Annotated in this window: 51 protein-coding genes and 1 tRNA gene (1 of these 52 running past the window's edge); 29 read left to right on the top strand and 23 right to left on the bottom strand. The window is 51.9% G+C overall.

What is annotated here, in order from left to right:
- Window positions 1–177: 177 nt before the first annotated feature.
- Window positions 178–1,758, bottom strand: a complete 1,581-nt coding sequence (locus TPRIMZ1_RS0115265; protein WP_010262168.1) for a YifB family Mg chelatase-like AAA ATPase — start codon at window positions 1,756–1,758, stop codon at window positions 178–180.
- A gap of 80 nt (window positions 1,759–1,838) precedes the next feature.
- Between TPRIMZ1_RS0115265 and TPRIMZ1_RS0115270 the strand changes: the two genes are divergently transcribed.
- Window positions 1,839–3,497, top strand: coding sequence for a Mur ligase family protein (locus tag TPRIMZ1_RS0115270; RefSeq protein WP_010262170.1), 1,659 nt, complete (start codon window positions 1,839–1,841; stop codon window positions 3,495–3,497).
- A 9-nt stretch (window positions 3,498–3,506) separates the two neighbouring features.
- On the opposite strand, the gene TPRIMZ1_RS0115275 is transcribed toward TPRIMZ1_RS0115270, so the two are convergent.
- From TPRIMZ1_RS0115275 to TPRIMZ1_RS0115295, 5 genes are all read right to left on the bottom strand, one after another.
- Window positions 3,507–4,148: a cobalamin-binding protein gene (locus TPRIMZ1_RS0115275; RefSeq protein WP_010262173.1), complete on the bottom strand. Its 642-nt coding sequence runs from the start codon at window positions 4,146–4,148 to the stop codon at window positions 3,507–3,509.
- A gap of 19 nt (window positions 4,149–4,167) precedes the next feature.
- Window positions 4,168–5,529, bottom strand: a complete 1,362-nt coding sequence (locus TPRIMZ1_RS0115280; protein ID WP_010262175.1) for a helix-turn-helix domain-containing protein — start codon at window positions 5,527–5,529, stop codon at window positions 4,168–4,170.
- 4 nt (window positions 5,530–5,533) lie between these two features.
- On the bottom strand, window positions 5,534–6,937 hold the full coding sequence (locus tag TPRIMZ1_RS0115285) for a helix-turn-helix domain-containing protein (RefSeq protein ID WP_010262178.1): 1,404 nt from the start codon (window positions 6,935–6,937) through the stop codon (window positions 5,534–5,536).
- Window positions 6,938–7,079: 142 nt separating this feature from the next.
- A complete protein-coding gene (locus TPRIMZ1_RS0115290) occupies window positions 7,080–9,605 on the bottom strand; it encodes a LuxR C-terminal-related transcriptional regulator (RefSeq protein WP_010262181.1) in 2,526 nt (841 codons plus the stop codon).
- Window positions 9,580–12,195 (bottom strand): LuxR C-terminal-related transcriptional regulator, encoded by a 2,616-nt coding sequence (locus TPRIMZ1_RS0115295; RefSeq protein ID WP_010262184.1) that lies wholly within the window; start codon window positions 12,193–12,195, stop codon window positions 9,580–9,582. Before TPRIMZ1_RS0115295 ends, TPRIMZ1_RS0115290 begins: the two co-directional genes overlap by 26 nt.
- A gap of 243 nt (window positions 12,196–12,438) precedes the next feature.
- Here TPRIMZ1_RS0115295 and TPRIMZ1_RS0115300 point away from each other — a divergent pair, with 243 nt between their 5' ends.
- Genes TPRIMZ1_RS0115300 through TPRIMZ1_RS0115310 form a run of 3 tightly spaced genes read left to right on the top strand, consistent with a single transcriptional unit; the run spans window position 12,439 to window position 17,035 of the window.
- A complete protein-coding gene (locus tag TPRIMZ1_RS0115300) occupies window positions 12,439–13,737 on the top strand; it encodes a flagellar motor switch protein FliG (RefSeq protein ID WP_051004333.1) in 1,299 nt (432 codons plus the stop codon).
- Window positions 13,734–16,760, top strand: coding sequence for an insulinase family protein (locus TPRIMZ1_RS0115305; protein WP_010262190.1), 3,027 nt, complete (start codon window positions 13,734–13,736; stop codon window positions 16,758–16,760). Before TPRIMZ1_RS0115300 ends, TPRIMZ1_RS0115305 begins: the two co-directional genes overlap by 4 nt.
- 23 nt (window positions 16,761–16,783) lie before the next feature.
- On the top strand, window positions 16,784–17,035 hold the full coding sequence (locus tag TPRIMZ1_RS0115310) for a DUF3783 domain-containing protein (RefSeq protein WP_010262192.1): 252 nt from the start codon (window positions 16,784–16,786) through the stop codon (window positions 17,033–17,035).
- A 13-nt stretch (window positions 17,036–17,048) separates the two neighbouring features.
- Here TPRIMZ1_RS0115310 and TPRIMZ1_RS0115315 read toward each other — a convergent pair whose 3' ends face one another.
- A complete protein-coding gene (locus tag TPRIMZ1_RS0115315) occupies window positions 17,049–17,312 on the bottom strand; it encodes a BrnA antitoxin family protein (RefSeq protein WP_026043751.1) in 264 nt (87 codons plus the stop codon).
- Window positions 17,287–17,565 (bottom strand): BrnT family toxin, encoded by a 279-nt coding sequence (locus TPRIMZ1_RS0115320; RefSeq protein WP_010262196.1) that lies wholly within the window; start codon window positions 17,563–17,565, stop codon window positions 17,287–17,289. The genes TPRIMZ1_RS0115315 and TPRIMZ1_RS0115320 overlap by 26 nt, the downstream gene beginning before the upstream one ends.
- Window positions 17,566–17,594: 29 nt before the next feature.
- Here TPRIMZ1_RS0115320 and TPRIMZ1_RS20920 point away from each other — a divergent pair, with 29 nt between their 5' ends.
- Window positions 17,595–17,741, top strand: coding sequence for a DUF3783 domain-containing protein (locus TPRIMZ1_RS20920; protein ID WP_010262198.1), 147 nt, complete (start codon window positions 17,595–17,597; stop codon window positions 17,739–17,741).
- Window positions 17,742–17,877: 136 nt separating this feature from the next.
- Here the strand turns inward: TPRIMZ1_RS20920 and TPRIMZ1_RS0115330 are convergent, their stop codons facing one another.
- Both TPRIMZ1_RS0115330 and TPRIMZ1_RS0115335 read right to left on the bottom strand, forming a co-directional pair.
- Window positions 17,878–18,318, bottom strand: coding sequence for a hypothetical protein (locus TPRIMZ1_RS0115330; protein ID WP_010262200.1), 441 nt, complete (start codon window positions 18,316–18,318; stop codon window positions 17,878–17,880).
- 60 nt (window positions 18,319–18,378) lie between these two features.
- Window positions 18,379–19,224: a hypothetical protein gene (locus tag TPRIMZ1_RS0115335; protein ID WP_010262203.1), complete on the bottom strand. Its 846-nt coding sequence runs from the start codon at window positions 19,222–19,224 to the stop codon at window positions 18,379–18,381.
- Between the two features lie 252 nt (window positions 19,225–19,476).
- Between TPRIMZ1_RS0115335 and TPRIMZ1_RS0115340 the strand changes: the two genes are divergently transcribed.
- Entirely contained in the window at window positions 19,477–19,824 is a 348-nt protein-coding gene (locus tag TPRIMZ1_RS0115340; RefSeq protein WP_010262206.1) for a helix-turn-helix domain-containing protein, read from the top strand.
- On the opposite strand, the gene TPRIMZ1_RS21165 is transcribed toward TPRIMZ1_RS0115340, so the two are convergent.
- Together TPRIMZ1_RS21165 and TPRIMZ1_RS0115345 are read right to left on the bottom strand one after the other, a co-directional pair.
- Entirely contained in the window at window positions 19,726–20,181 is a 456-nt protein-coding gene (locus TPRIMZ1_RS21165) for a RhuM family protein (RefSeq protein WP_010262209.1), read from the bottom strand. The two genes, TPRIMZ1_RS0115340 and TPRIMZ1_RS21165, sit on opposite strands and share 99 nt — an antisense overlap.
- 58 nt (window positions 20,182–20,239) lie before the next feature.
- Window positions 20,240–20,752, bottom strand: coding sequence for a DUF4349 domain-containing protein (locus TPRIMZ1_RS0115345; protein WP_332829120.1), 513 nt, complete (start codon window positions 20,750–20,752; stop codon window positions 20,240–20,242).
- A gap of 489 nt (window positions 20,753–21,241) precedes the next feature.
- Here TPRIMZ1_RS0115345 and TPRIMZ1_RS0115350 point away from each other — a divergent pair, with 489 nt between their 5' ends.
- Genes TPRIMZ1_RS0115350 through TPRIMZ1_RS0115365 form a run of 4 tightly spaced genes read left to right on the top strand, consistent with a single transcriptional unit; the run spans window position 21,242 to window position 23,688 of the window.
- Window positions 21,242–21,745 carry a CarD family transcriptional regulator gene (locus TPRIMZ1_RS0115350; protein WP_010262212.1) on the top strand — a complete coding sequence of 168 codons (504 nt, stop codon included), beginning with the start codon at window positions 21,242–21,244 and terminating at the stop codon, window positions 21,743–21,745.
- Between the two features lie 8 nt (window positions 21,746–21,753).
- A complete protein-coding gene (locus TPRIMZ1_RS0115355; RefSeq protein WP_010262214.1) occupies window positions 21,754–22,488 on the top strand; it encodes an IspD/TarI family cytidylyltransferase in 735 nt (244 codons plus the stop codon).
- Between the two features lie 21 nt (window positions 22,489–22,509).
- Window positions 22,510–22,983, top strand: coding sequence for a 2-C-methyl-D-erythritol 2,4-cyclodiphosphate synthase (gene ispF / locus TPRIMZ1_RS0115360; protein ID WP_010262216.1), 474 nt, complete (start codon window positions 22,510–22,512; stop codon window positions 22,981–22,983).
- Between the two features lie 9 nt (window positions 22,984–22,992).
- Window positions 22,993–23,688 carry an endonuclease III domain-containing protein gene (locus TPRIMZ1_RS0115365; protein WP_010262219.1) on the top strand — a complete coding sequence of 232 codons (696 nt, stop codon included), beginning with the start codon at window positions 22,993–22,995 and terminating at the stop codon, window positions 23,686–23,688.
- Window positions 23,689–24,216: 528 nt separating this feature from the next.
- Here the strand turns inward: TPRIMZ1_RS0115365 and TPRIMZ1_RS0115370 are convergent.
- The 3 genes from TPRIMZ1_RS0115370 to TPRIMZ1_RS0115380 are packed head-to-tail and all read right to left on the bottom strand — an operon-like array spanning window position 24,217 to window position 29,256.
- A complete protein-coding gene (locus TPRIMZ1_RS0115370) occupies window positions 24,217–27,225 on the bottom strand; it encodes a SpiroCoCo family coiled-coil protein (RefSeq protein ID WP_010262223.1) in 3,009 nt (1,002 codons plus the stop codon).
- A gap of 6 nt (window positions 27,226–27,231) precedes the next feature.
- Window positions 27,232–27,900 carry an HAD family hydrolase gene (locus tag TPRIMZ1_RS0115375; RefSeq protein WP_010262225.1) on the bottom strand — a complete coding sequence of 223 codons (669 nt, stop codon included), beginning with the start codon at window positions 27,898–27,900 and terminating at the stop codon, window positions 27,232–27,234.
- Between the two features lie 12 nt (window positions 27,901–27,912).
- Entirely contained in the window at window positions 27,913–29,256 is a 1,344-nt protein-coding gene (locus TPRIMZ1_RS0115380; RefSeq protein ID WP_010262227.1) for a hypothetical protein, read from the bottom strand.
- Window positions 29,257–29,387: 131 nt separating this feature from the next.
- On the opposite strand from TPRIMZ1_RS0115380, the gene TPRIMZ1_RS0115385 reads away from it, so the two are divergent.
- The 3 genes from TPRIMZ1_RS0115385 to TPRIMZ1_RS19305 are packed head-to-tail and all read left to right on the top strand — an operon-like array spanning window position 29,388 to window position 31,025.
- Window positions 29,388–29,579, top strand: a complete 192-nt coding sequence (locus tag TPRIMZ1_RS0115385) for a type II toxin-antitoxin system VapB family antitoxin (RefSeq protein WP_026043753.1) — start codon at window positions 29,388–29,390, stop codon at window positions 29,577–29,579.
- Window positions 29,576–29,971: a PIN domain-containing protein gene (locus TPRIMZ1_RS0115390; RefSeq protein WP_010262230.1), complete on the top strand. Its 396-nt coding sequence runs from the start codon at window positions 29,576–29,578 to the stop codon at window positions 29,969–29,971. Before TPRIMZ1_RS0115385 ends, TPRIMZ1_RS0115390 begins: the two co-directional genes overlap by 4 nt.
- A 19-nt stretch (window positions 29,972–29,990) precedes the next feature.
- Entirely contained in the window at window positions 29,991–31,025 is a 1,035-nt protein-coding gene (locus TPRIMZ1_RS19305; RefSeq protein WP_010262232.1) for an aldo/keto reductase, read from the top strand.
- A gap of 128 nt (window positions 31,026–31,153) precedes the next feature.
- Here TPRIMZ1_RS19305 and arfB read toward each other — a convergent pair whose 3' ends face one another.
- Window positions 31,154–31,636, bottom strand: a complete 483-nt coding sequence (gene arfB, locus TPRIMZ1_RS0115400) for an alternative ribosome rescue aminoacyl-tRNA hydrolase ArfB (RefSeq protein ID WP_232616849.1) — start codon at window positions 31,634–31,636, stop codon at window positions 31,154–31,156.
- 41 nt (window positions 31,637–31,677) lie between these two features.
- Between arfB and relB the strand changes: the two genes are divergently transcribed.
- The gene (gene relB / locus TPRIMZ1_RS0115405; protein WP_010262238.1) at window positions 31,678–31,926 is read left to right on the top strand and encodes a DUF6290 family protein; all 249 of its coding nucleotides are present in this window, start codon (window positions 31,678–31,680) and stop codon (window positions 31,924–31,926) included.
- Entirely contained in the window at window positions 31,919–32,239 is a 321-nt protein-coding gene (locus tag TPRIMZ1_RS0115410) for a type II toxin-antitoxin system RelE family toxin (protein WP_010262241.1), read from the top strand. The genes relB and TPRIMZ1_RS0115410 overlap by 8 nt, the downstream gene beginning before the upstream one ends.
- Window positions 32,240–32,655: 416 nt before the next feature.
- Here the strand turns inward: TPRIMZ1_RS0115410 and TPRIMZ1_RS0115415 are convergent, their stop codons facing one another.
- From TPRIMZ1_RS0115415 to aspS, 6 genes are all read right to left on the bottom strand, one after another.
- The gene (locus tag TPRIMZ1_RS0115415) at window positions 32,656–33,012 is read right to left on the bottom strand and encodes a hypothetical protein (RefSeq protein WP_010262245.1); all 357 of its coding nucleotides are present in this window, start codon (window positions 33,010–33,012) and stop codon (window positions 32,656–32,658) included.
- A 79-nt stretch (window positions 33,013–33,091) separates the two neighbouring features.
- A complete protein-coding gene (locus TPRIMZ1_RS0115420; protein WP_010262249.1) occupies window positions 33,092–33,793 on the bottom strand; it encodes a hypothetical protein in 702 nt (233 codons plus the stop codon).
- Window positions 33,794–33,796: 3 nt separating this feature from the next.
- The gene (floA, locus tag TPRIMZ1_RS0115425; RefSeq protein ID WP_010262252.1) at window positions 33,797–34,783 is read right to left on the bottom strand and encodes a flotillin-like protein FloA; all 987 of its coding nucleotides are present in this window, start codon (window positions 34,781–34,783) and stop codon (window positions 33,797–33,799) included.
- Between the two features lie 30 nt (window positions 34,784–34,813).
- On the bottom strand, window positions 34,814–35,365 hold the full coding sequence (locus TPRIMZ1_RS0115430) for a chromate transporter (protein WP_010262254.1): 552 nt from the start codon (window positions 35,363–35,365) through the stop codon (window positions 34,814–34,816).
- A complete protein-coding gene (locus TPRIMZ1_RS0115435; protein WP_010262257.1) occupies window positions 35,362–35,907 on the bottom strand; it encodes a chromate transporter in 546 nt (181 codons plus the stop codon). The genes TPRIMZ1_RS0115430 and TPRIMZ1_RS0115435 overlap by 4 nt, the downstream gene beginning before the upstream one ends.
- Before the next feature lie 8 nt (window positions 35,908–35,915).
- On the bottom strand, window positions 35,916–37,760 hold the full coding sequence (aspS, locus tag TPRIMZ1_RS0115440; RefSeq protein WP_010262260.1) for an aspartate--tRNA ligase: 1,845 nt from the start codon (window positions 37,758–37,760) through the stop codon (window positions 35,916–35,918).
- Between the two features lie 63 nt (window positions 37,761–37,823).
- On the opposite strand from aspS, the gene TPRIMZ1_RS0115445 reads away from it, so the two are divergent.
- From TPRIMZ1_RS0115445 to TPRIMZ1_RS0115500, 12 genes are all read left to right on the top strand, one after another.
- A complete protein-coding gene (locus TPRIMZ1_RS0115445; protein ID WP_010262263.1) occupies window positions 37,824–38,087 on the top strand; it encodes a hypothetical protein in 264 nt (87 codons plus the stop codon).
- Window positions 38,088–38,308: 221 nt separating this feature from the next.
- A complete protein-coding gene (gene ispE / locus TPRIMZ1_RS0115450; RefSeq protein ID WP_010262266.1) occupies window positions 38,309–39,271 on the top strand; it encodes a 4-(cytidine 5'-diphospho)-2-C-methyl-D-erythritol kinase in 963 nt (320 codons plus the stop codon).
- Between the two features lie 41 nt (window positions 39,272–39,312).
- Window positions 39,313–39,594 (top strand): septation regulator SpoVG, encoded by a 282-nt coding sequence (spoVG, locus tag TPRIMZ1_RS0115455; RefSeq protein ID WP_010262273.1) that lies wholly within the window; start codon window positions 39,313–39,315, stop codon window positions 39,592–39,594.
- Between the two features lie 7 nt (window positions 39,595–39,601).
- Window positions 39,602–39,673, top strand: a tRNA-Gln gene (locus TPRIMZ1_RS0115460).
- Between the two features lie 91 nt (window positions 39,674–39,764).
- The gene (locus tag TPRIMZ1_RS0115465; protein WP_010262276.1) at window positions 39,765–40,409 is read left to right on the top strand and encodes a 50S ribosomal protein L25; all 645 of its coding nucleotides are present in this window, start codon (window positions 39,765–39,767) and stop codon (window positions 40,407–40,409) included.
- A 6-nt stretch (window positions 40,410–40,415) separates the two neighbouring features.
- Window positions 40,416–41,792 carry a tRNA lysidine(34) synthetase TilS gene (gene tilS, locus TPRIMZ1_RS19310; protein WP_051004334.1) on the top strand — a complete coding sequence of 459 codons (1,377 nt, stop codon included), beginning with the start codon at window positions 40,416–40,418 and terminating at the stop codon, window positions 41,790–41,792.
- Between the two features lie 11 nt (window positions 41,793–41,803).
- Window positions 41,804–43,696 (top strand): ATP-dependent zinc metalloprotease FtsH, encoded by a 1,893-nt coding sequence (gene ftsH, locus TPRIMZ1_RS0115475; RefSeq protein WP_010262281.1) that lies wholly within the window; start codon window positions 41,804–41,806, stop codon window positions 43,694–43,696.
- Entirely contained in the window at window positions 43,696–45,327 is a 1,632-nt protein-coding gene (locus TPRIMZ1_RS0115480) for a hypothetical protein (protein WP_010262284.1), read from the top strand. The genes ftsH and TPRIMZ1_RS0115480 overlap by 1 nt, the downstream gene beginning before the upstream one ends.
- 20 nt (window positions 45,328–45,347) lie before the next feature.
- Window positions 45,348–47,147 carry a S1C family serine protease gene (locus TPRIMZ1_RS0115485; RefSeq protein ID WP_100217109.1) on the top strand — a complete coding sequence of 600 codons (1,800 nt, stop codon included), beginning with the start codon at window positions 45,348–45,350 and terminating at the stop codon, window positions 47,145–47,147.
- Window positions 47,148–47,186: 39 nt separating this feature from the next.
- On the top strand, window positions 47,187–51,737 hold the full coding sequence (locus tag TPRIMZ1_RS0115490; protein ID WP_010262292.1) for an ATP-binding protein: 4,551 nt from the start codon (window positions 47,187–47,189) through the stop codon (window positions 51,735–51,737).
- Entirely contained in the window at window positions 51,727–54,228 is a 2,502-nt protein-coding gene (locus TPRIMZ1_RS0115495; protein WP_010262296.1) for an ATP-binding protein, read from the top strand. Before TPRIMZ1_RS0115490 ends, TPRIMZ1_RS0115495 begins: the two co-directional genes overlap by 11 nt.
- Window positions 54,229–54,231: 3 nt before the next feature.
- On the top strand, window positions 54,232–55,521 hold the full coding sequence (locus TPRIMZ1_RS0115500) for a response regulator (protein ID WP_010262300.1): 1,290 nt from the start codon (window positions 54,232–54,234) through the stop codon (window positions 55,519–55,521).
- Window positions 55,522–55,528: 7 nt separating this feature from the next.
- Here TPRIMZ1_RS0115500 and TPRIMZ1_RS0115505 read toward each other — a convergent pair whose 3' ends face one another.
- A complete protein-coding gene (locus TPRIMZ1_RS0115505) occupies window positions 55,529–56,008 on the bottom strand; it encodes a pyridoxamine 5'-phosphate oxidase family protein (RefSeq protein WP_010262303.1) in 480 nt (159 codons plus the stop codon).
- Window positions 56,009–56,095: 87 nt separating this feature from the next.
- Between TPRIMZ1_RS0115505 and TPRIMZ1_RS0115510 the strand changes: the two genes are divergently transcribed.
- The gene (locus tag TPRIMZ1_RS0115510; RefSeq protein ID WP_026043754.1) at window positions 56,096–56,785 is read left to right on the top strand and encodes a LolA family protein; all 690 of its coding nucleotides are present in this window, start codon (window positions 56,096–56,098) and stop codon (window positions 56,783–56,785) included.
- A gap of 30 nt (window positions 56,786–56,815) precedes the next feature.
- A protein-coding gene (locus TPRIMZ1_RS0115515) for a helix-turn-helix domain-containing protein (RefSeq protein ID WP_010262309.1) crosses the window boundary here: on the top strand, window positions 56,816–57,671 show its 5' portion. 263 nt of this gene lie beyond the right edge of the window; the window shows 856 of its 1,119 coding nt (coding positions 1–856); the start codon lies at window positions 56,816–56,818; its stop codon lies beyond the right edge, outside the window.

The raw sequence follows: 57,671 nt of genomic DNA on the forward strand, positions 1-57,671 counted from the left end.
TAAGGAATTCCCTGCTGTAGTAGACCCGCGCAGCGGGGCTGCGGAAGCAGACTCTACTTGCGTGCTCGGCCGGGGATGCCCCTCCCTCCGCCCGTTTTTGCCATACCGCCTATCACATCCTCCGAGTTCTTCCCTCTTCGTCCGTGTCGTCCGTGGTTATTCCTAATTCGAAATTACTCACCCCCCGGCTGAAAACACATCGTAGGGATCGTCCCCCTGACGCCGGTGTTGGATAGCTTCCAGGATATGGACGGTTTTAATGCTGTCTGCCCCTTCCAGATCCGCTATGGTGCGGGCAACCCGGAGCGCCCCATGGTAGGCCCGGCCGGAAAGACCTAATTTTTCTGCGGCAGTATGGAAGGCTGTCTCCGCATTAGCGCTTAGGGGGCAGAACCGGTCTATCATGCCCGTAGACATCCGGACGTTTCGCCGTATTCCGGTTTTCTTGAAGCGTTCCCGCTGTATCTCCACGGCACGTAGAACACGCCGGGCAATATCGGCGCTTTTTTCCCCATCCGGCTTGGTCATCTGCCCTAGCTCCGGAGGGGAGACCGCCAGCCGGAGTTCCACCCGGTCCAGGAGGGCGGCCCCGAATTTGCGCCAGTAACGGCGTATCTCTTCGGCGCTGCAAAAACAACCCTGAACGCCCTGGCCGGAACGTATGCCCAGACGGCCGCAGGGGCAGGGATTTGCCGCCAGAATAAGCTGGAAATCCGCGGGGAGCCGTACCGGTCCATCGGCCCGGGATATGGTCATCACCCGGTCCTCCAGGGGTTCCCGCAGGGATTGGATGACATTTTTGCGGAATTCCGGGGCTTCGTCCAGGAACAACGCCCCAAAATGGGCCAGGCTTATTTCGCCCGGCCGGACGGTTTTACCACCCCCCAGGATACCTTCGGCGGAAGCGGAATGATGGGGAGAACGGAATGGCGGATGGCTAATAAGGCGGCCCTCGGATTCAAAAATGGTGCGCCCCGCCAAACTATGGAGCCGGGTCACTTCTACGGCTTCCTCAGGGGTCAAGGGAGCCATGATGGAGGGCAGACGCCGGGCCAACATGGTCTTCCCCGCTCCCGGGGGGCCGAATACCAGGAGATTGTGTCCTCCGGCTGCGGCGATTTCCAAAGCCCGCTTGTATCGCTCCTGCCCACGGACTTCGGCAAAGTCCCCCCAGCCTGTTCCGGCGCTGCCGGCTGCCGGCGGCCCTGCCGTCAGCCCTGCTAGGGGGAACGAACCGGTTTCCCGGCGCAATGCCAGAATATGGGCTGCCTCAGTCAGGGTAGCGGCGGCGGCAAAATGACTGTGCGCCAGAATAGCCGCTTCACGGGCGTTTTCCGCGGGAACAATGAATTCCCGGATTCCCAGTTTTAGGGCCGCCGCACTTGCCGCCAGAACACCCCTGACCGGGCGGATGCGGCCGGATAGTTCCAGTTCCCCCATGACCAGCAGTTCCCCGCTGTCTCTATCATCAGAATGGGGGATGATCCCGGCGGCGATCATCACCGCCAGGGCTATGGGTAGATCCAGGGCAGCCCCGTCCTTCCGCAGCCCCGCGGGCGCCAGATTGATCAGGACCCGGTCTTGGGGAAAGACAAAGCCCGAATTGCGAAAAGCGGCGCGGACCCGTTCACGGGCTTCCCGAACCGCCTCCTGGGCAAGCCCGGTAATATCGATCCCCGGAATACCCCGGCGAATATCCGCCTCAACCCGGATAATAATTCCATCAGCCCCGTAGGGCGCATAGGTGTTAATAAACATTTTGCCTCCGCGGGTAATAGGGTACCGGCATTTAAAATGCTTTAGTTGACCGAAAATATTTTCCAGGATAGTATCAGACCATGAAACGACTTTTGTCGGAATTCTTCACCGCGGAGACAGCTTGGAATGTGGGATTTATAGAAGATCATGGCCGTGAAAGCGGGGATCCTTCTATTACCGGACTCGAATACGATTCCCGGAAAATTAAACCCGGGAACATTTATTTCGCCCTGCCGGGGCTGCATACCGACGGACACCGCTTTATCCCAAATGCCATAGAGAATGGGGCGGCGGTAATCATACATCAGGACGAAGTTCCGGAGTACCGGGAGGGGATACGGTATATTCGGGTAAAGGATTCCCGGTCCGCCATGTCACCCCTGTCGGCAGCTTTCTACAAAAACCCCTCAAGAAAACTAACGCTGATCGGCGTAACCGGTACGGAAGGGAAAAGCACCACGGTCTACCTGATCTATCAGCTTCTGCAATTAGCCGGGAAAAAGGCGGGCTTCCTTTCTACGGTACAGTACAGCGACGGCAAGACTGAAAACTGGAACCCCGAGCATCAGACCACCCCCGAGGCGACCGCCATACACCGCCTCCTGGCGGAGATGGTCAGCAACGGCGCTGAGTATGGGGTGATTGAAGCCAGTTCCCACGGCCTTTCCCCCAGGACGAACCGCCTTGGGGATGTGGCCTTCGATGTGGCGGTAATGACCAACGTAACCCACGAGCATCTGGAATTTCACGGTACCTGGGAGCAGTACCGGGAAGACAAGGCAAATCTTTTCCGCGCCCTGGACCGGTTTGATCATCTAAAAAAGCCGGCCGAATCGCCTTCCCCATCCTTCGGGGTAGCCAACGCCGATGACCCCAGCGCCGGCTTTTTTGCCGCAGCCACCAAACACAAAACCTACACCTATAGTACCCGCAGTAATACGGCGGATCTATCCGTGGATCTTATATCGGGTGGCATACGGGGCAACTGGTACGATGTACTAATCCGGGAAACCGGAGAGACGGCCGATATTCGGGATCAGCTTCCCGGCGCCTTCAATGCGGGCAATGTCCTGGCCAGTCTCCTTGTCGTTTCGGGGCTATTATCGATCCCCGTAAAGGATCTCATTCCCCTGGTACCACAGCTCAAGCCGGTCCGGGGCAGGATGACGGTTATCCAAAGGGGACAGCCCTTTGACGTGTTTGTAGATTATGCCCATACCCCTTCGTCTTTTGAAACAATCTTTCCCCCCCTGCGGGAACGGCTGGGTAAAACCGGAGGCGCCCAAAGGGGCCGTATCATCAGCCTCTTTGGTTCCGCCGGGGAGCGGGACACCAAAAAACGGAGCGAACAGGGCCGTATCGCCGCCCGGTGGTCAGACCTGATCTTCCTCACCGACGAGGATCCCCGGGGAGAGAACCCCATGGATATCCTGGAAGAAATCGCCCAGGGCTGTGAAGCAGACCAGGGCTGTGAAGCAGACCAGGGCTGTGAAGCAGACCAGGGCTGTGAAGCAGACCAGGGCTGTGAAAAACGTAAACGAGGGGAGAATCTCTACCTTATTCCGAACCGAAGCGAGGCCATACGCAAAGCCTTCTCCCTGGCACGGCCCGGTGATATGGTCCTCCTTCTGGGGAAGGGCCACGAAAATTCAATTATCTACGCGAAGGAAACCCTGGTCTACGACGAGATCGCCGAGGCGGAAAAGGCATTGGCGGAAATGGGTTGGAACGGGGCATGAACACCGTTTCTACGCATCACCGCCGCAGATTGATCCGGCCATCTCCGCGGCGTTAACCATATCCCGGGCGTAAATGTCCGCCTCTATGACATGGCAGTACTTTTCCGTCACCGGGGCGCCTGAAACCATAATCTTAATACGGCCCCGAATACCCGAGGCAGTAGCGGCATGCACCACCAATTTAAGCTGGCCCATGGTTGCGGGCAGGTTGGCGGTACAGAAGATGATCCGCGCCCTTTCCATAATCGCCGCTTCAATAAACCGATCCGCAGAAACACCGATTCCCAGATCAATTACCCGCAGCCCTGCGCCTTCCATGGTAAGCGCCATAAGATTTTTTTCGATGTCCTGAATATCCCCCTTAACCGTACCGATAATCACGGTACCCTTGGGGTTTCCCATGGATAGGGCAATCAGAGGCCGCAGGGTCCTGATTCCCATATTCATGGCCCTGGCGGCGATGAGCAGTTCCGGCTGGTATATCTCCTTCCGCATGTACCGGGCTTTCACCGCACGCATACCGGGGATCACTCCCTGTTTAAGAATAGTATCGGCGCTGTAATTTTCCTCAATAGCCCTTGCTATTAAATCGGAAGTTTCCACTGCCTTCCCTGATTGAAGACTCTGTGAAATATCACTTAAATTAACCATGCTACACCTTCCTAAAATGTTAGTTAAGAATAGATTCATTACCGGCGCCGCCCTGTCCACGGTATTTTCCAGGACTAATGCCGATAAAGCTTTTAAATATTTTTGAGAACCAGCTTTGATCCTCAAAGCCGCAAGCCGATGCAATTTCACTAAGCGTCAAATTGGTCTCCGTCAGCATATGCCCTGCTTTTTCTACCCGCAGACGGTTCAGGTAATTTGAAAGATTTTCCCCCATTTCTTCCTTAAAGATGGTACTAAAATAGGGCGCCGATAAGCCGGCCGCGGAAGCTATTTCCAGGAGGCTTATTTTCCGGGTATAGTTTTCCCAGATAAATCGTTCGGCCTTCCGCAGCGCCGATGCATGACGCACGCCATGGAAGGAGAATATCTGGGCAGACATGCGTTCCACAATAATATGCAGCACATCCGTGAGTTCTTCTATGCTTTTCGCCTCCTGGATGCGCCGGAGATACCGGTTATTTGTTTCCAACATAGTATCATCCGTAGACCTTTGGTTCATGGTCCCCGGCCCCATAGCCTCCCTGGAGAGGAGGACCACCAGTTCTATTGCCCGGAATTGGATAAACTTAAAAGGATCGGAGCTTGAAAAAAAGAGAATTGCCAGAAGTTCATTGAGTATCCTCCGTCCCGTCTCAATGTCTCCCCGCCGCAGCGCCGCCAGAAGCATCCGCTCCTTATCCATGGGATAGTTGGAAATCAAGGCACCCTTTCCCATACCGGCATATGGCTGTTGTGGCCTGATATTTTCTCTGTATTCATCGGTTCCGGAGGAAAGGTATTCAGCGCAGATCAGCAGCAATTCTGCCAAGGATTTTACCCGTGCCGGATCTCCTTGGGAGAATAATCCCAGTCTATCCTCCATCTCTTCCTGTGACGCAGTCCCCTTACTCACGGTATGCATGGCATCCATGATTTCCTTACGTTCAATACCGATAAACCCCGAACCAACCATGGATCCGATAAACCTCCCATTTGAGTAGAGGGGACTGGTCCAGAACATAAAACCCAATTCGCACATATAGATATAGGAACCCCCAAAACGATGGGCTTCCTTAATAGCGTTGAGATGCATCACATTGCAGGGTGAGGATCTCAAATCGGAAATCCCGGTTGTTCCGTCGGCTTCCCCGGGATTCTCCGCAGCATATTTAAGGCAGTAATTTATACAGGTATTAGTCTTACCAAGAACATCCGGAAGAGCTTCCCGGATGGGGAGAAAATCCTGATCCAAAAGACAAACAACGGTTCCGGTTGCTTTTGCGTAAACAGTAAGTACCTGCCATGCTCTAATTAAAAGGGGATTTGTCTCCTTTACAGAATTACTAATAGTCTTGATGTTGTTTAATCTTCTTTCACCCATGTTTTTATGCATCCATTGAACGATAATTCACCGATAGATTATCAGTCGATAATACTCTGCCGGAACCACGGTTCTGATCCCGGTATTTACCGGGACTCATTCCGGTATAACTTTTAAATATCTTGGAGAACCAGCTTTGATCATCAAAGCCGCAGGAACCGGCTATCTCACTCAGGGAAAGCTCGGTTTCCATAAGCAAGTCCGCCGCCCGGTCTATCCGGAGACGATTCAGGTAGCTGGAAAGATTCTCCCCCATTTCTTCTTTAAAGACCGTGCTAAAATAGGGAGCGGACAATCCCGATGCATCGGCAACCTCCTGGAGACTTACCTTTCGGGTATAATTCTCCCAAATATACCGTTCCGCCTTGCGCAGCGATGATGCATGGCGTACACCTTTGAAGGGGGAAATCTGTTCAGTCATACTGTCCACCACCAGGTACAGTAAATCAAGGATCTCCTCGGTGGTCTGAGCTTCCTGGATGCGCATGAGGTACCGGTTGTTGATCTCCAGGAGTGCATCCTCGGTATTGCCCGAAGTGACTGCTGCCCGGGAAATAAGAACCACCAGCTCAATAGCCCGATACTGCATAAATTTAAAATTATCGGGGTTTGAAAAAAAGAGAAGCGCCAAAAGTTCATCCAGGGCTCTGCACGCCTCTCCATTGTTTCCCATGCGCAGGGAAGAAAGAAGCTGTTGTTCCTTCTCCAAGGGATAGCCCGGGGAGGCTTCCTCCGTATCATACTGGTTTTTCAAGGCTTCGATCTGATCAGACAGCTTGGACTGCTGTTCTGCCCGCCGTTTAAGAATTTCGTGGTATGTTTCGGTCCCCCTGGATATCTGTTCGGCGCAGATCAGCAGCAAACGGGCCATGGCCTTTATTTCCTCCCCTGTTTTTTCAGGGATCCCTTCAAGGAGCATGGCCGCCGCTTCCCGATTGATTTGTCCCCGGCTCAGGAGGGATATTTTATCAATGGCCTCCTGCTTACTGATGCCAAGAACTAGTCCGGCTATCAGGGCTCCCGCCAGCCACCCGCTAGAGGACAGGGGACAGACCCAGTAGGCAAATCCTAAATCACAGGCATAAATATATACTCCCCCTGAATAGTGAGCCTGGGAAATACTATCAATATGAATTTGAGTACAGGGGTATTCACCTTCTTCCCAGTTCCGGCCGGTTTCCCGGGAATACTGCCTGCAAAGGGAGCAAAAGAATTCTGAATGATAAGCTTTATCGGTATCTCCAGCGAGGCTTCCCGCAGAGAATTCCGGTATACGGTGCCCTGCCCGATCTAACACGGATACGGTTACGTTGGTAGATTGTTCATAGGAGCGCATCGCTTCCCGGGCTTTCAGCAGCAAAGGTTCAATCTCCCGGCGGACTATAATATTTGAATTATTAGTGGGCATATTTTTCTCCTACTGTTTTTAGTTTAATAAGCTTTGGAGAACGCAATACACCCAAATGGTGAAAAAGTTCTATATTTTCAGATTTTTTGCGGAATATTTAGACAACCAATGAGCCTAAACAATGGATTTTCAAACAAATTTTTTAACTATTCTCATTATTTTGCAGAATACCAAGGCCGGTGGCAATCCGTACCGCATCGGCCTGATTAACCGCAGACAATTTATAATAAACCCTTTTAACCGCGCTTTTGACCGTATTAATGGAAATGGACTGATCCCGGGCTATTTCCTCCCGGGTTAAGCCCCGGGAAAGACAGGTAAGTACCGCGAGCTCCCGGGGAGAGAGGGCCGAGGAATCTTTTACATATCCCCTTTTTCGATATTCTTCTGCAAAGACAAATAGTTTTTTTGCATAAGCCGTAGATTTTCTGCGTATCTGTTCAAGCCATCCCGCAGGTATTCCACAATTTTCATATTTTACCGCCCAACTTACTAGGGTACGCATGTCCTTGCCTAATTCAATGAAAGGCATATCCAGGGCATTAGACTCCGCCATACGATAGGCTGCATCAAAAGCCCTAAAGGCCGCTTCCCGTTTTTTTTCACGGTATAGGCACAGCGCTTCCAGTACTTTCATTTCTATCCTTCCGAATAAGAAAGCCCCAAGGGCATTGGGCTCCAATTGATTCTCCAGGATCGCCAAAGCCAGGGGACAGCGTTTCTCTCCATAGAAATACTTTGCCCGTACCATCATGTCCAAGCCATGGATTATAGGCGGCATATAATTTTTATCAATATCGGTTTTTAACCAGGGGGCAATACGCCGCCCCTGTCCAAGGTGGATATAAAACCAGCCCCTAAAAATGTCATAGACTGCGCGCCGGTCCGGAGCATCCCCTTGAATATACTCCTCGTCCAGCTGCTTCAAAAGATCCTCAGTTTGCTCCTGCCTGCCTGCGGCCAAACTGATGCGTATCAGATAAAAAAGTGCGTGATTTTCAGTTTCACATCGTTTCTTCTCCCGGGCCTTCCGTATAGCCCGCTGGGCGAATACCTCCGAGCGGATCAGGTCCCCCTGATAAAAGGCAAATTCCGCCCAGGCAAGATCATCAAGCCCATAAAAAGCGTCTCCCATGGAATTTCCCAAAACAGGGATTGTCCGGGCAAGGGCTTCAATAAAGTTTTGAATCTCATCTTCTTCCGCCGGATACCCAACCCGGCATATATAGGGGCCGATATCGGTATACGATGGTATTTTCGTAACAACATATTCAAAAGATTCTTTCGGGAGATCAGAGATTTGAATATAGTAATCCTGTGCCCGTTCAAAGAACATGTCGAAATCACAGCGTTTTGTATAGATAGAGGAAAACAGGGAGAGGAGTCCAAGAAGACGATACGCGTAATATAAAATTATTTTCCCCATGGGAGAAGAGGGCATGGCCTCATACCGGGCTATGGTTTCCCGGATTTCAGTGGTAGCATCATCGAAACGCTCCAGGATGATAAGCAGCCGGGGACGAATCACGGTACGTATAAATTCATAGGCCGTCTTCTGGGACAACCAGGCTGTACCGGTCTCCGGGCCCTCGCTGAGCTCCAGTAAACGAGAAACCAGATCCCGGGGCATATTCCGTGGAAAGGCATAGACAAAGTCGATGATCTTCGAATAATCCCCCGCCTTCTCCAAATAGATGAGGGCATCTTCCTGCATGCCATTCTTCAAATACCATTGGGCAGTTTTACCGTAAAACTCCCGTTTCTCTTCCCCCGTAAGGGATCCCTGTTTTTCCCGTAAAAATTTGAGAAACATATTGTGCATCCCGTATGCTTTCACAGCGGCGTCATACCGAATAAAAAAACTGGTTCGCTTCATTTTTTCAATTAATCCGGGGGCGGTACATAATTCTCCCAGGAGTTCTGCAGGCCAAGTGTCGATCAGGGAAAGTTTAACCAGGAATTTTTGTAAATCATCAGGAAGGCCCTGGAATATTTCTGTTTCAATAAACCGAAATATATTTGCCCAGGCAGCGGAACGGCTATAGGTTTTATTGGCATGGCTTATCATCAAGGTCTGGGACACCAGATGAACCGCAATGGCCCAGCCTTCGGTATCCCGGTAAATCTCCGAGACCATTTCCTGTGAAACTCCAATATTCCTAATCAGCATATAATTCCGGATCTCCGCCTCATTGAACCGGAGATCCTCCCCGGTGATCTTCGCCACGCCGCCTTTTGAAAACAATCGCAGGATCCGATCCGCAGGATCACTACGGGAGATAAGCACGATCCTGAGATTTGGAAACCCCATACTCAGAATATGCTCAAAAAAATCAACCGCCGTTTCTTCCCGGTATAGATGAAGATCATCCAGAACCAGAACTGCCTCCGGATTCGCCTGCAGAAAATGATCCGGTACAGGTTCGTCAGCATCCTCAGCCGAGGCCGTGTACCAGCCTGAAAACCGCAGCCAAATCGCAGCGGCGTGATAATTCTGCAGGAAAGAACAGACCGCCCGGGTTTTCCCACAGCCGCCCTCGGCAACCACGGTCACCACCCGGCTCTGTATCGCCTTCTCCAATAATTGATTTATCCTGGGCCGTTCAAGGTACGTCTGGTTAACCGGTATAGTAGCAGTAGTATCATGAATTATTAAATTTTTTTCCATGTTTAAGAGTATCGTTTACCGGATCACTATTTTGCAAGATGCCCATACCCGTGGCGATCCGCACCGCATCCGCCCGGTTTACTGCGCCCAGCTTATTGTACACGCTTCTGATAACACTCTTAACAGTATTTATGGAAATATTCTCATCTTCCGCCAATTCTTCCCTGGTTAGTCCACGGGATAAACCCTGGAACACCAACATCTCCCGCCGGGAGAGAATTACAGACAACGCTTTATCGTCATACTGTTCGTCCCGGAATTTTTCCGCCACCGTATAGAGTTTTTTTGCGTAGGCCGAAGATAGACGGAGTATCTTTTCAAGCCAATCCCGGGGGATGGAACATTTGCGCTTTAAAACGGCGGAGACCAGGGCCCGGGTGCGCTTCCCCTGCTCAATGAAGATCATATCCAGACCATTGGGGGCGGCTAACCGGTAGGCTTCTTCCAGGGAGCTTATTGCCCAGGAGATATCCTTCATGTCGTAGAAACACATGGCTTCTATAAGTTTGTGCCCTATTTTCCCAAACAGAAAAGCCCCCAGTCCGTATTCATCTTTATCGTTTTCTATCAGCCTAAGGGCCTTGATGTGCTGCTTTTGGGTAATATAGTATTTTACCCGAACCAGGGTCTCCTGCCCGAAGAGGATGGGATTCAGATCGCTTTCCTCAAAATCATTTTTAAGCCAGGAGGCTACCCGGGAAGGCTGGCCGATATGAGTATAGAACCAGCCGGTTTGTATATCGTAATCGGTGTAACGGTTCAGATACCGCTCTTCCTCAAGCTGGGCTTCCATAAGTTTAAGCAGTTCTTCTATTTTTTCCGGAATCCCGTAGAAAAGGTTGATACGTATCAGGTAAAAAAGCGCCCTGCTTGCTATCTCGTATTGGTTCTTTTTCTGGGCCTTGAACAGCGCCTGGTAAGCCATCTGCTCCGCGCTGGCCATATCGGCGCGGAAAAAAGCCAATTCCGCCCAGGCCATATCGTCCAAACCGTAGCAAATCCCCCCGTTGGCGTCCGAAATATAGGGTACCATGGCCGCAATCGCCTCATTATACCGTTCCGCTTCCCCCTTTTCCGGGCTGCTTACCCGGCACAGGTAGGAACTGAGGGGCAACACCGTGTGGGGGCCCGTAAGAATATGTCCGCTCAGCCGGGAGTAATGGTACGCCCGTTCAAAGCAGGAAACATAATTGTAGTCACAGGTATGCATACTGGTTATCATGCCGATCACGCCCAGGTTGGTATAACAGCCCGTCAGGGCACGGTTATTGAAGGGGGAGGACGCTTCGGCTTCCAGTTGGGTGATGATTTCCTTAAGCCCTGCGGAAGCCCGGTCAAACTGCTTCAGGGTAAAGAGAAAACGCGTTTGAAGGATGTAGGCCAGGGGGTTTTCCTGAAACACCGAATCCGGCGCCCGTTCCAGAATCTCCAGGAGGAACGCAGCCATACGGTTTGGCAGTATGGGGGGAAGGGTATAGCTCAATTCGAGAAATTCATCATAGGCCCCGGCTTTTTCATAATAACTGAAGGCATCTATTTTAAGGTTGTTTTCTACGCACCACCGGGCGGCCTTGCCATAGACCTCCCGTTTCTCTTCCTCCGAAAGCTCCCCCTGCCTGCCGCTTAAATATTCCAGGAAAAGATGGTGGACCCGCCAGGCGTTCAGATAGGGATCGTAACGGACAAAGGAGCCGAGCCGTTCCAGTTCCTCCAGAACTCCCGTATCTCCGGCTATGTCCGAAAGAATATCCCTGGACAGATGTTCTATCAGGGAAATCTTGATCAGGAATTTTCGCAAATCTTCGGAGATAAGCGAAAAAACCTCGCTTTCAATGAGCTTGAAGATGTTAGCCTTAACCGAGGAGGGAGCATAGCGCTTGCCCGCCGGTTCCTTCTTGATGGCCAGGGCAGCCAGGTGTATGGCAAAGGCCCACCCTTCAGTATCCCGGCATACTGTGGCGGCCGCATCGGGCGAGGCGTCTACCTGCTGCAAACGGAAATACTCCTGGGTTTCATCCGCCGTAAAGCGCAGATCATCCTCGGTTATCTGGGCCAGGTAGCCCTTGGAGAGCAGGGGAATGGAATTGATCCGGGGTTCCGTCCGGGAAATAAGAATGGAAGTAATATTGGAGAAGGGCGTGGTGATGGACCGCTCAAGAAAACGCAGCACCCCCGGGTCCCGGATCAGATGGAAATCGTCATAGACAAAAAGATACTTCCGATCCGGATATATATCCCTATTGGGAACCCGCATATACCGTTCAAACTTCTGATCCGTATCGGGAAACTCAAGGTCCCGGAGTTTTACCGCCGTTCCTTTATCGATAAACTCTACGGCGCGGGTAAAATTTTCCCAAAAACGTTCGCCCAGGTTATCCCTTTCGGAGAACTGTATCCAGGCCGTAATTGCATTGAATTTACGTACAAATGAATAAACCGCCTGAGTTTTACCATAGCCAGCCCCGGCAGTTACGGTAACAATGGGACTCTGCACTGCCATTTCCAGCAATCCATGTACCTGAGGCCGGTCCAAATAAATCTGATGTCCGGGAGCCATGGGGACATTACTGTAAAATAATCGTTCCTGCATAATCTCGCCTAAATTTTGGTAAAAACGGGACAGGAATGCTAAGTAGTTCTACAAAAAAAGACCCTTTCTTTTTAGCATTTTTTACTTTGCGAATGAAAGTGTAAATAAGTTCATGCTAATTGTCAAGAAAATTTGTGAAATTTTTTATTATTATTATTCCTCTATTAATTGTATGTTTATTTGAAGAAATATCGCCTAAGTACCATCCTTGAAGCCCCGCCCCCTTTCGCGTACTATAGGGATATGGCGAAGATTAGAACCCCGGTATGGCCGGAATTGTCATCAGAAGATACAGGAGCCAAGACGCCGGGCGCTAAAGCGCCTTTGAGCCACGGTATTGCGGCGTATCAGAATACCATGAAGCCGAAGGAATCTGTACCGGAACCTCCTCCGCGCCGTCCCCCGATAATTCCCGAAGATGGGTTTGTAAAGACCGGGGAGACCACTGAGCCCCGGCCCGACCCTAACGTTGATGAAAATCCCTTTCTAAAACTGCCCAAGGTCCTCCCCCGCCAAAAGGATGCTGGTGAAGCGGACTCAAAACTCCGGCGGGTGGCCAAGTTTCTCATCCTTATCGGTGGGGACGAGGCGGCGGGCATCCTTTCCAAGCTTGATGTGGAGCAGGTGGAAGCCATTTCCCGGGAAATCGCTACTATCCGGGGAATTTCCAAGGAGGAGGCTGCGGAGGTCCTTGAGGAATTCCGTTCCCTCCTATCTTCCACCTACGGTGTTTTAGGCGCTTCCTCCGGCGGCGTAGAAGCTGCCCGGCGCCTCCTCTACGCCGCCTTTGGAGCTGAAAAGGGGAGTGACTTCCTCAACAGGGCTCTACCGGAAACCAAGGAAAATGCTCTCAGCTTTTTAGAGGACTTTACCGGTGAGCAGATAGCTCTGCTCCTAAAGGAAGAGTTCCCCGCGGCGGCGGCGCTGATTCTCTCCCGGCTGCCTTCTAAATTATCCGCATCGGTCCTGGTCAATATTGAACCGGGACGCAAGATGGAGATTGTCAAACGCATAGCCCATCAAGGCCAGACCGCTCCTGAGGTACTGGAACAGGTAGCAGCGGCGCTGCGGGAAAAGGCCCGTCGCCTGGGCAGCAGTACCGCTGCGAATAATCAGATCAACCTTGACGGCCGGAACGCCCTGGCGGCGATCCTGAAACAATCGGATTATTCCTTTGGGGATCGTATACTCCAGGAGCTTGATGAGGAGGATCCCGAATTAAGCCAGGAACTCAAGGAACGGCTCCATACCCTGGAGGATGTGATCAAGGCCGAGGACCGTCCGCTTCAGGAAAAATTCAGGTCCATGACGGATCAGGATATCGCCCTGCTTCTTAAAGGTAAGGACGCTGAATTTACCGACAAGATCCTCTCAAACGTTTCCGCCCAGCGGCGTAACGAGATACGGGAGGAGATCCGCATCATGGGGCCGGTACCCCGGCGGGATGTGGACGAGGCGGTGAAGGCCTTCCTCACCTGGTTCAGACAGTGCCGAGAAGAGGGACGAATTTTACTCATCGATGATAAGGATGTGATCCTATGATATTACAAAGCGGTTTTGAAATACTGGAAACGGTTGATCTTGCGGAGTTGGAAGCCAAGGGTATCTGGGCCCGGCATGTAAAAAGCGGCGCCGAAGTTTTTCATATCCTCAACAAGGATACGGAAAATCTCTTCGGCTTTGCCTTTGCCACCGCTCCGGAGGATTCCACCGGGGTCGCCCATATCCTGGAACATTCGGTGCTCTGCGGTTCGGCCAACTATCCCCTGAAGGATGCCTTTCTGGTTTTAGCCCAGGGAAGCCTCCAGACCTACCTCAACGCCTGGACCTTTCCGGATAAAACGGTATACCCCGCAAGTTCCGTAAACGAGCAGGACTACTTCAACCTCATGGCGGTCTACGGGGATGCGGTGTTCCGGCCCCTGCTTTCGGAATGGACCTTCATGCAGGAAGGGCATCGTTTGAGCTTTGAAGAAAATCCCGGCGAAGGCGCCGGAGCAAAGCCGGGAGCGAAACTTTCTATTACCGGGGTTGTTTACAACGAGATGAAGGGCGCGTACTCATCCCTGGACGAGTACGCAGGACGCTGGTCTGTCCGGGCGGTACTGCCGGATACACCCTACGCCTTTGATTCCGGCGGGGACCCGGAGAAAATACCGGATCTAACCTGGGAGGGATTGAAGGAATTCCACCGGCGGAAGTACTCACCCGCAAACTGCCGTATCTTTCTGGCGGGGAATATTCCCACGGAAAAGCAGCTTAGTTTTCTTAACGAAAAATTTCTTTCCGTCCTCCCGGCGGGCAATGCGGCGCCGCCCATTCCCAGGGCTAAGAGATGGACTGCCCCGCAAAACATCACCATCCCCTCCCCTGCCGGTGGTGAACAGAAATCCACCGTGGTCCTCAGCTGGCTCTGCGGGGACACCACGGATATGAATGAAACTATCGCCCTGGGGGCGCTGACAGAAATACTGCTTGGCCATGACGGGTCCCCCCTGACCCGGCTGCTCATTGAATCCGGGCTTGGGGAGGATCTTGCCCCCGCAACGGGGCTGGAAAATGAATCCCGGGAAACCCTCTTTAGCGCCGGGCTGCGGGGGGTGGATCGGCAAAATGGGAACGGAGACATCAGCGGTAAAATAGAAAAACTAATCATGGATGAATTACGGCGCCTGGCATCGGATGGAATTCCAAAGGAAGAAATTGAAGCGGCATTACTGTCCATGGAATTCTCCAACCGGGAGATACGCCGGTCCGGCGGACCCTATTCACTGGTGTGGATGCGACGCTCCCTCCGGTCCTGGCTCCACGGAGCGCGGCCCTGGGACAGCCTGCTCTTTGTCCCGGCATTCACGGAATTAAAACATCGCCTTGCCAAAGACAGCCGGTACTTTGAAAAGCTTATCGAAACGTATTTGCTGGATAACCCCCACCGGGCCCTGGTTTCGGTGGACCCCGAGGAGGGGTTCCAGGAAAAGAAGGATGCTGTTCTGGCAGAGGCGCTGGCAAAAAAAGAAGCGGCCCTTTCAGAAACCGGGCGGCGGGACATACTGGAAAAAGCCGCCGCCCTGGAAACACTACAGAGTGAAGGGGAGAGCCCCGAGGCCTTAGCGACCATTCCCCACCTTTCCCGGAAGGACCTGGTTCCGGAAATCGAAGCGGTCCCCCGGGAGATCCTGGATGCCCGGGGCATACCTGCGCTGACCCATGAACTTTTCACCAACGGGATTACCTACCTGGATATGGCCTTTCCCCTGGACATCCTGGAACCCGCCGACTACCCCTGGTTCCCCCTCTTTTCCCGCTGCGTAGTATCACTGGGGCTGCCGGGGATGGACTACGGCGCAGTCTCCAGCCTTCTGGCCCGCACCACCGGGGCCTTCTACGCCACCCTCCAGACCGGCTCCTGCCTGCCGGGCTTTTCCCGTACCGCCGCCCTTCCCACGGGAATACTGGATCTACGCGGCCGGGACTGGCTTTGCTTCCGGCTCAAGGCCCTGGACGAAAGGATACCCGATTCCCTGAACCTGGTCCGGCGCATCATTACTGAGGCGGATTTTTCCGACCAGCGGCGTATCCGGGACCTGGTCCTGGAAATGAAGAACGATACCGATTCAAGCCTGGCCCCAGCGGGGCACAGTTACGCCATGGGCCGCTCGGGCCGTCTCTTCTCCCGCTCCCATGCGGTGGAGGAAATCTGGAACGGCATTTCCCAGCTTGAGACGGTTCATAAAATTGCCGATACGGATACTGCGGAAATCTGCAGGGTCCTCATCCGCATACGGGATACCCTGATAAGCCGCGGGGGACTGCTGGTAAATATTACCGGAAACGCCGGCGCCATACGGGGCGCAGTGAAGGGCGCGGCGGAAGCGTTCAGCAGCTTTGGCGCCCCCCGACCCCGGAACACCCTTACTGCGGCGGAGACGCCCTTCTTCGATCAGCTCAAAAATGGCGCCGATACTCCCAGGGCAGAAGTCCTGTCCTCCCCTTCCCTTCAGGTAGGTTTTGCCGCAGTAACCCTGCCGGGCTCTTTCCTGAACACCCCCAGGCCGGGTATAGAACCGGTGTTGGCCCACCAGCTTTCCACCGGCGCACTCTGGGAGGAGATACGCATGAAGGGGGGCGCATACGGAGCCTTTGCCCACCCTGATTTGGCGGAGGGGATTTTTTCCCTTTCCACTTACCGCGATCCGGGCCCCCTCCGTTCCCTGGAAGCCTTTCCGGGTATCCTTGAAGCGGCTGCAAGAGACACCCCGGACGAGGAAGCCCTGACCAAGGCGGTGATCGGCAGTTTTGCCCAGGAGACCCGGCCCCGAACCGGCGCCGAAAAGGGGCTTTCGGATTTCGTCCGTTTCCTCTACGGCATTGAGGATGGACACCGGGCAAACAAGCTGCAATCCATGGTTTCAATCACCCCAGAGGAACTTTGTGCCGCAGCAAAACGGCTTGCCGCTGCCGCCGGTGAACAAGGCCGGGGCATACCTACGGTAATCGCCGGGACTGCGGAGGCGGAAAAGGCGGCGGCTAAACTGGGGGTGGAGATACGGAAGCTGCCGGTGTAATAATGAGGAACGAGGAGTGAGGAATGGGTAACAAGGAAAAACCCGCGGTAAGCGGGGAGCCGGTAGTATTACTGCACGGGTTTGACGGGGATACCCTCATGGCTGTGGTCCGGGCGGTAAAAAGCGCCGCCGGCGAAGCGGGGATAGATTCCGGAAGCATCGCCTTTACCACCACCACCCCGACAAATCTGGAGTGGAAGATAAAGGCCCTGATCCGGGAGGTGCGGAAGGAGCATGAGTATTTTCAGAAAAACGATGGCAAACAACCAGATTGAAGTTTCTTTTTTATTACACTTCAATTCTATTTTTGTATTTTTGTGCATATAAATCCAAAATTTCGTTTATCATATTTTGATATTTTATATCATGCTCTTCGGCATACTTTTTATAAAATTCTACACTCCTACTATTTAAAGTTATAGTGATTTTTGTTTTTGGCTCTTTTCTTACCAATTTCTCCGGAGGAGGCAAAAAATCTTTTACCATTTCTCCTTCCATAATACTTTTTCCAATGTCTTTTGGTGATTTAGTATAAATTATTTTTCTGTTCATATTTATCTCTCCCTTCACGCCAGTATCCGGCTCCAAATATACGAATATTTTCATCCCGCATGGTAAACCTTACCGTTGCAATACCTTTTCCCGTATTTCCAATACAGAAAAACCTTTCTTCTTTTGCCGAATGCATTTTATCTTTAATAATTATCCTCTTTGGGTCAAAAAATGCCTCCTGGGCTTCCGGAAATGACATATGGTGTTTTTCGATATTTTCTTGGTTCTTTCCTTCATTCCATTCAAAACCCATACATACTATTATACATATTATTTACCATATTGTCAAGCGCCATTACTGCCTACAAAAAAGAAGAGGAATTTACTACCACCCCGACAAATCCGGAGTGGAAGATAAAGGCCCTGATCCGGGAGGTACGGAAGGAGCATGAATATTTTCAGAAAAACGCGGGTGGGCAATCCGATTAAAAACTTTTCCCCCAGGTCTTCCCCGTCTTCCGCCACTGAGGACGGGGAATGATGTTTTTATTATGGTTTTTAATTTACTGTAGTAAAAGGATTGTAAACATATCTGTTACAATCTTTTTACTATAACAATATTATTTTACCAATATCCAAATGCCTTTTTTACCAGGCCCCGAATAAATAGTGGAATAATAAAACAAACTAAAACAAGACCCAACCACCATCCAACCAAGAAGAAATATAACCAATGCATTCTTCGTGAACGATAATAACCACCAACCCCGCCACTTGCAGCTGCCGCCGCAGATGCTGCTGCGCTTGAACTGGCGGAATTGTTATTATTATTACTAATAATAATGGGCGATTGTTTTTGATTTGCGGCATCCTTCAATGCCTGCATCTGAGCTTCCATTCTTGTTTCCTTTGAAACATCGGTCGTTGCTTCATTTAAAACCTTGTCGACATCATTTTTACAGACCATCTTGCCTTTTACGGGAACAAGACAATCCTTACAGAAAAATTGCCCGCAGTGCGTACACAGTCCAACGGCCTCCCGATCAGGATGATTAACACAGTTCATAGTATTTCTCCTTTTGATTCTCTTTATTATTCGATGGGCAACGCCCACTAAAATAATTTTTTACTTTTTCTCTTTTATAACATCTCCTATTCCGTTAAGAATGCTTCCAAGTCCACCCAAAATACTTGCAGCGCCCTCTCCTGCATTTTTCAATATTGATCCAGTTTCATTGATTGCTGACCCAAATAACACTTGATTGGAAATATCATTTAAATCATTTTGCAATAAGCTTACTTGATATTGTTCAATATTATTTAAATCCAATTTTAGGGCATTTTTAAGTGCAATGTTCGCATGGTCTATATTAGCTTTCCCTGCATTCCAATCTTTAGCTGAAATATCCAATTTTGCAGAAGCTATATCAAGTTTAACTTCAGTTAATATTTTTATTGTACCATTATTAAATGGCTTATTCGGTTTCTCAAATAATTGTAAATGAATATTATTGTATCCATTTATTGAATCTGTATGCTTTTGATCAATTGCGTTTAAGGTTGTTTCTACGTGAAGATTTATATAAGCTGCAGTATCCCAACCGCGAATTTTTTTATTTGTATCTTTGTAATATCCATCTGATGTTATACTCTTGCCTATATCTTTTGCAATTTCTGTTTGCAGTTCCATTTTATTTTTTGTATCGGCTATTTCTGTTACTATTTCTTTAATGTTTTCATAATCTGAATTTGACAATGTTCCTATTACATTTTCATAACCAGTCAGTTCCTTAACAAGTTTATTAAAAGTTATAATAGTTTTTTCGGCTTTATCGATTTCTTTTAAAAACGTTGATGAAAATTGTTCAAATTGACTCGTTCCATTAGGTGTACTTGCACATGACATACTGAGCACCGAAAATATTAAAAAATATATAAAAAATAATGAGTAATGTTTCATTTGCTTTTTCATAAAATCTCGTACCTCCGCTGCGAATGGCTTTTATATCAAAGGGTAATACCCGTTTTATTATTAAATCCTCACCAGGTACAAATGACCTTCTTATATGTGTATGATTTTTCATACACATATTTCTTAATTCATAAATTACCCTTGCTAATAGTAAATATTTTATAATTTTATTGGCTATTTGCGATAACGTCAAGCTAATAACATAATAATTTGTTTGCTATAAGAATAAGTGATTTAAATTCAAGGTAGAATATGACCGAATATGAATTGCGGAAGATACTTAGTATAAACTTGAAACGGTATCGTGCTTACCGCAAGTTTTCCCAAGCTGATTTGGCTGAAAAACTTGGTATATCTATCCCTTTTTTAAGTGATGTTGAAAACGGTAGAAAATGGGTATCTCCGGTAACATTGGTGAAATTCGCTGCGGCTTTGAACATTGAACCCTATGAGCTGTTTAAGCCGGAAGATGTCTTATCCCCAAGTATAGCAAGCGCCCTTTCAAAGTGGAGCGATGAAGTTTCCGAAGCTGTTACTCAAACCCTTAGCAATATCCGGGATCATTATCTTACTGAATCTAATATTCCGCATAAAGACTGACATCCAGAATTGGGTGGCTCGTTTTGAATTTACCCGGTAACCAACTGCAATAATTGCATCAAGGTTATAATAATCTATTTGCCGTGTTACTTCCCGATTCCTTTCCCGACGAACTTGTGCAAATTTTGCACTGGTTGATCTTTTATCAAACTCACCTTCGTCAAATATATTCAAGAGATGTTTGGTTATAACACTCCTGTCAATATCAAATAATTCGGACATTCGATCCTGGGTGAGCCACAGGCTTTCATTGTGGACCAACACTTCAACCTTGATGTCATTGGTTTCTGGATGGTAAATGATGATTTCCCTAACTGAAGATAGCGGTAGAAGATTATCACTACTAGATGCTCTCATGATAAAACTCCCATGATGTAAATCTGCATTGCACTATCATTTCTTGTTATTATTCCTGTTATTTATTATACATAACCAGTGTTATAGTATTATATTCAAATCTTGATTTCATTTCGTTTTTGCTTCTTTCCATCGTTTCAATTTCTGTTTCTGCACTATTTATTTCTTTCTCCAGCATTATTTTATCACTTATGGTAATTGAATCCTGTAACAAGCCCTTGTATTTTTCCAACATGGTTTTTATATTTTCAAGTCGCATTTCTATATTATCAAAATATCCTGCGGCATCATTACTATGTTTATTTTCATCCACCACTATTCCAAATGTTTTAATTTTTGTAATAAAATTGACGGTATTGTTTTTAGGGATAGTTATTATCATTCTATACCTGTTTATATTTTCAATTACTTCTTGTGTTACCTTACCATCATTCTGAATGACTTCATTAAATACATTTTGTTTTAGCAGTGATAAATTCCTGTTAAAAATAGTGACCCCAGGTATATCGGAAAAACGCCGGTGGGGTGAGGAATCCCCATCGCGGGATGCTTGTAGAGTCTGCTTCCGCAGCCCCGCTACGCAGGTCTACTACAGCAGGGAATTCTCGGACCATAGGTCCGCAATATCCTGCGCTGTGGCTTCCCCACCCCACCGGCGCCTGTACGATGAGCCTGTGTTTGAACGTATCTCCTAGGAGCCGGCATATCGCCTAACTAAGTTTAGTGCATCACCCGGTGCCGGAGCCGCCAAACTAAGTTTTGCATAACTGAGTTTGGAGCATTGTTTAGGGGTGGAAGCTACCTAACTAAGTGTGGGCGCGGCGGCTAATTGACAACGGCAGGCGGAGGGAGGGGCATCCCTGACCGAGCACATATGGAATTCACCGCCGTAGGAGACCCGAAGGGGCTCCGGAGGTGGGTTCTACATGCGTGCTCGGTCGGGGATGCCCCTCCCTCCGCCCGTTTTTGGAGCATTACCCTGGTGCTTACTAAGTTTGGGCGCCCCCAGGGGTATACGACCCATTCACACGTATCGATTTTTATGCTATACTAATTGGTAATGAACAAAACAGCCGCAAGGACATTCCAGGTTGATCAGAAGGTGGTCTATCCCAGCCAGGGGGTTGGGGTCATTCTTTCAATCGGAGAGAAGGAATTTAAGCATGAACAAATTCCTTATTATGTCATATACCTTGAAGTATCGGATATGACCATCATGGTCCCGGTAGATAAGGCCGAAAAGCTGGGAATTCGGGCTATTGTTCCTAAGGAAGAGGCCCAAAAGGCCCTGGAACTGATTAGCGAGGACTATGAACCCATACCTTCGGATTGGAAACTCCGGTATCAGATGAATCTGGACCTCCTGAAGAAGGGCAGTGTCATGGATATTGCCTCCATAGTCCGTTCCCTCTACCACCGGAGCAAGGTCAAGGAACTGCCCATCCTGGAACGGAAACTCTACGATTCCGCCCTGAAACTGCTGGAGGACGAGGTTTCCTTCTCCCTCCGCAAGCCCAAGGACGAGGTGGAAACCATGATCTTTGCCCGTCTGGAATCCAAGTAGCCTGAATCATGGCTGATGCGGATACCGTCATCGCCGCGGTGATCGCCGCAGCCGGTTCTTCAAGCCGCATGGGGGGGGGCCTTAAAAAGGAATACCGTCCCTTAGGTCCCGGGATCGACGATGCCCAGGGGCGGCCCTTGACCGTTCTGGGGGCGGCGGTGGGCGCCTTTGCCGCCAATCCCCGTATTGAGATAATCGTCATCATGGTTCCCGCAGACCCGGATTCCGGAGAAGCGGTAGCCCGTTCCGCCCTGCCCTCCTCTGCCCTCCTAAACACCGGCCGCAGGCCCCGTATTCTCTTTGCGTCCGGCGGTCCCACCCGCCGTTCCTCGGTTCACCGCGCCCTGGCCATGCTTTCCGCCTACAATCCGGACTATGTCCTCATCCATGACGGCGGGCGGCCCTGGGTGGACGGCCTGCTTATTGAGCGGACCATCGATGCGGTACTGCGGCATTCAGCGGTGGTACCCCTGCTGCCCCTGACCGAGACCCCAAAGGAATTTGACGAGGCCGGGTTTGTAACCCGTCACCTGCGGCGTTCCTCCGTGGGCGGCGCCCAGACTCCCCAGGGTTTCGCCTTCCGGGAGATACTCCGGGCCCACGAGCTGGCGGCGGAACGGGAAGCACGGGAAAACTACGAATATACCGATGATGCCGAAGTCTGGGGTGAATTCATCGGCCCTGTGGCGGTGGTAGAAGGATCGCCTAAGAATAGAAAGATTACCTTTCCGGAGGATCTTTAAAGAAGGACGGGGTGAAGCAAGGTGATTAGAATTGGATTAGGGCGGGATGTACACAGGCTTGTTGAAGGGCGGCGTTTTCTGTTGGGCGGTGTAGAGATTCCCGCTGACAAGGGGGAGCTGGGACATTCCGATGGGGATGTTCTGGTCCACGCGGTGATAGACGCCCTGCTTGGGGCCGCCGGCTTAGGGGACATCGGAGAACTGTTTCCCCCGTCGGATCCAAAATGGAAGGACGCGGATTCCATGAAACTCCTGGGTATGTCTTGGAACATGGTGCAGGGTGCAGGGTGGCGGCTCTTGAACCTGGACTGTGTGGTGAGCGTAGAAAAGCCGAAGCTCCTTCCCCACCGCGAAAGGATCCGATCGTCCCTGGCAGCGGCGCTTGGCGTTTTCCCGGAAACAGTTTTTGTAAAGGGTAAAACCAATGAAGGCTTAGATAGTATCGGCGACGGGCTGGCAATAGAAGCCCTGGCGGTTTGTTTGTTGGAACAATAGGCGGAGAATATGGGAAAAAGCAAAACTACGGACTGGGACGGTATAGTTAAGGCCCTGGAAAAATGGCGGAAAGCAGCCCAGGCCGATGAAGCCGCATCGGACAGCGGGGACCCCTCGGTAAGCACCGTAGCGGAACGGTACCACCAGGACCCCTGGGCGGTATTAGCCTCCACCATCCTGAGCCTGCGTACCAAGGACGAAGTAACCCTGGTCCGTTCCCAAGCCCTTTTGAAAAAAGCTCCCACCCCCAAGGCGCTCCTAAAACTGACAACGGAAGAAATAGAAAAGCTCATCTACCCCGTGGGATTCTACCACACCAAGGCGCAGAATCTGCAAAATATAGCCTCCATCATCATAGAAACCTACCGTGGACAAGTTCCCGCAGACATGGACCTCCTTCTCGCCCTTCCCGGTGTAGGAAGAAAAACCGCCAACCTGGTCCTTACCGAAGCCTTCGACATGGACGGAATCTGCGTAGACGTACACGTACACAGAATTACTAACCGCCTGGGCGCCCTGCAGTCAAAAACCCCGGAAGAAACAGAAATGATACTCCGAAAAATCCTGCCCCGAAAATACTGGAAACGCATAAATAAGCTGTTGGTATTATATGGACAGCGAGTCTGTAGACCCATAAGCCCCTTCTGCTCCCGCTGTGTGATAACCGATCGTTGCAGCAAGGTTACAGTAGACCGCGCACGGTGAAGCCATGCGCATACTGGGTTTCCGAAAGCACACAATTGGTAGGGGGGGCCTGTCAGGAAGGGAAAGTATGGGACCTCCCAGAGGGTCCCTCCATACTTTCCCTTCCCGACACCCCACTCCGTACTATTTGTAGGTGTGCTTCCGTGCCTCCTAGGCGCATGGCTTCACCGGCCGGTTCGCCAAATGAAGCTACCAACTAAGCCCCAAGCGGTATTTAGCGTTATGCCCCCCTAAGCGGCTCGGAAACGCACTTACACTACATTATCGGGGATGGTTCACGCAACACCGCCCTCCCAAACAGCTCAAGCAAGCGCTAACACTATTGGTGATGGTTCAGTATGTAACACCGGCCCCTATGGACCCCTTAAGCGGCTCGGGAACGCACTCACACTACATTATCGGGGGTGACAGTGGAGAAAATATCAGGGGGACCCTTTGGGGGTTCCTGATATTTTCTCCAGCTGGCAGGCCCCCATACTTAGTTTTAGTGCGTTCCCGGTAACCCAATTGGGTCCATAGGGGGCGAAGCTAGATTTTAGAACCCATCTCCAATATCAGCTCCACCTCGCCCACCGACAGCTTTACGGTCCGCGCAATCTCTTCAACCGCCCAGCCCTGCTGTTTTAGTTTTATTACCGTTTCCCGGGTTCCGATGGGGGCCGCTCCTTTAAGCTTCCCCGGTTCATCCTTGAGCAGGCTGGTAAAGGCTTTGAACTGGGCGTGCACACTCTTGTTGATTTCCTCAAACCGGGTCTCCGCCTTGGCAAGGGATTCCCGGACGGTTTGTAGTTTATCCATGCGCTGTTCAACGGAGCTGAGGAGCGTATCCAGGGAAGAAACCTTCTCCGAAGCTTCCCGAACCTTGGCGTTTTCCGCCGAAAGTTTTTCTACCGATCCACGGAGTTCTTCCTGTTCATCCAGGAGACGCTGCATTTCTCCATGAACCTTCTGCACCGCCTTCTCCGCTTCCTGGAGGGCCTTGAAATTATCATCTATACCGGCATTGGTCTCTTCCAGGGTCTGGTTCTTCTTCTCTATACGCTGGTACCGCTCTTCCGCATCCGTTAGGGAATCTTCCAGGCGGCGGATCTGGACCTGCACTGCCTGGAGGGTATCATCGGAAGAACTGACTTCGGTTAGTTTTTCCTTTACGGACTGGGATGTCTGGAGCAGCCGGTTAAAGTCGGTTTCCATAAGTTCAATGCGGCGCTTCTCCGACTGGAAGGCGACCATCTTGGCATCCACCTCTTCCTCAAGCCGCTTGATCCTGACAAATTTGGCTTCCAGCTCCGCAGCTTCGGCACGGCGCTGATCCAGGCCGTTCAGATCGCCCCGGAAATCTTCTATCTTTCGCTCCAGGCTTGACTTCAGTTCCTCCGCCTGATCAAAGAGCTTGGTCTGGGCGAGGAATTCCTTGATACGCCGATCCGCATCTTTGATAGCCGAATCCAGTATCTTGGCCTGCTCGTCCGTGTGGGCAAAGGCTTCGGTACGCTGGGCTGCGGTTTCTTCCCGGAGATTCTCGATGACGGAACCCAGGTCCCGGATCTTCCGGCGGTATTCATCCACCGACGTATCCAGTTCCCGCATCTGGCTGCCAAACTTATTCTGCCATTCTTCAATGTGCCGCCGGGATTCATCCAGCAGTTCGCCAAACTCTCCGCTCCGGGATTCTACCTGGGAAGAGATTTGCTTAAGCTCCCCATCAATCTCCCGCTGCTGTTGTTTAAGGGTATCCGCCATGGAAATTGAGAAACGGCCAAGCTCCGCTTTAACGGCGGATTCCGCAGTATCCCTGGCGTCCGACAGATTATGGTCAAGCTGATCCTTCAGGGCATCCAGGGATTCATCCGCCTGGACCATCTGGTTCCGTATCCCCTCTTCAAAGGCGCCGGCTTCGGCCTTAAGGTGTTCCAATTCAGAAACAAGCCGGGCGTCTTCGTCGGCAAAACGGCGCTTCAGGTCATCACTAAAGGCGCTCTCCAGCTTCCGCCTTTCCTCCCGGGATTCATCCGCCAGGGCCGTCAGTTCCGTATCAAGGGTATCCTTCCATCTGCCAAGCCGGGCATCAAATTCCTCCCGCCGGCGGAACAGGTCCGCAGAAAAATCTTCCTCAAAAACCTTGAGTTTATCCGATACCGTTTCGTAGGCCTGTTCCTTAAGCCGGGCCAATTCCCGCTCCACCGCCGAAACATCGCCCCTAAGGGCATCCAAATCAGCGGCAAATTCCGCAGAGGCTGCGTTCCGGGTATTGGCGAAATTCTGTTCGAAAAGGGAGAAATCCTGGCGTACCCGGTTTTCCGTTTCCTGCATATACCGACGCAGTTCCCCGTCCAGCTTGGCCGTATCATCCGACAGGGATCCTAATCGCTCAAACTCCCGGGCTTGGGCTGTCCGGTATTCATCAAGTTTAGCATCCGCAGCTTCCAGGGCCTTCTGGCCTTCCTCTTCAATGGTCTTGGAGAGCCTTTGCTGCATCTGACCCACAGCATCGGTGGTCCGTCCATCCAGATCCTTTAAGCGGCCCTCTAATTCAGCGGCCTTCCCGGCGGAATCGACTTCCATATCATTAAGTGTCCGAAGCTGGGTTTCTATATCCTGGATATCATTCTTCCAGTCTTCTTTAAATGCCCGCTGCTCCCTTGCTATTTCCGCATGATCGGTCTTCCATTCTTCCTTGATATTTTTCGCCACACCCTGTATGTCCGTGAGGTACGCTTTGCTGCTCTCCTGGTAGACCCGGAGCTTTTCTTCCACCACGGTCTGAAAACGCTGGACCCTTTCCATGGCCTGTTCCCGAAGCTTAACCAGGGCGGCTTCTTCCATCTTATCCGCCCGGAGCCCCGCCTGTTCCACCGCTTCCTTCAGAGTTTTTTCGACGGCCGCCATATCCCGGGCAATATTTGCCGCCCGGTCCTGCTCTACCTTGTTTATCGCTTCCCGGTGATCCTCTACCTGGCGTTCTATGGTTTCCGCTGTGGCCTGAAGATCCAGTACGGTAGATTTAACCGCCCCAATCATGGAAGCCGAAGCCTGCTCCAGGGAATCGGCGTTTTCCCGTTCAAAACGCAGTTCCAGGTCCGTAAGGCCCTTTTCCATAGCGGTGAGCTTTTCCTTAGCCTCGATCACCCGCTTACCCACACCCTCCACAAAGGATGATTCATCCTGGATACGGTTCAGATTTTCCTGTACCCTCACGGTCATACGGACCAGTTCCCCAAGGGTTGCGTCGTAGGTTTTTATTTTTTCATTAAGATTGGCCACCGCCTCGGTCTTGGCGGCTAAATCGTCATCGCTTATCTGGAGCCGGTTCATCAATTCCTTGGCGGCTTTCTGATGGACATCCAGGGCTACCCCGTAATCCCGGACAGCAGCTTCTTTCTGTATCACAAAATCCGTCAGGTCTTCCTTAAGCCGCTCCCCGTATTTGCGCAGCTTATCCAGGGAACGGTTATTTTTGTCGAGCTGGCGGAAGAGAATAAGGGCCAGGGCAACGATGCCAAGGGTTAAAAGATTTCCAACCGAAAAAAAGCTCATTTGCTTTTAACCTAACACAAATTCGCGTAATTGGCGATAGTCAGAAAAGACAAAATCCGCCTTGCCCGTATTTCGGCGGTGCGTTCTTAAGGGGGAACTGATCAGCGCGGCCTTCATTCCCACTTGTTTAGACCCGACAATATCGTAGGAAACACTGTTCCCCACGTAGAGTATCTGCTCCGGGGGCAGGGCCATACGCCGGGAGAGCTCCAGAAAAGGCGCCGGGTCCGGTTTTAGGCGGTTGGTATGTTCGGAACAGATCACCGTATCCCAGTGCTCATGCAGACCAAGGTATTCCAGCTTTAGTTCCGCAGGGAAATCCGAAAGGAGCCCCAGGCTAAGCCCCGCGGCCTTGAGGGCGCCAAGGGTTTCCCGGACATGGGGATAGGGCTTTACCTTCTTAAACAGGGGTTCCCAGCCACGGTAGATGATTTTTTCCGTCTTATCCTTGATTACCGTACCATCTTTTTTCAGAATTTCCGCCATATAATGGGCCTGGAGATCGTAAAAGTTTCCATCCCGAAGGGTCTTACGCAGTATCGTCCTGGCATTACCAAAGGCCAGAAGGTACCGCCATTCCTTCAGAATAAAGGGGATAAGGCGTATATAAAAGCGATAGTTTGGATAGAAGGTCCCGTCCAAATCAAAGGCAACCCCGCGAATATCCTCTCTCATAATACATTTATACTATGGATCAAAGGAGGTTTCTACGGGGATACGCACTAAATTGACACTATGGTTACTTGGATACCGGGTTTTAAAGGCATTAAACTGGGTTTCCTCGGCGCTTTCAAATATGGCCACCCGGAAATTGCCGTACTCGTTAAAATAGGGGATAAGGATCACCACATGGAAGTACTGACGCATCCGGGGAAGCCCCCGGGGGTTATCCGCCGTAACAGGGGCGCCCATTTCGGCATTCACCGAGGCGAGGTAGATCCGGCCCGGCTCATCAATGGCCAGGGTATAGAGCAGGGGATGAATACCTTCAATATCGAAGCCCGCATCATTCAGGTAACCCGGGAAGGGACGGACCACGGGGCCCTGCCGTTCCCGGCGTATCACCGCAGAAAAAGGGGCGTCCCGGACTTCAATCTCCGCCAAATCCCCAAAGGCGGGCGCCCGAAGTACCTTCCCCGCAATAGACGCCAGGTTCCGGGTCCAGTCCAGGCCGAAGAAGGGATCCCGCAGTTCCTCGTAGGGCGCGGTAAATCCGGAACCCCGCTCCCCAAAGGGCGCCTTGAGCGGGCCTATGGGCAGCCGCTCCCCCGTAAGGGGCCTGAGTATGCCATCCACCACCCATTTGGCAAAGCCGGAGCAGTTAAGCCCCGCTTCCCCGTCCTGGGCAGCCAGATCGTCGATAAACACATAGCGGCCATTTTCGTCCAGGGCGCCATCGTCCCGGAAACTCAGTTCCGGAAGCCGTTCCCGGATACGGCTGATAAATTCCCGGACATCCCGGTAGGAACCTACCTGGGGTTCAAAGTATCGCCGGGGGAATTTGTCCTTCGCCAGATCCAGCACTTCCTCCAGGGGAAGCACAAAAAGCCGTTCCAGGGGGATAGGCAGCGGCAGGGAATTGACCACATAGGCATTGTAGATCACCACGTCCATCACGCACTTATCTTCCGAGAAGGGCCTGAACTGGACATAGGTATTGAAATCGCTCTGGGGGAAAACCCGTATCCGTACTGCGGCGCCATCGTCCCGCCGCCGGGTCAGAATCCAGGAGCCCTGGGCCCAGCCGGGAAAGGACCCGTTCATCTCCCTGGCCAGGATGATCATAAACTCATCCCCCGCCGCTTCGGCCCGTACTTCGACCCGCCCGCCCCCGGACAGGGTTTGGAGCAGCCGCCGCTTGTTCAGCACCACCGACGGAACCTCGGTAAACCAGGAATCCTTCAGGGAAATACGCAGGGACGAATCGTCGGGTATACGCGCTATGGGTTGATCCAACGCCGATAGGGGGGCAAAAGTACCCAGGAAGGCGAGAAGAACGATTATCAGGCGCGAAAACCGGGGGATATTCATTTCCACTTCTAGTATCGGCAAAAAAAGATAAATATGGAAGTACAGCCATTTAATGAAAAAGAATTAAATATGCCTAAAAACACTTGATGGTACATATCATTCTGTGATATTGTATGTATTAGAGGGTACTTATGAGAACCACATTGGAGTTACCTGACACATTGGTCAGAGAGGCCATGGAACGAACCAATATTTCCACTAAAACGGAAGTCATTAAAACGGCTTTGGAAAATTTAATCCAAAGGGAGAAAGTTAAAGAATTGGCAGACTATTTTGGAAAAATTGATCTTGGAATAGATATTGAGGAAATGAGAAAACGGTGAAAAGTATATTAATAGATTCATCGGCATGGATAGAATATTTTAGGGGGAATGAAAAATACCGGTACATTAAAAACTTAATATACAGCAACATTACCTGTACCAATGATTTAATATTAACAGAATTACTACCATCAATAATTCATAGAAAAGAAAAAATTTTGGAAGAATTATTGAACAGTTTAACAAAATATAAAATGGAGATAAATTGGAAGGAATTGCAGGAAATTCAAACAATGAATTATAAACATGGATGTAATAATATAGGAATAACCGATTTAATGATCGCTCAAAATTGCATACAAAATGACCTGAAAATAATTGCACAGGATAAACATTTTTCAGAAATGGCGGAATACATACCTCTAAGAATATATGAACAAGATAAGGTATAAAAAGAAAGGGGGGATGAAAATGCAATATCGGGAAGACAAAGTTTCTGGGAATAAATTGTCAATATTGGGACTTGGATGTATGCGGTTTTCACGGAATATGGCTGAAACAGAACGCATGATTTTATCGGCGATTGATGGCGGCGTGAATTATTTTGACACCGCCTATATATACCCAAACAGTGAAGAAACATTGGGAACTATCCTGGGGAAGCACAAAAAACGCAGCTCCGTTTTTATCGCTACAAAATTACCGTTAATTATATGCAAAGGCCCCGATGATTTTGACAAATACTTTAATAAAGAACTTGAGCGTCTTCAAACTGATTATATAGACTATTATTTAATGCACATGATAACCGACGCTGCCCAATGGGAAACATTTCGCGAATGGGGAATAGAACAATGGATAGCTGAAAAGAAACAGGCAGGAAAAATACGGCAAACGGGGTTCTCTTTTCATGGTATCGCCGGGGAATTTTTAAAAATACTCGATGCCTATACATGGGATTTTTGTCAAATACAATATAATTATTCTAATGAAAATTATCAGGCCGGTAAAACAGGATTAAAAGCAGCTGCCGCAAAGGGAATACCGGTTATAATTATGGAACCCCTTCTTGGGGGGAAACTTGCCACGGGATTGCCAAAAGAAGCAGCCAGCTTGTTTTCTAAAACCGATCCCTCTTCTTCTGCGGCAGCATGGGGTTTCCGCTGGCTGTGGAACCAGCCGGAAGTAACCTGTGTATTAAGCGGTATGAATACTACTGCCCAAATGGAAGAAAACATCCATTCTGCTGAGAGCGCCCGTTCTTTAACCGATGCGGAATTAACGGTTTATACAGAAGTGATTGCCCTATTCAACAGGGCATATAAAATAAATTGCACGGGATGCAATTATTGTGTGCCCTGTCCAAAGGGGATAAATATTCCCGGTTGTTTTGCCGCCTATAATACAAGTTTTGCGCAAAATTTTACAATTGGGATGCAGCAATATCTTACCAGCACGGCGACGCTGAGTAAAAAGCCCTACAGCCCAAGGCTTTGTATTGAATGACGGTAAATGCGAAAGTCATTGTCCGCAGCATCTGCCAATCCGCAAAACACTTAAAAAAGTAGCAAGCCGTATGGAACCATTACCCCTTCGTTTAGTTTTTTCTATTGCCCGGCGCTTTTTTCAATAGACTACTCCGGTCCCGGCCGCTGTCGGTCCTGCTTTTTCTGCCCGTGGTGATGCTTGGTCTGAAGCCGTTGTTCCCGACTGGCCCGGGTAGGCTTTGTGGGCCGCCGGTGTTTGGGGAGCCGGGCCGCAGCGCAAACCAGGGCTTCCAGCCGGGCAAGGCCCCGCTCCAGGTTGGTCCGCTGGGACCGCTCCTCGCTGGACAGGATAACTATTTCGTCTTCCCCGGTAATCCGGGAGGCCAGGATAAGCCGGACCCTGGACAGCTCCGCCTCACTCAGCCCCGCCAGATCCCCCAGCCGCAGATGCAGGGTTACCTTGGTGTTGACCTTGTTGACGTTCTGCCCGCCGGGACCGCCGGAGCGGGAAAAGCTGGGCTGAGCAGCGAGGCGGATAGATTGGCGGAGGAGAAACTGGTCCATGGGGGGATGGTAGCATAAAGGAGGGGGTGACGCCAGACTCAGCGCACGTACGACAATAATTGACATCGAAACTACAATGTATTACATTGTATAACAAGGAGAAAATCATGGCGGATGTGATGGTATCGGTCCGGTTTTCCGAGGAAGAAGGACGGAAGCTCAATGAAATTGCCACCCTGACCAAACGGTCCCGATCGTTCTTTATCAAACAGGCGGTAAAGGAGAAATTAGAAGATTTGGAGACCTATTATCTTGGGGAAGCGGCATTACAGGAATGGGTTGCGGAAGGCAAAGAGGAATATTCCATCGAGGATCTGGATAAAATGATCGAAAACGGATTCCTAAAGGATGTTTAGAATCACCTTGGCCCCGAGGGCCATAAAGAACCTGTCAAAACTTGAAAAACCGATTCAGTGTGCCATTCGGGATTACCTTAAAAAGATTGAGTCCTTGGGCACCCATGCGGAACTTTATGCTGCGGGAGGGGAAGAACTAAGGGGTAACTTAAAAGGACTATGGAAATTTAAGGATAAATCTTTTAAAAATTTCAGACTTATTGGGTATTGGAAAGAAGAAAAGTGGATTTTGTTACTGTGCATAGAAAATAGAAATGAGGTATATCAAAACAAAGACGATCTGGCTAAGAAAATCCGAAAACAGGGACAATAACGGTTATTTGGTGTAGGTTGCAGACGTTCTACTTAAAGTCAGAAACAGAAACCTGTTCTATAATGCTTCTCCTCAACAATTCTGTAACCGCTGTATGAGCGCCATAAAGCCCGAACAGGCCGGTATGGGAACCAGCCGCATCACGCTCAAAATAGATCTCCCCGGAACACAGTGATTGTATAACATTTATTACAGAACCGCAGTTTAATTTAGCGAGTTTTCCGTTTAGGGAGGGAACAAAACACCGCCTCGCCAATGCCGAAATGATATTACCATATTGATTCTCAGCATAATACTCAAAATGATCGCCTGATAGCGATCTTTCATCCTGCTCTACCCGTAGTCGGAAGGCTAAATTCAGTACCCGCCCGTCTTCGGCGCACTGGCTGGGTTTGCAGTACCGCACAAAATGGTCACTAGGCGCTAAGCGCATGATTGTGGGTCAACTCTAAAAGCAATTCGTTGTTGTTGTTTTCTTTTAAATTCTGAAGTGTCGTTGAAATGGTAAAGACCGTAGCATTTTTCTTGAGGCCCTCAAACAGGATTTTATCCGCCGAAAACGGAATAATTGAAATGACGGTGTAATCATCGTAATTATGCCATTCCGCTATGGCCCGCCCTGAATCATCAACGCCGATGTCCGGGGTCTTATCAAATTTCAGATGTTCAAAGACCTCCGAAAGGACACTTTTCGTTGTCTCAAACAACTCTTTATCCTGATCCTCTTCCAGAACACCAGCTAAATAAGCAAATCTTTTATCAAAAGCACTCATGCTCAAACCTTCTCTATTAAAAATACTCCAAAATAAGGCGGGTGTAAAGTACATTGTATATTGAGGGGATCTGCTGTGCTCATAACCCCTTGGGGGCGCCCAGGATTTCCGCCCAAACAATTCCCTGCTGCAAAGGCGGCAGGGAACGGATGCGGCTTAGCGCGCCGCTTTTCCGGGGGCTCTCGCCGGAAGTACCGCTACCACCGGTAACGGCTTCGGGAGCGCTGGGTGTCGGGGCAGTAACGTCAGATGCCGCTGGTTCCGCCTCCGGCTGGGATGGAGACTGAAGCCATGCCGGGATCTCTCCGGATACCGATACGGCGGAAGTTACCGACAGGGATGTAAATATCGACGCAGCGTTTGTGTCCATAGGAAGCTTCGCTGAAAGCGCCTCTGGAGGCGCCGCAGAAAGTTTCGCTGAAAGTTCCCCGGGCTTGGGCGATGCAGCCGGGGCGGGTTTTGGGGTCTCATCGTCTACCGATAAGCTCCAGGCGGAAAACTCCTCGCCATCATTATCGTTGTCCGCCTGCGGCGCTTGCCGGACTTTTTGTTCCGCCCCTTCTACGGTAACGGAGCTGGCGGGATCCCGGTATTCATCTTCCCAGGGATGAAAACCACGGTCGGTTTTTTGCGGGGAAGCGGTCCGGAACGTGGAAACCGGAGGATGCCCCGCCGGGGTTTGGTCACGGCTCCGGGCTCGGCGCCGAACCATCGCTATTATCCGGGTTCCGGCAACAACGATAAGAATAAGGATGGGTAGGAAGGATTCAAAATTTTCCACGCACTACTTCTCGCCGGAAGCGGAGCCTATGGAAGATCGCATATCCGTATCGGCCTGGACATTCTTGAGCCGGTAATAGTCCATGACGCCCAGATGGCCCTGCTTAAAGGCTTCGGCAATGGCCAGGGGGATCTCCGCTTCCGCAAGGACTACCTTGGCGCGGTTTTCCTGGACCAGGGCGATCATTTCCTGCTCCCGGGCCTGGGCTGCGGCGCGGCGCTTTTCCGCCTCCGCCTGGAAACGGCGCTTGTCCGCTTCGGCCTGGTCGGCCTGGAGCTTGGCCCCTACGTTTTCACCAACGTCGATATCCGCAATATCTATGGAAAGGATCTCGAAGGCGGTACCCGCATCAAGCCCCTTGTCCAGAACCCGCTTAGAAATAGTGTCGGGGTTTTCCAGCACCGTCTTGTAGGATTCGGAGGAACCGATGGTGGTAACAATACCCTCCCCTACCCGGGCGATAATGGTTTCCTCGGTGGCGCCGCCGACCAGACGTTCAAGGTTCGCCCTGACCGTTACCCGGGCTTTGACCTGGAGCTGTATGCCGTCCTTGGCCACCGCATCAATGGTATGCTTCCCCTTGCTTGTATCGGGACAGTCAATCACCTTGGGGTTAACGCTGGTCCGTACCGCTTCCAGCACATCCCGGCCCGCCAGATCGATGGCAGCCGCCCGCTGGAAAGGCAGGGGTATATTGGCTTTATTGGCCGCCACCAGGGCGCGGCTTACTTTAATAACATCCCCACGGGCAAGGAAGTGGGTCTCCAGCATATCCGAATCCACCTCTATCCCCGCCTTGGTAAGCATGATCCGGGAATCCACAATGATCCCGGCGTTTACGTGCCGCAGCCACATGCCGACGAGCTTCCCCAGCCCCACATAGGCCCCGGAAAGGAGAGACCGGAACCAAAGCCCGAAGAAGCGGAAAAACAAAAACAGGAACCCAAGGGCGAATAAACCGACGATAACCAAAAGAATAAGATAGGGCATAGGTAACTCCTTTCTTCTATAATACTACATTTAGAGACCCAGGACTATACCAACAACACCGGCAGCGGCGATATAAACGACGGGATGTTTCTTCAGAAGTTTAATAAGCAGGAATATCGCCGCAAAAAGAATACATTCCCTCCAACGGAACATTGCGGTCCAGACTTCGGCGGCGGGGTTATACAGGGAGATGGCAAGGGCCCCCAATGCGGCGGCGGAGAGGAGCCCCGCTCCGGCGGGACGGAAGCCGGAAAACAGGGAGTCCACAACCTTGCTTTCCTTAAAAGTGTTGAGGATCCGGGCAACAATGATGATAATGATAACAGAAGGGCTTATGAGCCCAATCGACGCAATCAGGCCCCCGGGTATGCCGGCGTACTGAAACCCCGTATAAGCCGAAAGGTTTACTCCGATAGCCCCCGGCAGGGACTGGGCCACCGCCAGCATATCCCCAATATTTTCCACGCTGAGCCAATCGTACTTGTCCGCCATTTCGTAGAGAAAGGGCAGGGTCGCGTATCCCCCGCCAATTGAAAAAAGGCCTATCTTAAAAAACTGCACAAAGAGGAAAAGTAATTTCACTTGCCCTCTCCCGTTTTTGGCCGGAACACCAACAATCCTAACAGCCCGGCGGCAATCACCAGCAGTACCGGGGAGACGCTCCAAACGAAGGAAAGGACAAAGGCGATGATATATATCACCAGGGACTTCCAGTTTTTGAATACCCCTTTTACCATCTTGATCACCGTGTCCAGGATCAGCGCCCCAACCGCAACCCGTATGCCCGTAAAGGCGTGCTGCACCACGGGAAGATCCGCGAAGTTGCTCAGGCAGATAGCAATACTGCTGATAAAGACAACGCCGGGAAGCACAAAACCGATAGTGGCAAGAACGCCCCCCAGGGGACCTTTTTGCTTATACCCGATGAAGGTAGAAAGATTCACTGCGATGATGCCGGGAGTCACCTGGGCGATGGTGTAATAATTCATCACCTCGTCCATGGTGGTCCAGCCTTTCTTTTTTATGAGCTCCCGTTCCACCACGGGGATCATGGCATACCCCCCGCCGAAGGTGAGCACCCCAAGTTTGAGAAAGGTTACGAGCAGATCAAAATACTCTTTCATGCCGCATATTACTCTTTCTTCGGCTGTACCACCGACAGGTGCAGTTCATCAAGCTGTTTCTGATCAACCTCGCTGGGGCAATTATCCATGGGGCTTACCGCAAAGGAATTTTTCGGGAAGGCGATAACCTCCTTGATGGAGGTCTCCCCGGCCATGAGCATCACCAGTCGGTCCAGCCCGGGGGCTATACCGCCGTGGGGCGGGGCGCCGTACTTGAAGGCTTGGGTAAGAAAACCGAATTTCTGTTCCGCCTCGGCGGGATCAAAACCTACAATGCTGAAGATCCGCTTTTGCAGTTCCGGATCGTGGATACGAATGGAACCCGAAGCAAGTTCGTAGCCGTTAAGGACCAGATCGTAGAGGTCCCCCTTAACCGAACCGGGGTCCTGTTCCAGGGTAGCATGGTACCGATCCTGGGGCCAGGAAAACATATGGTGAGCGGCTTCCCACCGGTTTTCCTCCTCGTTGAATTCAAAGAGGGGAAAATCCACTATCCAGGCAAATTCAAAACGCGGTTTCCCGTCAGGCCCGGGACCGGTAAGCCCTAAATCCCGACCAAGTTTGGAACGAACCGCTCCCAGGGCGATATTGGCGATCTTCCGCTGGGAATCGGCAACCAGGAGCAGGAGGTCCCCGGGTTTCGCCCCAAGGCCGGCACAGATCTTCTGCGCGCTCTCCCCAAAAAACTTGGCTACCCCGCCCTCCAGGGTAGCAGCGGCCTCCGTTCCGGTGACCTTCATCCAGGCCAATCCCTTAGCCTTGTAGATCTTCGCCTGGGCTTCCAGCTCTTCGATCTGTTTCCGTGAGTAATCGGCCTTGCCGGGAACGACCAGCACCTTCACTCCGCCGCCTGCGAGGCTTACCCCCTTGGCGGCTGCGGCGGCCTTATCGGCATCGCCCGTGGACAGGGCATCCTTAAAGGCCTGGAAACCGCCATCGGCAACATAGGGGCCAAAGTCCTGCATCGTCATAGCGAAGCGGAGGTCCGGCTTGTCGGATCCGTAGCGTTCCAGGGCATCCTCATAGCTGAGACGCGTGAAATGGGGGGGGAGTTCCCGGTCCAGGGTTTTTTTGAACACATGGCCCATAAGCCCTTCGGTCATGGCGAGGATGTCATCCCGGCTGACGAAGGACATTTCGATATCAATCTGGGTAAATTCGGGCTGGCGATCCCCCCGGGCGTCCTCGTCACGGTAACACCGGGCAATCTGGAAGTACTTGTCGAAGCCCCCAACCATGAGTATCTGCTTGTAGAGCTGGGGCGATTGGGGCAGTGCGTAGAATTTGCCCGGGTATAAACGGGAAGGAACCAGGTAATCCCGGGCGCCCTCGGGGGTTGATTTGATGAAGGTGGGGGTCTCGATCTCGTAGAAGCCCTGGCCGATCATCCATTCCCGAACCGCAAAGGCCACATCGTTTCGCAGTTTTATCCGCCGCTGCATCCCCGCAGACCGGAGATCCAGGTAGCGGTAGCTCAGGCGCAGTTCCTCCTTGGCCTCCGATTCCTCGTCAACCTGGAAGGGGAGCACCTCGGACCGATTCAGGATGAGCAGCTTCTTGGCAACCACTTCGATCTCACCGGTGGGCATGTCGGGGTTTATCATCGTATCGGGCCGGGAACGGACAATACCCTCCACGGCAATGCAGAACTCATTCCGCAGCTCCGCGGCCAGGGCGCTTAATTCCGCAGGGGCGTCCGAATCGACCACCACCTGGCTTATGCCGTAGCGGTCCCGGAGGTTGATAAAAGAAATGCCCCCGTGATCCCGTTTCCGGTGTACCCAACCGTTTAAAACAACCGTTTTCCCCGTATCGGCCTTCCGCAGGGCGCCACAGTTTGTTGTACGCTTCATTATTTCCATAGATTGACTATAGCTAGGGGGAGAAGACGTGACAAGGGCGGGGCTATCCATAACATGGGAAGGCAGCACGGGGGCCGGGCGAATCGGAAAAACGCCGGTGGGGTGGTGAAGCCCCATCGCGGGATGCCTGTTGAACCCGCCTACGGAGCCCCGCAAGCGGGTCTCCTCCGACGGAGAATTCCAGAATATCCCGCGCTGTGGCTTCCCCACCCCACCGGCGCCTGTACGATGGGCCTGTATTTGGACGCATTGTTTGGGAGCCGGGGGCGCTTAACTAAGTTTGGGCGTATTGCCATGGAGCCGGGGGCGCTTAACTAAGTTTGGGCGCGGTGGCTACCTGACAAAGGCGGCCGGGGGGAGGGGCATCCCTGGCCGAACACATAGGGAATTCCCTGCTGGAGGAGACCCGAAGGGGCTCCGCAAGCAGACTCTACCTGCGTGTAAGCGCCGGGGATACCCCTCCCCCCGGCCGTCTTTGCCGATAAGGCAACACGTTCCCTTTACAAAACTCCGCTTTTTAACTACACTACCCCTACCCTATGCGGACCGCCCTGAGCATTGAAGCTCCCTGTAAGATAAACCTGCACCTACGGGTAAAAGGCCGGCGTTCCGATGGGTTCCATGAGCTGGAGAGCATTTTTCTGGCGCTGGCTTTTGGCGATACCCTCCATTTTGAGCTTGGAGACGCCGGCGGGGCCGATGAATTCCTTGTGGAGGATAAACGCCCGCGATTGGATGAGGAAATTCCCCGGGAGGATAATATCGTCCTTAAGGCCCTGGACTTATTTAGGGTAAGGAGCGGGTTCGACCAGTCTTTGCGGATACGCTTGGAAAAGCGTATCCCCCTGGGCGCCGGTTTGGGGGGCGGATCCTCGGACGGCGCTTCAACCTTGCTGGCCCTGAACGAGTTAGCAGGGACTCCCTTCGACAGAACCGGGCTCCTGCAGGCGGCGGCGGAACTGGGCAGCGATGTTCCCTTCTTTCTGCAGGGCGGAGCGGCCTATGTGACCGGCCGGGGGGAACATATACGGCCCATTGCGGGGCCGCCGGAATTTGAGGTGGTACTGGTGAACCCTGGGTTTCCCAGCAATACCGCGAAGGCCTTTAGGCTTTTAGATGCCCATAGGGCAGCGATATTTGGAGAAAAGCTCCAGGGGCAGGCTGAATTTTCTGAGCAAAGCCTGGTCGATGCCTTGAAGGGCCCCCCTTCCCGCTGGCCTTATGAGAATGATTTCCTGGAACTCTTTCTGGCAGAGGACTGCCCGGATAGTTCCCCGGCTAAGGATGCTTACAGAGCAATTTTGGGGGGCTTTCAGAATCAGGGTGCGGATTTTTGTGGCCTTACCGGGTCGGGATCGACCTGTTTTGGAATATTTACTCAAGGAGGAACGGCGGAAAAAGCAGTAAAGTCATTTCGAACAGATAAGTCCGTGTCAGGGTCCGGAGTTTTCACACTTTTGACCTTTCCTCTTGCGCGTTTACCTAATAGGGTATTAATATAGGATATAGTCGTAATGAACCTGGACCAAAAAGGAGAAGCGCCATGGAGATTACCGATATCAGGGTCCGCAAGGTAGCCGGTGAGGGAAAACTAAAGGCTTATGTAACGGTTACGTTTGATGACTGTTTCGTTGTTCACAATGTAAAGATCATCGAGGGTAAGAGCGGCGTGTTTATTGCTATGCCGAGCCGGAAAACCAGGGTTGGAGAGTACAAGGATGTTGCCCATCCTATCCATCCGGAATTTCGGGCGGAACTACAGAAAAAGATCCTGGACCGGTACGATTTTGGTAATGTTCAGGACGATCCTACTGTAGAAATATAAGTATCATTGGGACGTAGGCAAGTGGTAAGCCACCGGGTTTTGGCTCCGGCATGCACAGGTTCGACTCCTGTCGTCCCAGGAAAAAATTTATTTGTGGAACCAGCAGGAGGCGACTCCTGTCGTCCAGGAAAAAATTTATCTCAGTGTAATAAAGAATAATAGGAGTTCATATGAGTCAAGTTGTTTTCGCAGCCAAAAATCGGACAGAGGCGGGGTCCGGGGGAGCCCGCCGGATCAGGCAGGCAGGCCGTATTCCGGCGGTAGTGTACGGGCGTACCGGTAAGGCCCTGTCCATAGACCTGGATGCTCTGGAATTTGTCAATAGCGCCAAGGGAATTTCCGAAAGTACCATCGTTACCATCAATGTCGATGGACAGACCCATCAGGCCTTTGTAAAGGATACCCAACGGAATATCACCGACGGCAAGATCCTGCACGTCGATTTCTACGAAGTCGAAGCCGGGATTTCCCTGCGGGCCAAAGTTTCGGTCCACGTTCACGGGAATCCGGTCGGAGTCCGGGAAGGGGGCATTCTGGAATCGCCCCTCCACGAGATTGAAGTGGAATGTCTGCCCAAGGATCTTCCGGAACGGATCGATGTGGATATTGCGGAACTTAAGGTTAACCAGTCCATCCACGTTCGGGACCTTAAACTGGGCGATGGGGTACGGCTTATTTCCAACGCCGATCAGGTAGTTGCCCTGGTGAAATTCGCCAAAGCGGAAGTTGAAGTCGCCGCTGAAACAGAAGTGGCCGCTGCAGAAACTGCGGAAGTTAAGGATGCCAAGGAACCTGCTAAGGAAGCCAAGGCTTAATCGATATTGGACAGACGTGCCTTTGAAGCTTCGGCGGCTGCGGGTTTGGGAAGCTGGCCGGAAACTACGGTGTTTCTCGCCGCAGTTTCCGGAGGGGCGGATTCTACCGCCATGCTTGCCGCCTTGGCTGCCCTGGGCCGGTTTGAATTCCGTTGTCTCCATGTGGAGCATGGTATCCGGCCCGCTCCCGAAAGCCGGGGGGACGCTGCTGCGGTGGAGGCCCTCTGCGCAGAGTTTGGCATCCCCTGTTCCGTGGTTTCCATTGCCCCGGGGAAGATAGAAAGAACCGCTAAGAAGCGGGGTATAGGTGTGGAAGCGGCAGCCCGGTTGTACCGGCATGCCGCCTGGAATGCCGAAGCCCGGCGGGTAGGGGCGGCAAAGGTCCTGGTGGCCCATACCCGGGAGGATCTTCTGGAGACTGGGTTGATGCGCATACTCCGGGGTTCCGGTCCGGCGGGTCTGGCGGCCATGCCGCGTTCCCGGGGTATCGTAATCAGGCCCCTTCTGGACCGCAGCCGCGCCGAAATCCTCGCCTACCTTGAAGAACGGGGCATCCCCTACAGAACCGATTCCACCAATACTGACCCAAAGTACCTGCGTAACCGTATCCGGCATACACTGATCCCCTGTCTGGACGAATTTTTCCCCGGGTGGAGGAAGACCCTGCAGGATCTGGCGGAAACCCAGCGCATGGCTGCGGATTTTCTTGAGGCCGAAGCTACGGCCAGGATACCCTGGAGAGATGAAGGACGGGGCTTGTCTGTTTCATCAAACAGCTTTTTTTCCCAGCCTCCCATACTTCGGGAGGAAGCCCTCTTTGCAGCCTTAGACCGGATGGCGGAAAAAGGCCGGGTAAAACCGCCCAGGCGGAGGAACCTCCGGCTTTTTGCCCAGGGGGCCTTCGATACCCTGGATCTGGGATTCGCCATACTTAAAAAGGATGCGGAAAAGCTTAGCCTGGGTTTGCCCCGGACCGGAGAAACCGGGTTTTCACTGTTGATTAAAGAGCCGGGAATATATAAGCTAAAGGGGCTTACCATTCGGGCTTTTTCCGGGGAAAACACGGGGTCTCCCGCGCAGCTTGCAGCGAAGTTCCCCGCACAGTCGGGTTTTTTTGCGACCCTTCCATTGGCGTTACGGCAAAATTATCCTGAGGATTACATAGTCCGGGGAGGCCGAAAACGCCGGGGAGCGGAGAGTGTTCGGGCCGCCGGCGTTTCCGCGGGAAACTGCGTTGGAAGCGCCGCTTTCGGCCTTATCACTGCCGAAGATACCCGGGGACCTGCTGCGTTTATCGGCCGGGGGCAGGATGGTTTTGAGATTGTTCTAGCCAGGGAAGAAGAGGTCCGGGAAAAACACCTGTTCTTTTCCATACAACACTAAAGGGGATATCGATGTTCGATGATAAAAACAACAAGATGCCGCCGCCGCGTCCGCCGGTTCAAGCCGGCCGGCCTAATCGTTTCGCCCTATTTTTTTTCCTCATCATCGTTGGTGTTTTTATCGCCTATTTCTTTAGAACCGATACCACAGCGGTACAGGAGATTTCCTACTCCGCCTTTACCAATTACCTGGAACGGAATGAGATAAGCGCCGTAAAGATCCTGGATACCAACGTAATAGAAGGAACTATCAGGGAATCAAGCGGGAACTTGCGGCAGTTCAAGACCCTCATCCCCTACCAGGATCCTTCGTTGCTGCCCACCCTGCGGGAACGGGGTATCAATGTATCCGGCGGGGCAAGCAAGGTTAGCCCCCTGCGGATATTCCTGGAATTTCTCCCCTGGATTATCGGTTTCGGTTTTATCTGGTTCATGATGCGGAATATGCAGGGTACGGGGAACAAGGCTTTCCAGTTCGGGAAGAGCCGGGCCAAGCGCTACCAGGATGAGGGGAAAAAAACCACCTTTGCCGATGTGGCGGGCCAGATAGATGCCAAGTACGAATTGCAGGAAGTGGTTTCCTTTCTGAAGGACCCGCAGAAATTCACCAAGATGGGAGCTAGAATACCCAAAGGGGTGCTCCTGGTGGGTATGCCCGGAACCGGTAAGACCCTGATGGCCAAGGCGGTTGCCGGGGAAGCCGGGGTGGCCTACTTCCATATGTCGGGCTCCGATTTTGTCGAAATGTTTGTAGGCGTCGGCGCCAGCCGGGTTCGGGATCTTTTTGATCAGGGCCGGAAAAGCGCCCCCTGTATTATTTTTATCGACGAACTGGACGCCGTGGGACGTACCCGGGGCGCCGGTTATGGCGGAGGCCACGACGAACGGGAACAGACCCTGAACCAGCTTCTGGTTGAAATGGACGGTTTCGATTCCAAGGACGGGGTTATCATTTTAGCGGCCACCAACAGACCGGACGTTCTTGACCCGGCGCTGCTCCGGCCCGGCCGCTTTGACCGGCAGGTGATGGTGGCCATGCCGGATATCAAGGAGCGGGAAGCTATCCTTAAAATTCACTCGGATAAGATACCCCTGTCAAAAGAGGTGGATCTGAGCCGCATAGCCCGGGCAACCCCGGGGATGAGCGGCGCGGAGATCGCCAACCTGGTCAACGAAGCGGCCCTCTATGCCGCCCGACAGGATAAGCCCACCGTGGAGATGCCCGACTTCGAGGAAGCCCGGGACAAGGTACTCATGGGGGTAGCCCGGAAGACCCTGGTAATCTCCGAAAAGGAACGGCGGATGACCGCCTTCCACGAAGCCGGCCACGCCCTGCTCCATTACTTTCTCAAAAACGCCGATCCCCTCCATAAGGTAACCATAGTTCCCCACGGCAGGGCCCTGGGAATGGCCATGTCCCTTCCGCTGGAGGACAGTTATAGCCGTACCAAGGGTTGGATCGAAGACCGGATTGTAATTTGCTACGGCGGCTGGGTGGCGGAGAAGCTCTTCTACGATGAAACCACCACCGGGACCAAGCAGGATCTGCAGCAGGCCACGGAAATGGCCCGGCGCATGGTCTGTGAATGGGGTATGGCGGATGAAATGGGCCCCGTAACCTATGGTCAGGAGGACGAGCCCATCTTTATCGGCAAGGAAATAGCCCGTCACAAGGAATACTCCGAGGACACGGCCCGGCTAATCGACAGCGCGGTGAAGAAAATCCTGGATAGCGCAAAAAATCTGGCCGAATCCATCCTGCATACCCGTAAGGCGGAGTTGGAAAAGCTGGCCGAAGCGCTTATTACCCAGGAAACCCTCATCGACGATGAGGTGCGTTCAATCCTCGGACTTCCCCCCCGGGATGATTCCGGTTCATTGAACGCCGGTCTTGCAGAGGCCTGATGTCCCGCAGTTTGCTCTTCCCTGTCTGGCTTTTGGCGGCTGCTCTTACCGCACTATCGGCCCAGGACTGGGAGGATGCCCAACTTGCAACGGGGGACGCCGCTGCGGCGGAACGATACGTCCAGTGGGCACAGGCTGCCATTGACGATGGCCGCTGGGGTGCTGCCGAAGAAGCTCTGGAACGGGCGGCGGATTACGCCGAAGTTTCCTCGGATCTTTCCTACCTTTTAGCCTTTGTTCGAAACCATGAGCGCCGGCCCCGGCGAGCGGTTTTAGAAGCCCTTTACAGCGCATTTGCTTTTAACCGGTGGAATTCCTATTCCGCCGCCGAAGCCCGGCTTTTGGAAGCGGAAACTTTCGTCGCCATCCGCTCCTTTGAGGAGGCCCTGGATGTGCTCCAGCTGGCCGGGGATAGCAGCCGGGAAATAAGCCTCCGCGCCCTGGCCTACCAGGGGTTAAATGACAGCCGGGGGTTTATCCAAACCATCAAAGAAGCCCTGGACCGGTATCCCCGTTCCGCCATGCCGGTACGGATCCTTTTTAAATATGCCGCTAATAGGATACCCGGCGCCGGAGAACGGGAGCTTATCTCGATCTGCCTGCGGCGGCTGCCCCTCCTCTTGGACGAAGACCCTGAACTGGCTTTCTTAGCAGTTCCCTTTATCCGGGATACCGAAGAAGCCCGCAGGCTCGTGTCCACCTACCGGGCTTCCGGGGGGACTGATCTTGGGGCTCTTCCCCCGGCGCTGAACCTGGGAATTGTTGATGAAACCCAGGCTCTGGTGGAACTATTCCATAACTCGTTACTGGATAAGGACTTACTAGAAACAGTCTGGGGCCTGCTCCGCAGCGGCGAAGACCGACGGGATTTCGCCCGTAACCTTTCTGCCTTTTCGGGGTTTATTACCGAAGACATTGACCGGGACGGCTACATCGAATGCCGGACCGCGTACCGGAACGGAAGCCTCCTGAGCTATTCCTACGATGCGGACCAGGATCTGCTGCCGGAACTGGATGTTTTTTTCAATATCGGCCTTCCCGCCCGGGCTGAACTGGCCGCCGATGATTCCGGCAAGGACCGGTCCAGGGTGTTTTTGGAGTGGGAACAATACCCCGCAGTACTTTCAGCAGAATTGGGGGAAGTCAAATATATTCCCCGGCCGGGGGAATTTTTATTCAAGCCCCTGCAATTTCGGGATTTCCTGGGAAGCGCCCTGCTCTACCCGGAGCGGGAGTTTATTCCCCGTATATCCCGGCGTACCCTGGTTTCCTTTGCCCTCACCATAGAACAGCCCGGCACTGAGATCCCCGGAAGCATTGAACGGATAGAGATGCAAGCGGGAATTCCCCGACTAAGCCGGGAGTATCTGCGGGACCGGCTCGTAAGTGAGACGGAATATCTCCTGGGACAGCCCAAGATCCAGCGGATCGACATGGACCTGGATGGCAGGCTGGAAACGATCCGGCGTTACAACCGCGACTTGGAGGCCTGGGCTTCGTCCGAAAGCGACTGGGACGGTGATGGTGTCTATGAATACGGGGAAACCTATGCAGGGGATCTGGTTATCCGATCCTGGGATATGGATAAGGACGGTATCAGGGAATATTCTGAAACCGGCGTAAGGAATTGATACGAATGATTTTACGCAAAATGAGAAGGATTATTCTTATTTCCCTGCTTTTCGCCGGATCCGGATCCTTGCTGCTTACCTGCGTCTCCGCAGCCCGGGCGGAAAGGCGGCTCGCCCCGGTGCGATCCACCGGGGAACTGCGGCTTAATGATATCCAGCAGTATGTCTCGGAGGAACCGGTCCGGACCATCCATCTTATCGGTATGTACCGTACTGTTTATGGCAATGCCATGGAAGAAGAGATCCTATCCCTGGAAAATCAGGCCATACAAAATCTCAAGGAAGCCCAGACCCTGGCGATACGTGAAAAACGCTGGGAAGACGCTGCATCCCTGGCCCGTTCCCTGACTACCCAGAAGATTTCCGTGGAGAGTACCGGCATAGAACCGGACCTGCTCCTGGCGGATGCTAAGGATCGTCTATCCGCCGGAAACGACCTGCCGGCCTTCCTGAGCGCAGTCCGATCCCACGATTTAAAGCCCCTGGAAACACCGGACGCCCTGATCTTTCTGGAACGGGCGGTGGCGGTAAAACAGCGCCGGGCCGCGGCCTTTTTCCTCTCTATCATTGAGAAACAGAGGGGGACCGCGCCGGAGGAGCTGCGCCAGTTTGCCCTGGGCCAGGATAGCGCCGGAGATATGATCAAAGGGGTGGTTACGGTTCTGGTAAATCGGGGCTTTCGGATTCAGCGGGGCGCAGGTTCCGCTGACTGGGTCCTGGGCTCCGCCTTCTTTGTAGACTCCTCGGGGTTGATGATCACCAATTACCACGTTATCGCCAGCGAGGTGGACCCCACCTACGAAGGATATTCGCGGATGTATATACGCCTGGGGGATTCCTCCAGCCCCCGGATCCCCGCCAAGGTTATCGGCTGGGACAAGGCCATGGATCTGGCGTTGATCAAAGCGGAAATAAAACCGGAGTACGTCTTTTCCCTGGTGGACTGGGTCATCCCCCAGGTGGGCGATACGGTTTACGCCATCGGTTCCCCCGCGGGGCTGGAAAAAACCGTAACCCGGGGCATTGTTTCCGCCCTGGGACGGCGGCTCCTCCAAATCGGTGATGTGATACAGATCGACGCGGCGGTAAACCACGGCAACTCCGGCGGTCCCGTGGTGGACATGGAGGGCCGTCTGGTGGGCATCGTCTTTGCCGGGGTAGAACAGTTCGACGGCCTAAACTTCGCCGTTCCCGCTGAACGGCTGGCCGCGGCCCTGCCTGCGATGATCGCCGGCGGCAAAGCCCAGCGGCCCTGGCTGGGCTTTACTATTAGTGAAACGACCAAGGGGGCGGAGATCATCTACGTGGCCCCCTTTACCCCCGCGGCGGAACACCAGATTCCCGAGGGGCTCCTAATCACCAGTATCAATGACGAAATAGTGGACGTTCCCCAGGGCGCCTTAATCCCCGCCCTGCAGGACCAGCTCTTTTCAGGGCGGCCCGGAGAACTGGTTGCCCTGACCAGCTCCGATGGTGTCCGCCGGGTCCTTATGACTGTCCCGCGGCCGGATGTCCCCCTGGCGGAGGCTGCCAAAAAAGACAGCCGGGAACGCATGGCCGCGCCCCTTTTCGGTCTCATCCTCGCTCCTTCCATGAACCGGGGGCTTGCCGCCTCGTACCTGGTGAAAAAAGTAGTCCGGGGTTCCATCGCCGATGCGGCTGGGCTTTCTGAGCAAGATCCCGTATCTATCCGGAGTTTCCGCCTGGAGGAAAGCGACGGTTACGCCCTGCTGGATATCAATGTTAAAAAACGCCGTATGGGCTACCTGGAAACGTATATGCGTCTCCCGGCCCCGCTGGATTCCCCGGACACTTTGTAAATATTCCCTTTAAACAAATAACATGATAATATACTTTCTATGGGTATTTTTATTGTCCTATTCCTGGTGATATCCGGTTTTGCCGGCGCAGACGAACAGCCTGCGGGTGAAATGGCAAGCAGGCTTTTTCTGTCTAACCACGTCCAAACCGTGTATAACAGTAGTAACGGTTTCCCTTCGGATGAGGCCAATACGGTACTGCAAACATCGGATGGGTATCTGTGGTTCGGGGGTTACAGCGGGTTAACCCGTTTTGACGGCAACAGCTTTAAAACCTTTAACGCCGTAAGCAATGACGATTTCCCCAGTTCCAATGTGCGTTCTCTTTTAGAGGGAGTGGATCATACCCTCTGGATTGGTACCAGCGAGAGCGGAGTTGTGTCCTATCGCGGGGGTAAGTTTAAGATATTTAACCAAACCCAGGGGCTCCCTTCAAATATGATCCGGGCCATCGTCAAGGACAGCTCCGGGACCATGTATTTTGGTTCATCCAACGGCCTCTTTTCAATCGACCGGGAAGAACGGCTAACCCTGATTCCCCTGGATACGGATCGTGTTCCGTATATTATTTCCCTGGCAATGGATTCCAAAAACAACATCCTTGGGATACTGAACAGCGGGGAACTGTTTATCCGTACCGTTGCGGGAAAAACCATGATCCTTAATCCGGATTTGGTTTTTTACTCCGTCGATGTCCTTTCAAACGATCAGATTGTTATCGGGTGTCAGAACAGTAAGGTGCTTTTTGCCTCCCTGAACGGCGAGGCAATTTCCTATACTGAATATACGGTTCCCCTGAATAACTGCAAAAACGCATTTGAGGACAAGCAGCAAAGGATATGGATTACCGCTGATAACGGCATCGGCTTTTTTGGAACAGATAAACTGTTTTATCCCGTCGAAACACTGGGACTCCAGGGCTTCTTTACGGAAATCATTCAGGATTACGAAAATAATTATTGGATCACCTCATCCGAGGGGGGCGCTATTATCCTTGCGGAAAGCCCCTTCAGCCATATAAACCAGCTCCTGGGCATACCCGAATTTGCCGTTCAGTCCATACTGCTTGATGGGGATTACTATTACTTTGCCTCCAATTCGGGACTTCTTATCACGGATAAACAGGGAAAGCTCCGGGATACCCCGTTGACCCGGCTGCTCAATAATATCCGCGTCCGTTCCATCTACCGGGATAGCAGCGGCATTATCTGGATTGGCGCCTACTCAAAGTACGGGATCATCAGGTACGATCCAAAAACGGAGCTCTTCACCGGATATCTGGACGACAGTTCCGAAACCACCGCCCGGGTCCGGGTGGTGACGGAACTTACCGGGGATACCATCGCCGTAGGAACCGTGGACGGCATAGTATTTCTGCGGCAGGGGAAGGCCATATCAGCGGAGGAAGTATTCGGCAGTACTGCGACCCTGGTTATGCCTAAAATTATGATACTTTCCCTGTGGTACGATACCCGGGGGAAGGAGCCGGTCCTGTACATCGGTACCGACGGCAGCGGGCTTTATGCGGTAAGCCGGAACGGGGTTAAACACTATGATACCACCCAAGGGCTTTCGGGGGATGTTATCCTGCGTATTGCCCGGGATCCCCTGAAGAACGGCGTCTGGGTTGGTACGAGCATGGGACTCTGCTATATTGACCTCACTACGGCGCCGGAACCGGGGGTTAGAAAAATCGAAAAATTCCCCGCCTATGGTATCCTCGATATCCTTCCCTATGAAGGGAAGCTCTGGATCCTCACGACAAACCTGATCATCCAGGCGGACCCGGCAATGCTGTTAAACGATACTGTCCCCCTCACCATCCGGGAACTTGGCAAGGCAAACGGCCTGTCCGGGGAGATTAACGCCAATGCGTGGAACTATATTGACGACAAAAGGCAGATTCTCTACTTCTGCTGCAACAACGGCATAAACAGCCTGTCCCTGATAAACGATGTCACCCAGAAAATTCCCAATGCCGCGGTGAACAGCATAGAAATTAACGGAGAGGTTTACTACGAACTGCCGGATCCCTTTATGATACCCAGAAATACCCAGCGTATCACCTTTAACATCTCCATCCTCTCCTTCGGTCTCCACGAAGATGCGTTTCTCACCTATTGGCTTAAGGGGCAGGATACAAAGGAACAGCTGCTCATGGACAGAAAAGCGGCCAATATTTCCTATACCAACCTTTCCGGCGGGAAATATACCTTTTTGGTCCGCTCCGTAGGATCTCCGCCGGGAAGGCTGCCCGGCAATTCCATTACCCTCGATGTGGAAAAAGAATTGGCCATACTGGAACACCTGCCGGTACGGATTTTCCTGGCCCTCATCGCCGCAGCTATTCTGGTGACCATCGGCATGGCTATTTTCCAGGTAAAAAATGCGGCGGAACGTATTCAAATGGTTAACGAGCTTGAGAACGCCATGCGTCAGGCGGAACAGGCAAATAAATCCAAAAGCGAATTCCTGGCCAATATGAGCCACGAGATACGTACCCCCATGAACGCCATCATTGGTATCAGCGAGCTGGTCCTGCGGGAAGAAACAGCAGGCCGGGTCAAGGACTACATTAATGATATTAAACAGGCCGGATACAATCTCCTGTCTATTATCAACGACATACTGGACTTCTCAAAAATCGAGGCCGGTAAAATTCAGATCCTATCCGCCCCCTACCGGCTCAGTTCATTGCTCAACGATGTGATAACCATCATACGGATCAGGGTTTCAGAAAAGCCAATCATCTTCATGGTGAATGTGGACCCCCTGCTCCCGGATAACCTGACCGGGGACGAAGCCCGGATGCGGCAGATACTGCTAAACCTCCTGTCCAATGCGGCAAAGTATACCAAGGAAGGGCATATACGGTTTACCGTAAGCGGTGAAAGGAACGGGGAGCTCCTCAATTTAAAATTCGAAATCGCCGACAGCGGTATCGGTATCAAAAAAGAAGATCTGGATTCCCTCTTCGGCGATTTTGTGCGTCTCGATGCGGAGCGCAACAGGGGCATTGAAGGTACCGGCCTTGGTCTTGCGATAACCCGGAATCTCTGCCTGATCATGGGGGGCGACATCACCGTAAACAGCGAGTACGGCAAAGGTTCGGTGTTTACCGCCCAGGTTTCACAGCAGTATACGGAAGGAGAAGCCCTGGCGGCGGTTGAAAGCCCCGGCGAGAAGGGAGTGCTGTTTTACCACCCGCAGAATATCTACACCGAATCGATATGCAAATCCCTTAAGGACCTTGGAACGCCGGTTACCGTTGCCAACAGCAGGGATGATTTTTTCGCCCGGCTTAAAAACGGAGCCTACCCCTTTGCTTTTATACAGGCCCGGGAGGCGGAAAAGGCCGTTCAGATCATCCTTGATTGCGGGAGTAAAACCCAGGTTATCCAATTATCGGATCTGGGGGGCTCCTTCTCTTTTCAAAATATCCCCATTATCGTGATGCCCGCCTATGTGGTTCCCATCGCCAACGTGCTAAACGGCAAGGCTTTTAACCATGAGCGGCGCGAAACCGGCGTCAGGTACATCGCACCGGAAGCAAGGATACTAATCGTAGACGATATCACCACCAACCTTACGGTGGCGGAGGGACTCCTGGTCCCCTACAAGGCCCAAATAGACTGCTGCCTTAACGGGCTAACGGCAATAAGCAAGGTGAAGGAAACCCCCTATGACCTTGTTTTATTGGATCACATGATGCCCGGTATGGACGGCATAGAAACCGCCAAGGCTATCCGCGCCTTGGATCTTGCCTATACAAAAGAGATGCCCATCATTGCCCTCACCGCCAATGCCCTTTCGGGGATGCGGGAAATGTTCCTGGCAAACGGCTTCAACGATTATATTTCAAAGCCCATAGAAATCAGCCAGCTCAACGATGTTGTTGAACGGTGGATCCCCAAATCGAAGATGATACGATCAGACACACCGGAAAAAAAGGATAGTGCGGAACAGGGTCCCACGGCCCATTATTCACAGCTTTTGAACGCCGGCGTGGATGTTAAAAAAGGTATAACCCTTACGGGGGGCAGCGAAGAGGGCTATGTAAAGGTGGTTACTGCTTTTTACAAGGACGCCTGTGAACGGCTGCCCTTGCTGGAAACGGTTCCTGTCCCGGAAGCTCTGGAGGCGTTTACCACCCAGGTACACGCCCTTAAAAGCGCTTCCGCCACTATCGGCGCCGCTGCGGTATCAAAGGCCGCAGCGGAACTTGAATCGGCGGGAAAAGCGAAGGACCTGGGCGCCATTGAAGAACGCATCCCGGCCTTCCGCAAAAATCTTACAGTCCTAACAGAAAGTATCGCGGCGGATCTGCACCTGATCAAAAGCGATGATATAGCGCGGGAAACTCCCGCCTTTGGTTCCGCCTCACTTTCCCTGTTTACAGAGCTGAAGGCAGCCCTTGAAAAAGAGGATATCGAAAACATTGACCGGCTCCTCGCGCTGCTGGAAAAAGAACCCGTGACTGCCAAAACACTGGAACTAATAGCGAATCTTTCCGATGTGGTACTGATGTCCGAATTCAAGCAGGGGATAAAAATGATTGATGCCCTGACAGGAGGCGGCAATGGCGCCTAAGGAAGACAAGATTATCACTAAGTTTAAGTACCGGTTTTCCCTGTTCTTTGCCATTTTTGTAGCGGCAATATTTACGGTTATTATCATCACATCCTTTCAGCAAATATTAAATGTCACCACCACCCTATCTGCACGGCAGGGAATACCAATCAACGAAAAGGTAAGCGCATTAATTGACGTTGACGCCTTTGTCAATTTAAGCAAAACCCTTGATCCAAATGATCCCTATTATGAAACAACCAGGCAAAAGATGCTGGCCATAAAAGAAGATGTCAACTGTCTGTATCTGTACACCATGGCGCCGGTCAACGATACGATATTCCGGTTTATCATTGATGGCAGCGGCCGGCCCGGGGACAGCTCTTTTTCACCGCTTGGGAGTCTGGAGGATGTGCGCAACTATGACAAGGCTTTTTTTAAAGCCCTGAAGACAAAAATTTCCCAGTTCGGCGGCACAATTGATTCTCAGGACAAATGGGGACGGGTGGTATCCACCTATACGCCCATCCTTAACAGTGCCGGAGACGCGGTGGGCATTATTGGCTGCGACTTCGAAGCCGAAAGTATTTATTTAAACCTGCGGTTTCAGATACTGGGGCAGATTGCCCTATCTTTGGTATTTATCATCATTGCTATCGTAGTGTATATTTCCCTGCTAAACCAGGTTAACCGGCAGAACAGCCGCTTGATTGAGCTTAAAAGGGAAGCGGAAAGCGCCTCCGATGCAAAGAGTAATTTTCTCGCCAATACCAGCCATGAACTCCGCACACCCATGAACGCTATCATGGGGACCACAGAGATGATCCTGAGAAAAGATATCAGTCCCGATGTATATCAGGACGCCCAGCGGATCAAACAGGCCGGTTCAAGCCTGCTCTCCATCATCAATGATATTCTTGACTTTTCAAATATTGATTCTGGAAAGGCGGAGATACACCCCGCGGAATACCTTTTTGAATCCCTGATAAGCGATGTTATTAACATTATCGGGGTACGGATCGAGGATAAGCAAATCGATTTTATTACCAATATTGATTGCAGCACAAACGTTAAGCTGTACGGTGACATCGTGCGGATCAGGCAGGTCCTGCTTAACATCCTTGGTAACGCGGTTAAGTACACCGAAAAGGGGTATATAAAGCTGACGGTCTTTTCAAAAACAGAGGGCGACGACATCCTGCTGACCTTTGAGATTACCGATACCGGACTCGGTATAAAAGATGCGGATATGGATAAACTGTTCGGCAACTTCACCCACCTGGACAATAAAAAATACCAGGGAACCGAAGGAACCGGCCTTGGGCTTGCGATCAGCCGTAACCTCTGCCGGCTTATGGGGGGAGATCTAACCGTACAGTCAAAATACGGCGAAGGCAGTATCTTTACCATTGTAATTCCCCAGAAAGTCCACGGAGAGACCCTGCCCGCCGGGACGGAGCATACACCCCAGGAACAGGCGGAAATCCGGTTCATCGCTCCGGAGGCAAAGATACTCATTGTGGACGATATCATCACAAATATTAATGTGGCAAAGGGCCTCCTGTTACCCTATCAAATGGATATTCATACCTGTACAACCGGCAAAGAGGCGGTCGAATTAGTAAAGAGCAACCGTTACGATATTGTGTTTATGGACCACATGATGCCCGGCATGGACGGCATTGAAACAACCGCGGCGATCCGTTCTTTAGGGGGCGCATATTTTCAGAACCTTCCCATAGTAGCCCTGACTGCCAATGTGGTGGTAGGTATGAAGGAAATGTTTTTGGAAAAGGGGTTCAGCGATTATCTTCCCAAGCCCATAGAAATTGCCGCCCTTGACCGAATCATAGCCCGCCTGATTCCCGCGGAAAAACGCAGGGACGCAGGCCCGGAAGCGGTACGGACACGAACGGCAAAAACGACGGACCTGAAAATAAGCGGGGTGGATACCGCCAAGGGCATAGCCATGACCGGGGGTACCGAAACGGGGTACCGCAAAGTACTTGCCTCATTCCGCAAGGATTGTGAGGACCGGCTTCCCCTGCTTACCCAGGTTCCCGGAGAACGTGAGCTGCCCCTCTTTACCGCCACCGTACATGCCTTAAAGAGCGCCGCCGCTACCATAGGCGCCGAAGCCGTATCAAAGGAAGCGGCCATACTTGAGGCAGCGGGGAAAAACGGAGATCTTCAGACCATTGAAGGCGCCCTTGCGAGTTTTTATTACGATCTAAAAAGTCTGGTGGAACAAATTGAAATAGAAAGCCCGGCGGAGACCGGACAGACAGAGGAAGATCTATCCCCATATCTTCCCCTGTTCACAGAAATGAAGGCGGCGCTGGAACAGGAAAATATTGACACCATCGACAGAATTCTTGAGGAACTGGAAAGTAAATCCTTTGACGCAAAAATAGCGGGGATCATAAATACTATTTCCGATCAGGTCCTGATGACCGAATATCAGGCGGCAATAAAGACCATAGACACTCTGATTAAAACGGCGGGGAAGTAAGGCATGGAAACTAAAAAGGAAGTAATAATACTGGTGGATGATAATCCGGCGAATCTGCGGACGGGAAAAAATGTATTAAGCCTGCAGTACAGCGTTTTTACCGCCCCCTCGGCGGAAAAAATGTTCAGCCTTTTGGAAAACAACAAGCCGGATCTGATATTGCTTGATATCGAGATGCCGGAAATGAACGGCTATGAGGCGATAAAAATCCTCAAGGACCGTCCGGAAACCCGGGACATCCCGGTTATATTCGTTACCGGTAAGACCGAGACGGACGATGAACTTGAAGGCCTGAATCTGGGGGCCGTTGATTACATAACCAAACCATTTCAGCCCTCACTGTTATTAAAACGTATCGAAGTCCATCTACTGGTACAAACCCAGCAGCGGGAACTGCAGTACTACAACGACAATCTGCGGAAAGCCTTTTCCACCTACGTCTCCGGAGATGTGGTTCAGGACGTAATGAGCGATCCTTCCCGGCTGCAGCTCGGCGGCGCCAAACGGAGCATGACCGCCGTGTTTACGGACATTCAGGGTTTTGCGTCCTTCGCAGAAAAGCTGGACCCCGAAGATCTGGTACGGCTCCTCAATATATACCTCACCGCCATGAGCGATATCCTTCTGGAACAGAAGGGAACCATAGACAAATACAACGGGGACGCCATCATGGCTTTTTTCGGGGCCCCCCTGGATATTCCGGATCACGCCCTGCGGGCCTGCTATTCCGCAGTTTTAATGAAACGAAAAGAAAAAGAATTGTCTTCCTATTTTTTGGAAAACGGCATGAGTCCCGATCCTCTTTTTACCCGGATGGGGATCAATTCGGGAAATATGATTGTGGGGAACATGGGCAGCGAACGGAAGATGAACTATACCATCATGGGCCATGCGGTAAATCTGGCGTCCCGGCTTGAGGGGGTAAACAAGCAGTACGGCACCCAAATACTGGCGGCCGAAAAAACCATTCAGGAAACCGGTGATAAGCTCCTCTGCCGCCGCCTTGACCGTGTCCGGGTGGTAGGGGTGAACACCCCGGTACGGCTCTACGAAATTTTGGATATCGCCGATTCGGCGCCGGGCGAAACCGTGCAGCTCGCCAAACTCTTCAACTCGGCCCTGGAAATTTTTGAAGGCCGTGACTGGACCGCTGCAGAAAACGCCTTTGAAAAAGTACTAAACCTCGCTCCCCAGGACAGGCCGGCCCAACTATTCCGGGATCGATCCGCAGCCTTCCGGCAAAACCCCCCTGAGGGGGACTGGGACGGGGTATCTAACCTGAACGAGAAATAAGCGCCGGTTACGGCCGCGGCCGCCGTTTTCCCGTGAATGAGTTGACCCGTATCCGATACACATTTACTGCCCTTAATTGCGCTTCGGTATAGCTAAACTCCCGGTCCTCCCCGGCCTGGTGCTTCATTAACGCATTGAGGCCCCGGATCTTTTCCGCATCCCCGGTCAAGCGTTCCGCCGTCCCAAAGCCGATGATACTCTCGTAGGCAAAGCTGTAATTAGCGGCCTCCTTCCCGGTGATCAGGGAATGCTCCCCGTCCATTTCGAAGCAGACCTGGCTGTTCCGCCCCAGGATATCCACTTTTTTTCCTTCCTGCGCGCCGTGGATATACAGGGTTAAAAGGCCGTCGTTGTACTCAAATCCGAAATTCAGGGGAACTATGTAGGGCTGATTCTGTTCCGCCATCCCCAGCCGGAGCACCTTGTTTCTCCGGATTATCTCCAATTTTTCCTCAATATCCGTTATTTCTCTATCGCTTCTTCTCATATTTATACTCCCTCACCTGATTATACACCATTTTTGCCTCCATCGTTACCCCTTGCGTTTTTTCCCCTCCTTGGCTAATATATAATAGTGAAGAATCGAGTTTTTATAGTACTTTTGTGCTTAATTGGCCTTTTCAGCGTGTCCGCCCAGGAAATTATTACCGCCGAACGGTACCTGGAGATGGTTTCCGAGCGTTACGGCAGTATTCGGGACTATGAAGCCCGGATTGTCATCCATTCCGGAAGTACCGAGATGTTCGGAACCGTAAGCCATCTTGCCCCATCCTTTCTGCGAATCGATTTTACCAAGCCCATGGAACAGGTTATTGCCTTTAACGGGGAAATGTTGACCATATACCTGCCCGAATACCGGGCCACCCTGAACCAGTCCATTACCCCCAGCCGCAGGTACTCCGGGTCCGCGGGGGCCAATCTGGCAAGCGCCCAGGGGCTGGCCCTGCTAAGGCGGAACTATATTCCTTCCTTTGTCACCGGTCCGGATCCCACGCCCCTGGAGACAGGGTCCGATGAAATGGTAGTAACCCTGCGCCTTTCCCGGCGGTCTGTCTCCGAAGGGTTCCGGGAGATTATCCTGAGCGTCAACCCTACTACCCGGATCATACGGCGCATAACCGGGAGAACCATCGCGGATGTCCAGGTCCGGTTCGATTTTTCCGATACAAAGATTAATCAAGGCATTCCGGAGCAGCGGTTTATTTATGATTCCCCTGCTTCGGCTAATAATTATAATAATTTTCTATTTAGTGATACCGATTAGTTTTACTAAACGAATCGGAGGAGGAATTCTGTGGAGTCCCTGGGGGATAAGTTAAAAACTGTTCGTGAAAGTAAGGGGTACACCTTTGATTATATAGGCCGGGAGACTAATATTGCCACCCGTTATTTAGAGGCCCTGGAAACCGAAAACTTTTCGGTGTTCCCCGGGGAGCCCTATCTGTTGGGTTTCTTAAGAAACTACGGCGAATATCTGGGCCTTGATGTGAATGAACTGCTTTCCCTGTACCGGGCGTGGAAGATTCAGGAACAGCCCATCCCGGTGGAACAGTTGCTCAAATCTCCGTCAAAGCTGCCCAAGATACTGCTCACCGTCTTCCTGATCCTTGCGGGTGTAGCCGTGGTGGGCGGCGGGGTATATTTCTTTATGAATATCCCCTGGAAAACAAATACCGCCGAAACGGCGGAACGTTCCGTGGTAGTGTATACCCTGGAGGGCAGTTTCCTCGAACAGCGTTTCTATCGGGGAGACTCCATTCTGATCCCCCTTGGTGGAAATCAGTACAAAATCGTCCTTTTCAATTTAGGGGAAGCGGTAACCATTGCAGCGCCCATGGGAAACATAATCCTGGATTTAGGCCAGGAGAGAAGCATAGATATCAACAGCGACGGCTTGGATGATATCCGGGTAGGCGTACAGGATTTTGTACGGAACGATCCCTCCATGGGGGTCCGGCTCCGGTTTGATATCAATGCTGATATGGGGATAATCAGCGAGGGTATTGGGGGTGAAGAGATTCTACCAACAGCCGCTATTGGCCTTGGAAATGACAGTGCCGCTAACAATCCTTCTAACATTAAGGAAATTTTTAAATCCGCCAATGCCTATCCGTTTACACTCCAGGCATCCTTCCAGGGTTATTGCATGT

The organism is Treponema primitia ZAS-1 (assembly GCF_000297095.1).
Lineage (GTDB): Bacteria > Spirochaetota > Spirochaetia > Treponematales > Breznakiellaceae > Termitinema > Termitinema primitia_A.

Bases quoted from the DNA above. Each gene is read 5' to 3' on its own strand.
- ftsH (WP_010262281.1), top strand. From the start codon at position 41,804: ATGTTCGATGATAAAAACAACAAGATGCCGCCGCCGCGTCCGCCGGTT.
- TPRIMZ1_RS0115370 (WP_010262223.1), bottom strand. From the start codon at position 27,225: ATGAGCTTTTTTTCGGTTGGAAATCTTTTAACCCTTGGCATCGTTGCC.
- TPRIMZ1_RS0115340 (WP_010262206.1), top strand. From the start codon at position 19,477: ATGACCGAATATGAATTGCGGAAGATACTTAGTATAAACTTGAAACGG.
- TPRIMZ1_RS21165 (WP_010262209.1), bottom strand. From the start codon at position 20,181: ATGAGAGCATCTAGTAGTGATAATCTTCTACCGCTATCTTCAGTTAGG.
- TPRIMZ1_RS0115485 (WP_100217109.1), top strand. From the start codon at position 45,348: ATGAGAAGGATTATTCTTATTTCCCTGCTTTTCGCCGGATCCGGATCC.
- floA (WP_010262252.1), bottom strand. From the start codon at position 34,783: ATGCCCTATCTTATTCTTTTGGTTATCGTCGGTTTATTCGCCCTTGGG.
- aspS (WP_010262260.1), bottom strand. From the start codon at position 37,760: ATGAAGCGTACAACAAACTGTGGCGCCCTGCGGAAGGCCGATACGGGG.
- TPRIMZ1_RS0115380 (WP_010262227.1), bottom strand. From the start codon at position 29,256: ATGAATATCCCCCGGTTTTCGCGCCTGATAATCGTTCTTCTCGCCTTC.
- TPRIMZ1_RS0115500 (WP_010262300.1), top strand. From the start codon at position 54,232: ATGGAAACTAAAAAGGAAGTAATAATACTGGTGGATGATAATCCGGCG.
- TPRIMZ1_RS0115285 (WP_010262178.1), bottom strand. From the start codon at position 6,937: ATGCCCACTAATAATTCAAATATTATAGTCCGCCGGGAGATTGAACCT.
- TPRIMZ1_RS0115415 (WP_010262245.1), bottom strand. From the start codon at position 33,012: ATGAGTGCTTTTGATAAAAGATTTGCTTATTTAGCTGGTGTTCTGGAA.
- TPRIMZ1_RS0115495 (WP_010262296.1), top strand. From the start codon at position 51,727: ATGGCGCCTAAGGAAGACAAGATTATCACTAAGTTTAAGTACCGGTTT.
- TPRIMZ1_RS0115480 (WP_010262284.1), top strand. From the start codon at position 43,696: ATGTCCCGCAGTTTGCTCTTCCCTGTCTGGCTTTTGGCGGCTGCTCTT.
- TPRIMZ1_RS0115410 (WP_010262241.1), top strand. From the start codon at position 31,919: ATGTTTAGAATCACCTTGGCCCCGAGGGCCATAAAGAACCTGTCAAAA.
- TPRIMZ1_RS0115465 (WP_010262276.1), top strand. From the start codon at position 39,765: ATGAGTCAAGTTGTTTTCGCAGCCAAAAATCGGACAGAGGCGGGGTCC.
- TPRIMZ1_RS0115385 (WP_026043753.1), top strand. From the start codon at position 29,388: ATGAGAACCACATTGGAGTTACCTGACACATTGGTCAGAGAGGCCATG.
- TPRIMZ1_RS0115435 (WP_010262257.1), bottom strand. From the start codon at position 35,907: ATGAAAGAGTATTTTGATCTGCTCGTAACCTTTCTCAAACTTGGGGTG.
- TPRIMZ1_RS0115365 (WP_010262219.1), top strand. From the start codon at position 22,993: ATGGGAAAAAGCAAAACTACGGACTGGGACGGTATAGTTAAGGCCCTG.
- TPRIMZ1_RS0115315 (WP_026043751.1), bottom strand. From the start codon at position 17,312: ATGAACAGAAAAATAATTTATACTAAATCACCAAAAGACATTGGAAAA.
- arfB (WP_232616849.1), bottom strand. From the start codon at position 31,636: ATGTCAATTATTGTCGTACGTGCGCTGAGTCTGGCGTCACCCCCTCCT.
- TPRIMZ1_RS0115320 (WP_010262196.1), bottom strand. From the start codon at position 17,565: ATGGGTTTTGAATGGAATGAAGGAAAGAACCAAGAAAATATCGAAAAA.
- TPRIMZ1_RS0115305 (WP_010262190.1), top strand. From the start codon at position 13,734: ATGATATTACAAAGCGGTTTTGAAATACTGGAAACGGTTGATCTTGCG.
- TPRIMZ1_RS0115275 (WP_010262173.1), bottom strand. From the start codon at position 4,148: ATGGTTAATTTAAGTGATATTTCACAGAGTCTTCAATCAGGGAAGGCA.
- TPRIMZ1_RS0115300 (WP_051004333.1), top strand. From the start codon at position 12,439: ATGGCGAAGATTAGAACCCCGGTATGGCCGGAATTGTCATCAGAAGAT.
- ispE (WP_010262266.1), top strand. From the start codon at position 38,309: ATGCGGACCGCCCTGAGCATTGAAGCTCCCTGTAAGATAAACCTGCAC.
- TPRIMZ1_RS0115270 (WP_010262170.1), top strand. From the start codon at position 1,839: ATGAAACGACTTTTGTCGGAATTCTTCACCGCGGAGACAGCTTGGAAT.
- TPRIMZ1_RS0115280 (WP_010262175.1), bottom strand. From the start codon at position 5,529: ATGGGTGAAAGAAGATTAAACAACATCAAGACTATTAGTAATTCTGTA.
- TPRIMZ1_RS0115505 (WP_010262303.1), bottom strand. From the start codon at position 56,008: ATGAGAAGAAGCGATAGAGAAATAACGGATATTGAGGAAAAATTGGAG.
- TPRIMZ1_RS0115295 (WP_010262184.1), bottom strand. From the start codon at position 12,195: ATGCAGGAACGATTATTTTACAGTAATGTCCCCATGGCTCCCGGACAT.
- TPRIMZ1_RS0115445 (WP_010262263.1), top strand. From the start codon at position 37,824: ATGGGAAGGCAGCACGGGGGCCGGGCGAATCGGAAAAACGCCGGTGGG.
- TPRIMZ1_RS0115490 (WP_010262292.1), top strand. From the start codon at position 47,187: ATGGGTATTTTTATTGTCCTATTCCTGGTGATATCCGGTTTTGCCGGC.
- TPRIMZ1_RS0115375 (WP_010262225.1), bottom strand. From the start codon at position 27,900: ATGAGAGAGGATATTCGCGGGGTTGCCTTTGATTTGGACGGGACCTTC.
- TPRIMZ1_RS0115350 (WP_010262212.1), top strand. From the start codon at position 21,242: ATGAACAAAACAGCCGCAAGGACATTCCAGGTTGATCAGAAGGTGGTC.
- TPRIMZ1_RS0115310 (WP_010262192.1), top strand. From the start codon at position 16,784: ATGGGTAACAAGGAAAAACCCGCGGTAAGCGGGGAGCCGGTAGTATTA.
- TPRIMZ1_RS0115265 (WP_010262168.1), bottom strand. From the start codon at position 1,758: ATGTTTATTAACACCTATGCGCCCTACGGGGCTGATGGAATTATTATC.
- TPRIMZ1_RS0115290 (WP_010262181.1), bottom strand. From the start codon at position 9,605: ATGGAAAAAAATTTAATAATTCATGATACTACTGCTACTATACCGGTT.
- TPRIMZ1_RS19305 (WP_010262232.1), top strand. From the start codon at position 29,991: ATGCAATATCGGGAAGACAAAGTTTCTGGGAATAAATTGTCAATATTG.
- relB (WP_010262238.1), top strand. From the start codon at position 31,678: ATGGCGGATGTGATGGTATCGGTCCGGTTTTCCGAGGAAGAAGGACGG.
- TPRIMZ1_RS0115355 (WP_010262214.1), top strand. From the start codon at position 21,754: ATGGCTGATGCGGATACCGTCATCGCCGCGGTGATCGCCGCAGCCGGT.
- TPRIMZ1_RS0115335 (WP_010262203.1), bottom strand. From the start codon at position 19,224: ATGAAAAAGCAAATGAAACATTACTCATTATTTTTTATATATTTTTTA.
- TPRIMZ1_RS0115330 (WP_010262200.1), bottom strand. From the start codon at position 18,318: ATGAACTGTGTTAATCATCCTGATCGGGAGGCCGTTGGACTGTGTACG.
- spoVG (WP_010262273.1), top strand. From the start codon at position 39,313: ATGGAGATTACCGATATCAGGGTCCGCAAGGTAGCCGGTGAGGGAAAA.